Source organism: Kitasatospora sp. NPDC059646 (genome assembly GCF_042734615.1).
Taxonomy (GTDB): Bacteria; Actinomycetota; Actinomycetes; order Streptomycetales; family Streptomycetaceae; genus Kitasatospora.
Genome location: NZ_JBHWDS010000001.1, coordinates 1 through 55,266, shown reverse-complemented (window position 1 = coordinate 55,266; position 55,266 = coordinate 1). Strand labels below are relative to the sequence as shown.

Below are 55,266 nucleotides of genomic sequence, written 5' to 3'. Positions count from 1 at the left end.
ACGCCGCCGGGCCGGCCGCCGCCGACAGCCCCGGGCAGCGCTTCCGCTGGCTCACCGCCCCGCGCAGCGCCGTCGTCCAGCCCGGCCCCGTGCACACCGGACTGACCGCCGACCCGGACGCGGAACTCCACCACCTCTTCGACCGTCTGGTGCTGTAGCACTCCGCACCGCACCCGGCCGAGGGGCCCCTTCCACCGGATCTCCCGATTACTTGCCCCACTCAATACTGGAGGCACTGAAACGATGGGCGTACCCTGACCGCCATGGGCAGCACCACAGGCACCGGCACCGCACCCTCCACCACCGAACTGATGGAGCAGGTCGCGGAGGTCGGCACGGCCTACTTCCAGGACTTCGCCGCCGCCGCGGCCCGGCACGGCCTCAACTCCTCACAGGCCAAAGCACTCAAAGCCGTCCTCGAACCCGTCCCGATGCGCGCCCTCGCCGGACGCCTCGGCTGCGACGCCTCCAACGTCACCGGCATCGTCGACCGCCTCGAAGCACTCGGCTACGCCCACCGCGAGGCCGCCGCCGCCGACCGCCGCGTCAAGATCGTCACCATCACCGACGACGGCCGCACCGTCCTCGACCGGATCCGCGACGACATGACCCGCGCCCGCCAGGCCTTCGACAGCCTCGACGCCGACCAACGCGCCGCCCTGTCCCGGCTCTGCCAACAGGTCCTGCCGCTGCTCCGCCCCTGACTGTCCGTCGGATGCCCTACGCTCACCGGATGCACCAGGCGAACGGATGGACCTCGACCGGGCTGCGCTGGCACGACGGCACGCCCCGGCTCACCGCCACCGACGGCACCACCCGCCACGACCGGCCGCTCGGCGACGGGCTCCCCGTCGCCTGGCGGATCGCCGGCCCCCGCCGCTGCACCGGCGCCGGCACCGCCCGCGGCCACCGGCCCTGCCCGCACCGCGCCGTCATCGAACCCGACGGCACCACCACCCAGTGCCCCACCTGCCAGAGCGCCGACCGCGGCCTGCAACTCGCCCGCGACCGGATCCTCGACGACGGCCGCAGCTACCGCCTCTACCTCGCCTGGTTCGGCCCGGGCCTGCTCAAGGTCGGCCTCACCGCCGAGGAGCGCGGCACCGTCCGCCTGCTCGAACAGGCCGCCCTCACCTGGACGTTCCTCGCGCACGGCCCGCTGCCCGCCGTCCGCCGCGCCGAACTCGCCGTCGCCCGGGCCCGACTGGCCCGCGAACGGATCCCCGCCGCCGCCAAGTACCCCGCCTGGTGGACGCTGCCCGCCGCAGCCGACCGGCACGCCGAACTCGCCGCCGGCCGCACCCGCGCCCTCGAACTCCTCGCCGGGGACCCCGTCACGCTGCTGCCCGACCACCCCGTCACCGACCAGGTCGAGCTGTACGGCCTCACCGACGGCGCCCCCGACCAGTACCAGCAGGTCAAGGCGCTCAGCGACGGCGCCCGGCTGACCGGACGGCTGCGCCGCCCGATCGGCGGCCACCTCTTCCTCGACCCGCCCGCCGGCCCCCCGCTGCTGCTCGACACCCGCCTGCTCACCGGCTGGACCCTGCACGCCGAGGACGCCGACGGCTGCCACGGGCTCACCCTGCTGCCCCGGGCCCGCCCCGCGGCCGAGCAGGACACCCTGTTCTGACGGCCCGTCAGCCCTTCCGGCGGGCCTCCTGCTTGCCGCGCGCGCCCACCGCCGCCAACGCCAGGTCCTGCGCCTGCGACTTCAGGTTCTTGTAGCCGTACCCGCGGTCCGTCAGCCACAGCTCCGCCGCCGTCTCCGCGCGCACCGACGCCGCCACCACGTCCTCCTCCGCCTCCCCGTGCTCCAGGAACCGGAAGGTGAAGAACGGACGGGCCGACAGGTCGTACGTCAGGTGCCCCTCCTCGGTGAACCGCGCGTGCAGCACGTCGTGCTCGGCCGCCGCGGCGGTCAGCTCGGCGTGCTGCTCGGGGGTGAGCGCGTCGAAGGAGCCGCGCACCATGATCCGGAACGTACGAGTCGTCATGGCGGGACCCTAACCCGGCCGGCCCGTCCCGATCACCCCGATTTCGGCACCCCCGCGAACGCCGCCCGCAGCGGCTCCGGCAGCGGCCCGTGGTGAGCCACCGTCAGCCGGCGGGTCGCCCGGGTCAGCGCCACGTACAGGTCGTGGCCGCCGCGCGGGGACTGCGCCAGGATCGCCGCCGGATCGGCCACCACCACCGCGTCGAACTCCAGCCCCTTGCACTGCGCCGCAGTCAGCGCCCCCAGGTGCGCCAGCTCCGCCAGCCGGGAGTCCGGCACCACCAGGCCCGTGGTGCCCGGCCCGTCCGGCGCCAGCAGGGCCGGCAGCTGCGCCGGGTAGTCCGCGACGGCGACCGCCCGCGGCGGCTCCCCGGCCGCCCGCACCGACTCGGGCGCCCGCGCCGCCGGATCGACGGCCGCCAGCAGCGCCGCCGCCACCGCCATGATCGGCGCCGGGGTGCGGTAGTTGACGGTCAGCCGCTCCTCCCGCCAGCGGGTGCCCAGGTAGCGGCCCAGCATCTCCTGCCAGTCGCGGGCGCCCGCCGCCGACGAGGTCTGCGCCAGATCTCCCACCACCGTCAGCGAACGGGTCGGGATCCGCCGCATCACCATCCGCCAGGCCAGCGCCGACAGCTCCTGCGCCTCGTCCACCACCACGTGCCCGAACGTCCACTCCCGGTCCGCCGCCGCCCGCTCCGCCGTCGACCGGTACGGCCCGTCGTCGGCGTGCCGCTCCGCCAGCGCCGCCGCGTCCAACTCGCCCTCCTGGCCGGTCACCTGGAGCACGCCCCGGGCGTAGTGCTCGGCCTCGGCGCGGGCCCGGCCGTGCTCGGCGGCGGCCCGGCGCCGCTCCGCGCCGTCGCTGCCGAGCAGTTCGGCGGCCTCGTCCAGCAGCGGCACGTCCTCCACCGTCCAGGGCGCGCCCGCGGCGCGGCGCAGCGCGGCGCGTTCGGCGGGGGTCAGGGACGGGGCGAGGCGGTCGGGGTCGGCGAGCAGCGACTCGACCAGCCGATGCGGCGTCAGCAGCGGCCACAGTGCGTCCAGGGCGGCCCGGACCTCCGGTTCGGCCCACAGCTCGCCGGGCGCGTACCGGGCCTCCTCCTCGTCCCACGGGCGGCCGATCGCGTCGGCGCGGGCGCGGGCCAGGCCGCGCAGGGCGGTGCGCAGGAACTCGGCGCGGGCCGCGTTGTGCGGCAGCCGCAGGCCGCGGGCGCGTTCGCGGGCGGCGGCCAGCAGCCGGCGGGGGAGCGGCAGGTCGAGCGCGGCGAGCAGGCCGTCCCCGGCGGGCAGCCGCTGGTGCAGGCGCACCGCCTCGGCGAGGACCTCCGCCATCCGCGGCGAGCCCTTCAAGGCAGCGGTCTCCGGCCGGTCGGCGTCGACCGCGCGCACGCCCGGGAACAGCTCGCCGGGGGTGCGCAGCAGCACCTCGGTCTCGCCGAGCGACGGCAGCACCTGCTCGATGTAGCGCAGGAACGCCGGGTTCGGGCCGATCACCAGCACGCCGCGCCGCTCCAGCACCTCCCGGTGGGTGTACAGCAGGTACGCGGCCCGGTGCAGCGCGGCCACCGTCTTGCCGGTGCCGGGGCCGCCGTGCACCACCACCGCGCCGTGCAGGCCCGAGCGGATCACCCGGTCCTGCTCGGCCTGGATGGTGGCGACCACCTCGCGCATCCGCCCGGTCCTGGCCCGGCGCAGCTCGGCGAGCAGCGCGGCCTCGCCGACCAGGGTGCGGCGGCCGTCGGCGTCCAGCGCGTCCAGGTCGAACGCCTCGTCGTCCAGGCCGACCACCTGCCGCTGCCGGGTGCGCAGGTGGCGGCGGCGGAGCAGGCCGGCCGGGTCGGCGGCGCTCGCGGTGTAGAACGGGCGGGCGGCCGGGGCGCGCCAGTCCAGCAGCAGGGGTTCGAACTCGTCGTCGAGCAGGCCGATCCGGCCGATGTGGCGGACGGCGCCGTCGCGGCCGTCGATCCGTCCGAAGCACAGGCCGCGTTCGACGGCGGTGAGCCGGGCCAGGCGGCGGGTGCGTTCGGCGAGCACCACCTCCCGCTCCAGCCGGGCCTGCCGGGTGCCGCCCGGCCCGGCGGGCGCGGCGGCGGCCTGTTCCCACGCGGTGCGGGCCTGTTCGCGGGCGGCGTCCAGCCGGGCGTACAGCTCTGTCAACCGGTGCTGCTCGGTGCGGAGTTCGGCTGCCAGGACGGCGTCGCTTGCCATCTCTTCGGTCAACGTGATATCCTTGGCCTGAGGGACTTGTAAGGTGGAGCGGCTGGGCATGTGCAATCGACCATGCTACCCGTCCGCCCGGCGGAGGCGCTGCATTCCCGCCTGACCTCGACTGTTAGGCTTGCGAAGCGTGAGCGCGAAGCCCAAGATCCCCAATGTCCTGGCCTCCCGGTACGCCTCGGCGACCCTGGCCCAGCTGTGGTCCCCCGAGCACAAGGTGGTGCTGGAGCGCCACCTGTGGCTCGCCGTCCTGAAGGCCCAGCGGGACCTCGGCATCGAGGTGCCGCCCACCGCGATCGCCGACTACGAGCGCGTCGTCGACCAGGTCGACCTGGCGTCCATCGCCGCCCGCGAGAAGGTCACCCGGCACGACGTGAAGGCCCGCATCGAGGAGTTCTCCGAACTCGCCGGGCACGAGCAGATCCACAAGGGCATGACCTCGCGCGACCTCACCGAGAACGTCGAGCAGCTGCAGATCCGCCAGTCGCTGGAGCACGTCCGCGACCGCACGGTGGCCGTCCTGGTCCGCCTCGGCCGCCTCTCCGCCCAGTACGGCGAGCTGGTCATGGCCGGCCGTTCGCACAACGTCGCCGCCCAGGCCACCACCCTCGGCAAGCGTTTCGCGACCGCCGCCGACGAGGTCCTGGTCGCCTTCGCCCGCCTGGAAGACCTGATCGCCCGCTACCCGCTGCGTGGCGTCAAGGGCCCGGTCGGCACCTCGCAGGACATGCTCGACCTGCTGGGCGGCGACGCCGAGAAGCTCGCCGAGCTGGAGCGCCGGGTGGCCGGCCACCTCGGCTTCGAGAACGTCTTCACCTCGGTCGGCCAGGTCTACCCGCGCTCGCTCGACTACGACGTGGTCTCCACCCTGGTCCAGCTCTCCGCCGGTCCGTCCAGCATCGCCAAGACCATCCGCCTGATGGCCGGTCACGAGCTGGTCACCGAGGGCTTCAAGGCCGGCCAGGTCGGCTCCTCGGCGATGCCGCACAAGATGAACACCCGCTCCTGCGAGCGCGTCAACGGCCTCGCCGTCATCCTGCGCGGCTACGCCTCGATGACCGCCGAGCTCGGCGGCGACCAGTGGAACGAGGGCGACGTCTCCTGCTCCGTGGTCCGCCGGGTCGCGCTGCCGGACGCGTTCTTCGCCTTCGACGGCCTGCTGGAGACCTTCCTGACCGTCCTCGACGAGTTCGGCGCCTTCCCCGCCGTCATCGAGGCCGAGCTCGACCGCTACCTGCCGTTCCTGGCCACCACCAAGGTCCTGATGGCCGCGGTGCGGGCCGGCGTCGGCCGGGAGACCGCGCACGAGGTCATCAAGGAGCACGCCGTCGCCGCCGCGCTCGCCATGCGCGAGGGCGCCCGCGAGAACACCCTGGTGCCGGCCCTCGCCGCCGACGCCCGGATCCCGCTGGACCGCGACGCGATCGATGCGCTGCTCGCCGACCGCCTCTCCTTCACCGGCGCGGCCGCCGCCCAGGTCGGCGAGCTCGTCCGCCGGATCGAGGCCGTCGCCGCCGCCCACCCGGAGGCCGCCAAGTACGCCCCGGGCGACATCCTCTGACGGCTCGCACGCCCAACTGCCCGCTCCCGGCGTCGAGTCGGGGGCGGGCAGTGTGCTGCGGAGGCCTCTTGGCAACGGTCGTCGAGGAGTCGTAGGGTCAGGAAGCGGCCGCGCAGTGCGAGCGATCGGCCACATTCGGAGCGGGGGACGGAGCGTTCCGGTCCGATAGCGCGACCTGGCCGACATCCGGCCGGGGCGGTTGCCCGATTCCCTCGGCGGGCAGGTAAGTTACGCCTTGCACGTGCATCTGATGCCTGGTCAGACGAAACGGGGGAATGTCTGGTGGGCCGATCTCAGTGTCCTGAGCCGTGCGTTCGCGCCGAAGCCGGCGAATCCGTCGCACCACCCGTCCGTACGGGCGTGGCCGCATGACCGCCGGGCAGGTCCGACGCCGGGGGGACGGCACACTACACGCACCCGGTGCGCGATGGGGGCAAACGGCCGGAATCGGTGCCCGGGCACGCCGCTTGAAGGGTAGACAGAACATGTCCGTCATGACGTCGACAACGGAGACGCCGGCGGAGGTCTCGAACCCGCGCGGGGAGTCAGCGATGCGACCGACGAAGCCGACGCAGTCAACGGAGCCGACGCCCGGGGCCCTCGCGGCCGGGACGCAGGTGCCCGGCAGTGCCGTGGTGGGCTACCTCGGAGCGCTCGGCACGCTCGACCTGCTGGTGTCCGGCGTGCTCGCCCGGGTCCTCACCGGGACGACCGCCGGGGCCGCGACGGTGGCCGTGTTCCTCGCCTTCTTCGTCCCGCTCGGGGTCGCGTCGGTGCTCAGCGCGGACCGGGTGCTGGTGTCGATGGTGCAGCGCCACGGGCGGTGAGCCGGCCCGGCGTCCGGCTCAACGGCCCCGGCGGGAACGGTTGTTGCGGGGCGCCCGGGGCCGTGCCGGGACATCGTCCTGCCCGCGCCGGCGACGGTTCGCCCGGGCGGTGCGGAGCATGCCCCACCCGCCGAACAGCACGGCGCCGGCACCGCCCGCGGAGGCGAGCGGGACGTTGTGGAGCACCAGGCCGGTGACGACCACCGCGGCGACCAGGGCGCCCAGCACGGCGGCGACCACCAGGATGAAGCGGAAGGTGTCGCCGGTGTCCCGGGAGACCTCCCGCAGCAGGGTGACCTGGCGGTCGGCGAACGCCCAGAAGCCGTAGCCCACCTGCTCGGGCGGGACGGGCGCCAGCGGCTCGGACTCACGGCGGGCCGGCGGCGCGGGCTGCGGCTGCGGCTCCTTCCCGCGCTGCCGCTCCGACGGCGCGGGGCGGTTCCCGGCACCGGGCTCGCCGACGGTCCCGGTCGTGCTGCCGGGCGCGGGCCGACGGCGAGTACGGGGCTCGGGGGCCGACGGGGCGTCCTGCGGCGCCGGGGCGGGCTGTGCGTTCCGGCCGGACCGGTCCCGCTCGCGCGGCTGGCGCGGGACGCGGGGCGCCGGCGTGTCCGGCCGGCCGGCGGCGGACGGCTCCGGAGACGGAGGCTCGGTGGCACTGGTGGTCACGGGCGGGGGTCTCGCTTCGCGCTATGCGAGCCGACGGGCGGCCGGCTCGGGTCAGGAGCTGAATGACGGGGGCGCCGGGACCGCTGGTCGATCCCGGCCGGACCCCGAAGGAGAGCCGCCGTGCGGTGGCGTCCCCCGGGCGGGAGCGGCACGGCCACCGGCCGCACCCCTTCCAGCAACGGCCGGAGACGGCCAAGGATCCCGCCGCCGGCCGCATCTCGGTGCCGTCTCACTAGCGCCACTGGGTCGGACCGGCACCCTCGGTGGTGCCCGCCCGGCCCTTCGTCCCCGCCTTCGTCGTCGCGCCCGGAGAGAGAGCCTCCGGTGTCCTGCCACCTCAGCGCCGCCCTGCGCGGCTCGGACCGAGCCGCGGGGAGCGGGTGCTACCTTACCGTCAACGCGCCGCAACTGCCCGTAACCCGTTCGGACGCGCCGCGCGTGACCGGAGTCTAGCCCCTGGCCCCGACTCCGGCACCTGTCGGCTAGCGCCCGAACTGACGGGCCGTCAAGCACGATCAGGTGAAGATCCGTGTCACGTCCGGAAGTTGACGCACCTGGAGGGCAGGGCTCCGGTTCGGGGCGGTTCCGGTCCACGCGCGGTCCACCGCGGTGTCAGGCCGGCCGGCCGGAACTCGCAGACCCCTCGTCCGGGTGAATCGGGGGCGAGGTGGGGGCGCAGTACCAGTCGCAGTCGGGTTCGGCGATCGGGTGGGGCGGGGCGAGGGCGTCCGCGCGGATGGTGGTGAAGGCGAGGACGGCACCGGCGGCGAGCAGGCCGGCGCAGATCAGCATGGACGTGCGGAAAGCGCTGTCCACCTCGGCCGGGATCCGGTACGCGTCACCGCTCAGCCCCGCCAGCGGGGGGATCGCGGCGACCGCGAACAGGCCCGCGGCGCGGGCGGCCGCGTTGTTCACCCCCGAGGCGATGCCCGCGCGGCGGACGTCGACCGCGGCCAGGACGGTCGCGGTGAGCGGCGCCACCAGCAGCGTCATGCCGGCGCCCTGGACGGTCACCGCGGGCAGCACGTCCAGCCAGTAGTTCGCGTCCGGGCCGATCCGCAGCATCAGCAGCACCCCGGCGGCGACCAGCAGCGGCCCCAGCGTCAGCGGCAGCCGGGGCCCGACCGCCCGGCCGAACTGCCCGGCCCGCCCCGAGAACAGCAGCATCAGCACGGTGATCGGCACCAGCGCCACGCCGGAGAGCAGCGGCGTGAACCCGGCGACGATCTGCAACTGCACCGTCAGCAGCAGGAACACCCCGCTGAACGCCGCGTACACGCACAGGGTGACCAGGTTGACCGCCGTGAACAGCCGGGAGCGGAACAGCGACAGCGGCAGCATCGGATTCGGCGACCGGTGCTCGACCAGGACGAACGCCGCCGTGAGCGCGAGGCCCGCCAGCCCCGCGACGACCGCCCCCGGGGTGAGGCCGGAGCCCGCCTCGGTCAGCGCGTACGTGATGCCGGCCAGGGCGAGCGCGGCGAGCAGCGCGCCCAGCACGTCGAACCGCCCCTGCTCGTCCGGGTCGCGGCTCTCCGGGACGTGACGGGCCGTCACCCCGACGACCAGCGCCGCCAGCGGCAGGTTCAACAGGAAGATCCACCGCCAGCCCGGACCGTCCACCAGCCAGCCGCCGAGGAACGGCCCGACGGCCGCCGCCACACCGCCCAGCCCCGACCAGGCGCCGACCGCGCCCGCCCGGTCGTCCTCGTGGAACACCGCCTGGAGCATCGCCAGCGAACCCGGCGTCAGCAGCGCGCCGCCGATGCCCTGGAGCGCCCGCGCGAGGATCAGCACCTCGACGTTCGGGGCCGCCGCGCAGCCCGCCGACGCGACGGCGAACCAGCACACCCCGACCAGGAACACCCGGCGCCGGCCGTACCGGTCGCCGAGCGAGCCGCCCAGCAGGATCAGCGCGGCCAGCGTCAGCATGTACGCGTTGATCGTCCACTGCAGCGAGGCCAGGCTCGCGCCCAGGTCCTCGCCGATCCGCGGCAGCGCGACGTTCACCACCGTCCCGTCGAGCATCGCCATCCCGGACCCGAGCGCCGTCGCCGCAACGACCCACCGCCCGCGCCCGGTCCCCAGCCGGATCGCACCGGCCGCCACATCCGCATCGCTCACATCCCGATCCTCCGTCAGGAACCCCCTCCCGCCCACCCCGCCACGCCCTGCGGGCCCCCGCACCGCGTAGTTGGTCCGAGCCCCCGCCGCACCGGGCGCGGAGGCGCCCGATGGAAGGATGAGGTCATGGAGACAGGCAATCGGAGGCTGACGGCCGATGTGATCGCGGCACTGACGTACTGGCCCGGAGTCGTCGGGGGAGAGCGGGAGGACCCGCCGGACGTGACGGCGGCCCTGCTCCCGTTCTTCAACGGTCTTCTGCAGGAGCTTCCCTGGTGGAATGCCGATTGGTCGGTGACCCTCGTCGAGTCGGCCCACCCCCATGAGGTGGGGAGCGACCGCCATGGCCGCGCGGCGAGGTTCACCGAGGTGTCCGTGCCGGCGTGGTCCTCGGCCCGGCCGTCGCCCCGGCCGGGCAGACGGAGCCGCACCCGTTCGCGCGGGTTCTCACCGACCTGATGGCCGAGCGCGGAATTCCGTACCGGGACACGGCGACGGGAGCCGGGTTGTCGATGGCCACCATCCGCATGCTCCAGGCCGGCAGGCTCAACCCGAGCCCGCTCCTCGTGCGACCGATCGCGGAGGTGCTGGGCATGTCCGAGGCTGACGTCGCGATCATTGCCGGAGTCGGCGGCGGGGGTGCCCGGTAAGGGGGAGGGTCAGGGGAGGAGGGAGGCGCGGCGCCAGGGGGTGGTGGTGGCGGGGGTGAGGATGCCGAGGTCGGTGAAGAAGTCGAGGGCCTTGCGGGACCAGTCGATGCGGGCCTGGCGCCAGTGGGGGTTGGCGGCGGCGGCGCGGCGGGCTTCGGCGGGGTCGAGGCCGGCGAGGGCGTAGACGCGGGGGTGGACGAGTTCGGCGACGGCGTGGCGGGCGAGCTGGGCGAGGGCGCGGCGGAAGACCGCGCGGCGGGCCGGGGTCATGGCGGCCCAGCGGCGCTCGAGTTCGGGTTTGGCGTAGCCGATGTGGCGGGCCTCCTCGACGACGTGGATGCGGGCGACGGAGCGGGCCAGCGGCTGGAGGCTCTCGTCGCGGATCATCTCGCGCTGCATGGCGTCGGTGAACTCCTCGACGAATATCGCGCCGGCGAAGGTCATGGTGGTGTCGTTGAGCAGGAAGTGCAGCCGCCCCAGGAGGTCGGCGCGCCGGGTGGGGCGGGCGGACGGGTAGCCGGTGGCGGTGATGTAGCGGGCGAACATGGTGGAGTGCCGGCACTCGTCCGCGACCTCGGTGAGCGCGTACTGGGCGTGCCCGGTGGTCAGGTCGTTGGCGTAGACGTGCCGGATCAGGCCTTCCATCAGGACCAGTTCGAACCAGATGCCGGCGGCGGTGGTGGAGGCGAACTGGTGGACGCTCAGCCGGGCGCGCTGCCGTTCGTCGAGGCGGTCCCAGAGCGGGGTGCCGTAGAGGGCGACGCGGTGCGCGGGGAGCGCGTAGTGGTCGGGGTCGATCGGGGCGGACCAGTCGATCTCGGTGAGCGGGTCGTAGGAGTGCTTGGCGGAGGCGCGCAGCAGGCGGGCCGCGTTGAGTTCGCGGTCGGCGTTGCGCTGCTGGGCGGGCGTCCCGGTGGGGGTCGGGGTGGCGGGCATCGGCGGACTCCGGTGGGGGTGGCGGCGGCGGGGACTCCAGGAGGAGTAAACCAATGAGACGAAGTGTCAACAAGGGGTCGGGCCGGATCACCGGCCCCGGACGGCACCGCCGGGATCCGGCGGCCGTCCGGCGGTGGCCCGCATGCGGCCGGCCGCGGCCCCGCGCAGACTGGCCGCATGGATCCGGTCACCGCCCTGGAACGCATCGCCTTCCTGCTGGAGCGTGAACTCGCCTCCCCGTACCGGGTCAAGGCGTTCCGCACCGCCGCCGAAGCCGCCGCCCACCTGCCCGCGGGCCCGGTCGACGCCGCCACCGCCGAACGCCTCCCGGGCGTCGGCCCCGTCACCGCCCGGGTGATCGCGGACGCCACGGCGGGCCGCACCCCGCAGTACCTGGTGGAGACCGAGGCCCGGGTGGCGGCCGCCGAACCCAGGCCGTCCACGCCCGCGCTGCGGCTGCGCGAGAAGCTCCAGGGCGACTGCCACCTGCACTCGGACTGGTCCGACGGCGGCGCGCCGATCGAGCTGATGGCCCGCACCGCCCGCGACCTCGGTCACCACTGGGCCGTCCTCACCGACCACTCGCCGCGGCTGACCGTCGCCAACGGCCTGAGCGCCGAGCGGCTGCGCGAGCAGATCGACCTGGTCGACGAGCTGAACGGCCGGCTCGCCCCGTTCCGGCTGCTCACCGGCATCGAGTGCGACATCCTCGACGACGGCTCGCTCGACCAGGACGAGGAACTGCTCGGCCGGCTGGACGTGGTGGTCGCCTCGGTGCACTCCAAGCTGCGGATGGAGCGCGCGGCGATGACCCGCCGGATGCTGGCCGCCGTCCGCAACCCGCTGGTCGACGTGCTCGGCCACTGCACGGGGCGGCGGCTCGGCGGGAAGCCCCGCCCGGAGTCCGAGTTCGACGCGGAGGCGGTCTTCGCCGCGTGCCGGGAGCACGACACGGCGGTCGAGATCAACTGCCGCCCGGACCGCCAGGACCCGCCGGACGACCTGCTCACCCTGGCCGCCGACCTCGGCTGCCTGTTCGCGATCGACACCGACGCGCACGCCCCGGGCCAGCTGGACTGGCAGCAGAGCGGCTGCGAACGGGCCGCCGCCCGCGGCCTGGACGCCGAGCGGATCATCACCGCCTGGTCGGCCGACCACCTGCTGGCCTGGGCCGCCGCCCGCTGACCCGCCCGCCGGAACCCGCCTCGGCGACCGCGTTGTCCGACGGCCGCGCTACGCTGCCCGGATGACGGAAGATCAACCGAAGGTTGCACACGCGGACAGCACGATCCGGCCGACGGCGTTCCACGCCGCCCCGGGCACGGAGGAATGGCGGGTCCTGGGGGAGGGCGCCTGCGCGTTCTACCGCACCGGGTCCTTCGCCGACGGGGCCCGGCTGGTGGCCGCGATCGCCACCGCCGTCGAGGGGCTCGGCGCGCCCGACGTGGACGTGCGGCCCGAGGGCGTCACCGTCCGGCTGATCGCGGCCGGCGAGGAGTACTACGGGCTGACGGAGCGTCACATCGAGCTGGCTCGCCGGATCTCCGCGGCCGCCCGCGAGCTGGGCGCCGCCGCCGAGCCGCACGCCGTGCAGACCGTGCAGGTCACCGTGGACGCCCTGGAGCGGCCCGCCGTGGTGGCGTTCTGGCGGGCCCTGCTCGGCTACCGCGACCGGGCCGGCAGCCCGGAGGACCTGATCGACCCGGCCCGCCGCGGCGCGCCGTTCTACTTCCAGCAGATGGACGAGCCCCGCCCGCAGCGCAACCGCGTGCACGTGGACGTGTGGGTGCCGCACGACGTCGCCGAGCAGCGGGTCGCCGCCGCGCTGGCCGCCGGCGGCCGACTGGTGACGGACGAGCACGCGCCGGTGCTCTGGGTGCTGGCCGACCCCGAGGGCAACGAGGCCTGCGTCGGCGCGGCGGGCGTGCCGGGCTGACGTGCCGTCAGCGCCCGCTCAGGCCGCCTGGACCAGGCGGGAGCGGAGGCTGTCGAGGGTGTCCTCGCGCAGGCCGAGGCCGGACCGGGCGTAGTTCTCCGGGTCGCCCCAGTGGTCGGCGAGGGTGTTGAGGGAGGCGGCCAGGTACTCGGCGCGGACCGAGAGGATCGCGTCGGCGATCTCCGGGTCGCCGCCCCCGGCGAGGAAACGTTCCAGCAGGGGGGCGTACCGGGCGTGCACCGCCGGGTCCACCGACAGGTACTCGGTGCGTACGGTCTCCTCGTCCGCGCCGAGCAGCAGCAGGATCAGCGCGGCGCCCCAGCCGGTGCGGTCCTTGCCGGCCGTGCAGTGGAACAGCACCGGGCCGCCGCCCCGGTGCGCCAGCGCGGTGAGCACCTGCCGGTAGGCGCGCCGGGCGGCGGTGGAGGTGACGAAGGCGCGGTAGTCCTCGGTCACCGCGAGCGCCGCCCGGCCCCGGCCGAGGGTGCGGTTCGCGGTGGCGGGGTCGGCGAGCGCGGCGGTCAGCGCGGTGGTCACGCCGTTGCCGGCCCGGTCCGCGAGCACGTCGGCGACCAGCAGGTGCGCCCCGCCGGGCACCCGGTCCGGGAAGGCGGCGCGCTCGCCGCCGCTGCGCAGGTCGATCACGGTGCGCACGCCGAGCGCGTCGAACAGCGGGTCGCCGGCCTGGTCGAGCCGGTCCAACTGGCCGGAGCGCAGCGCCAGTCCGGGCCGGACCCGGGAGCCGCCGGGCAGGTCGATGCCGCCGAGATCGCGCAGGTTGGCGACGGTGGCGGAGTCAACGATGTGCGAGTGCTGCATGACGACCTCCCTGCCGGCGGGGCTTGCCAGCACGCTAGGCGCGGCCCGGGCGGGTCGCCCCCGGAGTACCCCCGGGCGGGCGGGCCGCTGCACCGAGCGGCGGAGCGTGCGCCCCTGGACGCACGCCGTGCTGCGCGCGCCCCGTTGATTGACGGGCCGTCAGCGGGCAGGGTGGGCTGCGACCGGCCCGTGGGGGTGGGTGCGGCACCAGGCGCGAGGCAAGGGACGGGAGCCCGAATGGCAGCGAAGATCCTGATCGTCACCGGCGACGCGGCCGAGTCGCTGGAGGTGTTCTACCCGTACCAGCGGCTGCTGGAGGAGGGCTACCAGGTCGACATCGCCGCGCCCGCCAAGAAGACCCTGCAGTTCGTGGTGCACGACTTCGTCCCCGGCTTCGACACCTACACCGAGAAGGCCGGCTACACCTGGCCCGCCGACCTGGCGTTCGCCGACGTGGACCCGGCGCAGTACGTGGCGCTGGTGCTGCCCGGCGGCCGGGCGCCCGAGTACCTGCGCAACGACGCCGAGGTGCAGCGGATCGTCGCGCACTTCGTCGCCGAGGACAAGCCGCTCGCGCAGATCTGCCACGGCCCGCTGATCACCCTGCGGACCGGTTCGATGGCCGGTCGCCGCACCGCCGCCTACCCGGCGCTGGAGCCCGACGTGGAGGCCGGCGGCGCGAGCTTCGTGGACGGCGAGGCGGTGGTCGACGGCACCGTGGTCTCGGCGCGGGCCTGGCCGGACCACCCGGGCTGGATGCGCGCCTTCGTCCAACTGCTGCGCGAGAAGGCCCCGGTGGAGTAGCCCCCGGTTCCGGGGTGTCGCCTTGCCCGCCCCGTCCGGGCGGGCAAGCTGGGGCCATGACGACACACCTCGACGGCCCGGAACTGCTCGCGCTGCACGGCCGGGCCCTGGACCGCTTCGGCCGGCTGGTCCGCGCCGTCCCCGACGACGGCTGGCAGGCCCCCACCCCGTGCACCGACTGGACGGTCCGCCGACTGGTCGGGCACCTGACGTCCGAACAGCTGTGGGTGCCGGACCTGCTGGCCGGCGCGACGGTCGCGGAGATCGGCGACCGCTACGACGGCGACGTGCTCGGCGACGACCCGGTGGCGGCCTGGACGGCCGCGGCCGACGCCGCCCGGGCCGCGTTCGCCGAGCCGGGCGCGCTGCACCGCACCGTCGACCTCTCCTACGGGCGGCGGCGGGCGGACGGCTACGCCCGGGAGATGACCGTGGACGCGATCGTGCACGCCTGGGACCTCGCCCAGGGGATCGGCGCGGACGCCCGGATCGACCCGGCCGCCGCGGACTTCGCGCTCCACGAACTCGGCCCGCAGAGCGGCGCGTTGGCGGCCTCCGGACTGTTCGCGGACGCCGTGCCGGTGCCCGCCGACGCACCCCCGGGGGACCGGCTGCTGGGCCTGGTCGGCCGCGACCCGGCGCACCCGTTCGGCAGGAGGTGACCGGAGGTTGACGGGCGGTCAGGGGCGGGGCCGGATGCCGTCCAGGGCGATGGCGAGGACCTTGGCGCGCTGCGCGTCGTCGGCGAAGGCGACCGAGGCGATGCCGGAGACCAGGCGGAGCAGGTCGTCCATGTCCATGTCGGCGCGGACGTCGCCGGACCGCTGGGCGTGCAGCAGCAGCGGGGTGCCGGCGTCGTACATGGACTGGCGGCAGGCCAGGAAGACGTCGGACTCCTCGCCCTGGAGGGCCTCGCGGATGGCGCGCTTGGTCATCGCGTAGTCGACGAAGCGGTCCAGCCAGGCGGTCAGGGCGTTCCAGGGCGGCTCGCCGGCCAGGCCCTCGGCGACCCGGCCGAGGTCCTGGACCTCGTTGGCGTAGACGGCCTCGAAGAGGTGCCGGCGGGTGGGGAAGTTGCGGTAGAGGGTGCCGATGCCGACGCCGGCGCGGCGGGCGATGTCCTCCAGGGAGGCTTCGGCGCCGTGCTCGGCGAAGGCCTCGCGGGCGGCGGTGAGCAGCGCGTCGAAGTTGCGCGCGGCGTCGGCGCGGCGCGGGCGCTGGGCGGCGAGGTACTCGCCGACGGAGACCTGTTCGGGCACGGGGACCTCGTTTCGACACATCCGGATTGAACCGGAGGCTCACCTCCGCTAATCTGGAGGCATGCCTCGACTTTAGCACCGGGGCCACGGTTCCGGCCTGCCGCCCCGGCGGTGGCGGGCCACCCGTGTCACTTCCGTCACCCGCACCGGCGCCACCGTCGCCGGCCCGGGTCGACCCCACCGGCACCGACCGGTCGCGCCGCGACCGCTCCCTTCCCGCACCACCGCCCGTCCGGGCGGCCGCCTGTCCGTTGCCGCCCGCCCGCAGTGCGCCGCGGCGCGCCCTCGTTCCGTGCGCCGCGACCCGAGTCCCGAGAGGGTTCGATGAACCGCCAGTCCCACCGCCTGACCTTCGGCGTGCTCGCCGCCGGAGCGGGCGTGTTCGCGCTGCTCCAGTCGCTGATCACGCCGGCCCTGCCGATCGTCCAGGAGGCCATGCACACCTCGCAGTCCACCGTGACCTGGGTGATGACCGCCTACCTGCTGTCCGCCTCGGTGTTCACCCCGATCCTCGGCCGGGTCGGCGACCTGGTCGGCAAGAAGCGCACCCTGGTCGCCGCGCTGGTCGCGCTGCTGACGGGGTGTCTGGTCGCCGCGCTCGCCCCCAACATCGCCGTGCTGCTGGTCGCCCGGATCCTGCAGGGCATCGCCGGCGCGCTGTTCCCGCTGTCCTTCGGCATCATCCGCGACGAGTTCCCGCCCGGACAGGTGCCCGCCGGCATCGGCAACCTGTCCGCGGTGATCGCCGTCGGCAGCGGCCTCGGCATGGTGCTGGCCGGCCCCATCGTCGGCGCGCTGGACTACCGCTGGCTGTTCTGGCTCCCCGTCGTCGTGGTCGGCGCCACCGTGCTGCTCGCCTGGCGCTACGTCCCCGAGTCGCCCACCCGCGGCGAGGGCAGCGTCGACTGGATCTCCTCGCTGCTGCTCTCCGGCTGGCTGGTGGCCCTGCTGCTGCCGGTCAGTCAGGCCGCCCAGTGGGGCTGGGGGTCGGCCCGGGTGCTCGGCCTGCTCGCCGCCGCCGTCGCCCTGTTCGCGCTCTGGATGCTCAACGAGGCCCGCTCCCGCAACCCGCTGATCGACCTGCGGGTGATGCGCCTGCGGCCGGTGTGGACCACCAACGCCGCGGCGCTGCTGTTCGGCGGCGGCATGTACGCCGTGTGGGCCTTCCTGCCGGGATTCGTGCAGACGCCGGCCGGCGCCGGCTACGGCTTCGGGTCCAGCGTCACCGGCGCCGGGCTGCTGATGCTGCCGATGGTCGGCGCGATGTTCGTCTCCGGGATCCTCGGCGGACGCCTGGCCGGCCGCTTCCCCGCCAAGGCGCAGCTGGTCGCCGGCGCGCTGCTGGGCGCCGTCGCCTGCGCGCTGCTCGCCGGCCGGCACGGCACGCCCGCGGACGTGGCCGTCGCGGCCGGCGTGTTCGGGCTCGGCATCGGGCTGGCGTTCGCCTCGATGAGCAACCTGATCGTGCAGAGCGTCTCGCCCGCCCAGACCGGCGCGGCCACCGGCATGAACGCCAACATCCGCACCATCGGCGGCTCGATGGGCGCCGCGCTGATGACCGGCCTGGTCACCGGACACCTCCAGCCGTCCGGCCGTCCGCTGGAGTCCGGCTACACCCACGGCTTCGCGCTGCTCGCCGCGTTCTGCCTGGCCGCGGCGCTGGCCGCGCTGCTGGTGCCGTCCCGCCGGCGGCGGCCGGTGGCCGCGCCGGTGGAGCCCGCCGCCGAGCGCCGGGACGCCGAAGTCTCCCTCGGCTGAACGGGGTTCGGGTGTCCGCCGGGGCGGGCACCCGGACCCGTCCGCGCTCTCAGCAGTCGCGCAACTCCGGCGACTGGTTGAGCAGTTGGGCGCGGGGCGAGGTGAACTTCCGGTAGGTCTCGGTCTGTTCGGCGCCGGGGCGGAAGACCGCCAGGCGGTGGCAGTTCTGGAAGGCCAGCTTCACCGAGAAGTGCCGCTCCAGTGCCCCGCGGATCGAGTCGCTGGCCAGTGCGCGCAGCAGCTGGGCCCGCTCGGCGTCGCTCGGGGCGACCGTGTTGTCCGCGAACTCGGCTCCGGTGGCGGCGAGTTCGGCCGTCAGGTCGTCGACCAGGCGGTAGGCGTAGGGCAGCGAGTCCCGGACGGTGGCGAGGAAGTCGGCGTCGGCGACCTCGTCGCGTTCGGCCAGGGCCAGCAGGGAGGGGGAGACGTCCAGCGACATGGGGGGCCTTTCCAATGAATGGAAGTGGGAATCGTTTTCAACAGCGATCCTGGCAAGGCCCCTGACGCCCTGTCAATGACGCTCCCCCGTTCGGGGCAACGCGCCGCGCCACGCCGGGCCTCCGCGCCGATCTGCCCACCCGGTTCCTACAGTGAGTGGGCAGACCACCCACGAGGAGTCCCCGATGGACGAGCAGGACAAGTCCGGCGGCACCGACCGCCGCATCCTGGACCGGATCAGCGACATGGTCGACGCGGAGCGGAAGCTGCGCGCCGCACTCGCCGAGGGCCGCATCGACCAGCCCACCGAGCAGCGCGAGCTCAAGGAGCTGGAGGAGCAGCTCGACCAGTGCTGGGACCTGCTGCGCCAGCGCCGGGCGCGCGTCGACGCCGGCGAGGATCCGAACCAGGCCGGCGTGCGCAGCGTCGAGGAGGTCGAGCGGTACGAGTCCTAACCCGCCGCGGGGTCCGGCAGCGGGCCGTGGGCGACGCCGAGGCGGTCGAGGCGGCGCAGGTGAGCGGCGAGGCGGACGGCGAACTCGGGGTAGTCGCCGGCGGTGCCCCACAGCACCTCGGCGAGCGCGCACAGCCGGGGGAAGGCCATGTACTCGACGTGCCGGCTGTCCGGCATCAGCTCGGTCCACAGGCAGCCCTGACCGCCCAGCACCCGGGCGGCGGCGTCGGCCGGCAGCCCGGCCGGGACGGGGCGGTAGGCGTACACGTCGGCGGCGGTGAGCACCTCGGCGACCGCGAGCGGCTGCTCGACCAGCCCGGGGTCGGCCTGGTAGACGGTGAAGTAGGTCAGCCGATGGGGCGTCATCACCACGTCGTGGCCGAGCCGGGCGGCCTGCTCGCCGCCCTCCTCGCCGCGCCAGGACATCAGCGCGGTGCCGGCCGGGAGGCCGTCCTCCAGCAGTTCGTCCCAGCCGATCGGGCGCCGGCCCCGGGCGATCAGGTACTCGGCGATCTGCCGGGTGAACCAGGCGGCCAGCGCCGACTCGTCGGGGAGGCCGAGTTCGCGCATCCGCTGCTGCACCCGGGGCGACTGCCGCCACTCGCGCTTGGGCACCTCGTCGCCGCCGAGGTGCACGTAAGGGCCGGGGAAGACCTCCAGGACCTCGGAGAGCACGTCGCGGCAGAACTGGACGGTGGACTCCTCGACGTTGAGGATCTGCTCGGTGATGCCCCAGGTGGTGCAGACCGGGCGGGCCGGCTCCAGGCCGTTGCCGAGTTCCGGGTAGGCGGCGATCGCGGCCCGCATGTGCCCGGGCAGGTCGATCTCGGGGACGACCGTGATGCCGCGGGACTCCGCGTGCGCGACCAGGGCGCGCAGTTCGGCCTTGGTGTAGAAGCCGCCGTGCGGCGTCCCGTCGAACACCGCGTCCGGGTCGTCCTGGCGGGTGTAGCGGCCGACCAGGGTCTCGGCGCGCCAGGCGCCGACCTCGGTCAGCCGCGGGTACTTGTCGATCTCGATGCGCCAGCCCTGATCGTCCGTCAGGTGCAGGTGCAGCACGTTGAGGCGGTGCAGCGCGGCCAGGTCGACCAGCTTGTGCAGGAACTCGACCGGGTAGAAGTGCCGGGCGACGTCGATCAGCAGGCCTCGCCACCGGAACCGGGGCGCGTCGGCGATCTCCACGCACGGCACCGAGACGCCGCCCCGGCCGTCGGCCCGTCCCTCGTCGACGAGTTGGCGCAGGGTCTGGGCGGCGAGCCGGTGCCCGGCCGGGCCTGCCGCGGTGACGGTCGCCCCGGCGGGCGTCACCGCGATCCGGTACGCCTCCGGCGCGAGGGCCGGATCGGTGCGCAGCGCCAGTGCGGCGGGCGCGTCGGCCGTGGCGCTGGGCAGCGGCCGGTCGAGGACTTCGCGGAGCAGTGCGGCGACGGGTTCGAGGCCGGGTTCGAGGAGCAGCGGCGTGGTCGCGGTGAGCTGCCAGCCGCCCGGGCCGGTCACCGTCATCGACGCGGGGCGGGGGACCAGGTGCGGGAGAGCGGGCACGGGTTGCTCCTGAGGTGGGAGGAGTGGCCCGGGGGCCGGCAGGGCCCCCGGGCCGGGGGTCAGCGGGTGCCGATCTCGTTGACGGCGAAGTCGCCCCACTGGAGGTTCGCCGCACGGACCACCAGCCGCAGTTGAGCGGTCGTCACCGCCGTCGGCAGCGTCACCGAACGGCGTTCCACCGTGGCCGAGTTGGACGACCAGGCGACGGTGGCGTCGGCCAGCGCGGTGACCCAGGCGGCACCGTTCCAGTACTGCACGTCGAACCGGGTGATGCCCTGGCCCGCCCCGAAGTGGGTGGCCAGTTCGACCTGGGAGACGGTCCGCGGGTTCGACCAGGCGAGGGTCAGCTGGCCGCCCATGGCGACGCCGCTGGACGGGGAGGCCCAACTGCTGGCGTCCGAGCCGTCCGCGACGGCCGCCAGGGCGCCCTGGCCGGTGGCGTAGGAACTGGTGACCGTCGGCGCGGCCTCGACGGTGCCCGGGCCGGCGGTGCGCTGGAGCGCGCCGAGGTCGGGCATGCCCTGCGGCAGGGCGGTCCCCGCGGCGTCGCGGCCGCCGTCGTTCGCGAGTTCCAGGCCCTGCCGGAGGACCGGCGACGTCGCGGTGGGCCGGTAGCCGGCCAGGTCGGCGATCGAGGTGGCGGTGCCGGGCGCGGTCAGGCCGGGGTTGCCGGTGAGCGCGGCCCGGTCGGTGCCCGGGACGGGACCGCCGTCGTACCAGTTGCGGTCGTAGGTGACGGCGCCGCCGGTGTCGTACGGCAGGCTGGCGCCGTTGTGGATGATGTTGTTCGACATCGTCACGCCCGCCGCGTTGTGGTACACCGCCGTCAGCGCGGTCATCGCCGAACTGCTGGGCGACACCCACACCGTGTTGTTGTAGACCTGCACGGAGGTGGTGTTGGTGGAGAAGGTGAAGATCTCGTTGCGGTCGTTCTGGCTGACGTTGTACCGGACCACCGCCGTGGCGGGCGCCGAGTCGCCGGACACCGAGATGAAGAACCCGCCGCCGTTGTCGTGCGAGTAGTTGTACTGCACCAGGCTGCCGCGGCTGTCCTCGTCCGCGTCCAGCGCGTCGCCGTCCATCTGCGGGCCGTTGTACTTGGTGCCGGAGATCTCGTTGAACTGGACGGTGGTGTTGTCGGCGTCCGCCCACCAGATCGCCACGTTGCCGTGCGCCTGCGCGGTGTCCGCGACCGTGTTGTGCTCGACCAGGGTGTCGCGCACCACCAGCGGCGCGATGCCGCCCGCCGCGATGCCGTGCACGTAGTTGTTGCGGATCACGGTGCCGGTGCTGGGCGTGAACGCCCGGTACTCGGTGGTCGGCGCGCCCAGGAACGGCCACAGCGACGTCCAGCCGTCGCGCTGCATCCACGTCGACCAGCCGGAGATGCCGTACGAGGCGATGTTCGCCACCTCGTTGTCCTGCACCGTCAGGCCGGTGAAGTACGTGGGCGTGGCCGAGCCGCGCACCGTGTAGATGATGCCGCCCGAGCCGGGGTTGGAGCTGTTCGGCGGCGCGTCGACGTCGTGCACCCAGTTGCCGGTGATCCGGACGTTCGGCACCGCGCCGATGTCCTGCGCGAACACGTTGACACCGATCCGGTACGGGGTCGAACTCGTGATCGGACCGGCCGAGTTGGTGATCTCGAAGCCGTTGACCGTGACGTCGTGCTGGTTGGCCAGCAGCACCACCGAGGCCACCGCGCCCCGCCCGTCCAGCTTCGGCCGGGCGCCCGTGCCGTACGAGGTGAAGGTGATCGGCGCACCGGCCGTGCCGGAGCCGTGCGGGGCGAGCTGCCCCGTCCAGGTGTCGCCGGCCCGGAACGCGACGGTGTCGCCGGGCTGGAAGGTCCGCCCGCCGACCTGCGCCAGCGACTTCCACGGCGCGTCCGGCGAGGTGCCGCTGTTGGAGTCGCTGCCCGTCGAGGCGGACACGTAGTAGGTGGTGCCGGCGGCGTGCGCGGCCGGGGCCGCGACGGTGGTGAGCGCCGCGGCGGCCAGGGTGAGCGCGCCGAGGCCGCTCAGGCCTCTCATGGCTGTGGTGGTCACGTGCTGCCCTCTCCTGAGGTGGGGACACGGGGGCGTGCGAGCAGCCGGGTCCGGCTGAACCCGGCTGCGGGGGCGGCTACTTGGTCGTGCCGAGGGTCATCCCGTCCATGATCCGCCGGCCGCACCAGAAGAACAGCGCGACCATCGGCGCGACCAGGATGGTGACGCCCGCGAACAGGCCGCCCCAGTCGGAGGTGTACTGCATGGTGCTGCTGAGCTGGTTCAGGGCCGCCGGCAGGGTGAACTTCGCCGGGTCGTGCACCATCACCGACACCAGCAGGAACTCGTTCCACAGGCCGATCGCGTTCAGCACCGTCACCGTGGTCAGACCCGGGCGGGCCACCGGCACCATCACGGTCCAGAAGGTGCGCACCGGGCCGGCCCCGTCCAACGCCGCCGCCTCCTCCAACTCGGCGGGCAGCGACCGGAAGTAGCCGGACAGCACGAACACCGTGAACGGCAGCGACATCGCCACGTCGACCACCACCAGCGAGATCCGGTCGTCCCACCAGCCCGTCACCCAGTCCACCATGAACTGGCTGACCGAGGACGCCAGCGTCTGATAGGGGATCAGCACCGCCTGCACCGGCAGCGCCAGACCCGCCGCGAAGTACGTCAGCGTCGGCCCCGCCGAACGGCGCGAGGAACGCGCCAGCATGTACGCCGCCGGGGTCGCCACCAGCAGGATCCCGAGCAGCGAAACCCCCACCACCAGCACGGTGTTGAGCAGCATGCCGGCGAAGTCCGCGGCGTGCCAGGCCCGGGCGTAGCCCCCGAGGTCCAGCCCGTCCACGCCGAGCGGCGACGTCCACAGGGCACGCGAGGTGCGCACCGACGACAGGAACGTCCAGGCCAGCAGCAGCACGTTGAACACGGCCACCGCCCACAGCAGGACCTTCACGGCGCCGGGCACCGCCAGATCGCCGAAGAACCGTCGGACAGTACGGAGTCGGGCCTTCACGAGATCTCCAGTCGGTCGCTGCGGCCCAGCCGGCGCACCAGCACCACCAGGGCCACGGTGAGCACCGTCAGCAGCGTCGCCATCGCCGACGCGTAGCCCAGTTCGGGCGCCCCGCCGCCGGTGGTGTGGCCGGCCGACAGCCACTGCTGCACGGCGTAGGTACGGGCGCCGACGGACGGGGTGCCGGCCGTGCCGACGAATCCGATCACGATGTCGAAGGTGCGCAGGCTGTTCGCCGTCCACAGCACCGCCGCGATCGCGATCATGTCCCGGGACAGCGGCAGGGTGATCCAGCGGAACTGCTGCATCCGGGTCAGACCCGTCAACTGCGCTTCCTCGTACAGGTGCTTGGGGATCGCGTCGACCGCCGTCATCAGCAGCACGATGTAGAAGCCCGAGCCCATCCAGACCACGCCGACCACGATGCAGCCGAAGATGTGCTGCGGATCCAGCCAGGTCTGCTGCAGCGCCTCCAGGCCGAGCAGGCCCAGCAGGCGGTTGACCACGCCGTCCGGGTTCAGCAGGAAGCCCAGCGAGGTGCCGACCGCGATCATCGAGATGATCGACGGCAGGTACACCGCGGCCCGCACGAACGCCCGCCCGCGCATGTCGCGCAGCACCGCCATCGCGAGGAACGCCAGCGCGAACACCGCCGCGCCGCCCACCAGCACGATCACCGCGGTGTTCAGGAACGCCTGCCGCACCGTGTCGTCCCGGAACACCCGCAGGTAGTTGCGCCAGCCCACCCACGTCAGCGGCGAGCCCGGCCCCGACCACCTGGCGAACGAGATCACCACGCCGTACATCGACGGGCCGAGGAAGCCGACCGTGTACAGCAGCACCGCCGGCCAGGTGAACAGCCGGAACCAGCCCTTCGCGTCGCGCTGCGACACCGCCGAGGCAGCCCCCGGGCGGGCCCGGCCCGCGGTGCGGAACGCGGGCCGGGAGGCGCGGGAAGCGCCGCGCGCCGTCGTGGTGTCAGCCATTGGCCAGCGCATCCGCGGTCTTCTTCTTGCCCTGGGCGACGAAGTCGGCCGGCTGCAGGGTGCCGCCGAGCAACTGGTCGTCCAGCGGCAGGAACACGTTGTTCCACCACTTGTCCTGCGCCGTCGCGCCGTCGTACGTGGTGTTGGTCTCGGTCGCCTTCAGGATCGACTCCTGCGCCGCCTTCAGCGCGTCCGGCGCCTTCGCGTCCGCCCGGGACGGGATGTTCAGCGCGTCCGAACCGATCTTTCCGATCACCTGGGAGCGCAGCAGGTGGCTCATGAACAGCTGCGCCGCCTCCGCGTGCTTCGCCTTCGCACTCAACGACCAGCCCAGCGAACCGACTTCGACCGTGGAGTGGCCGCCCTCCACCATCGGGAAGGCGAAGCTGCTCGGCTTCGCGTCGGCCGGTGCCTGCGGCCTGGTCTCCGACGGCAGCCACGTCCCGTTGATGTTCAGCGCCGCTTTGCCCTGCGCCCAGTCGTTCTGCGCCGCAGGGTACTTGGTGCCCATGTAGCCGTCCTGGAAGTACGGCCGCAGCTCCGCCACGCCCTGCGCGGCCTTCAGCACCTCAGGGCGGTCCCACGCCGAGGCGTCCGTGCCCAGCGCGGCGAGCGAGCCCGGGCCGCCGTAACGCATCATCAACTCGTAGAACCAGTAGGCGTTGTAGAAGTTGACCAGGCCGTCCTGGGCGATCGGCGTGCCGCCCGCCGCCTTCTGCTGCTGGAGCAGCGCCAGGAACTCCGTCCAGGTCGCCGGCTGCTTCGCGGCCAGCGCCGGGGTGCGCGCCGCGTCGTACCAGATCGCGGTGGAGATCAGCGTGTGCGGGACGAACGCCAGCCTGCCGTCCTTGTCGGTGGCCGACTTCAGCACGTTCGGCGGCAGCACGTCCGCGACCGACTTGCCGTCCTCGCCCGGCACCGGCAGCTTCAGCACCGCGTCGGCCGGCTGCGTCATGTGCTGGCCCGCGAACGCCGCGATGTGGTCGGTGCCGCTGTCGAACATGTCCGGGCCGCTGCCCGAGGCGATCGCCTGCGGCATCGTCGTGGTGCCGGACCGGCCCAGGTACTTGATGTTCACCTTGATGCCGGTCTGCGCGGTGAAGTCGTCCGCCGCCGCCTTGAAGATCGCGGCCTGCGGCTCCTTCTCGCCCCAGGTCGACCAGTAGTCGACCTGGCCCTGCGCCTTCGCGGCGGACACCAGGTCGGCGGCCGAACCGCCCTGCGCGTGCTGCGCGCTGCCGGAGTTCTTGACGCCGCAGGAGGAGACCAGCAGCACGGTCGCCAACGAGGCGGCGAGCGCGGCCGCGGCGGCCGGGGACGGGGTACGGGACATGGTGTTTCTCCATCGAGGGGGCGTGGCGGTGGGGGAGGTCGGGTGGTTCAGAGGACGGGCGCGGCGTTGTGGGCGAGGGTGACGACGGTGCCCGTGCGGCGGGCCTGCTCGGCGGCCCAGACGGTGCGGTGCGCGGCCAGGCTCTCCCGGCCGCTGGAGCGGATCCGGTCGCCGGCGCCGGTGGCGACCGCGTCCACGAACGCCTCCAGCAGGCGGTCGTCCGCGCCGCCGTGCCCGGCCGCCGCCGAGGCCTCGGCGTCCGGGACGTCGGAGGCGTCGATGAACTCCCAGGTGGCGGTGGTGAAGTCGTGCACCGACAGGCGCAGGCCGTCGCCCTCGACGTAGCCGCGGGTGCCGAAGACCCGGGTCTTGCGGAAGTCCAGCGGGGTGAACGCCGACATCGTGAACGAGGCGGTCCGCCCGTCGCCGAAGTCGAAGTCCACCACCTGGGTGTCGACCACGTCGTTGTCGCAGGCGTACACGCAGCGCCCGTACGGGCCGGAGCGCAGAGCCCGGCGGACGCCGTCCTCGGTGCGGTCGGCGGTGACCGCGCCGAGCGGCCAGTACTCCTTGTCGGGGTCGCCGAGGCAGCCGAGGTACAGCCGCGGCGCCGAGTACGGGCAGTCCGGCTCGACCGGGCAGTCCAGGCAGTTGTCGGCGGCCCCGGCCGGCCGGTTGCGCGCGTTGAAGTGCACCAGGCCGCCGAACGAGGACACCCGCTCCGGCGGACGCCCCATCAGGTGCAGCAGCCAGTCCACGTCGTGCGAGGACTTGGCCAGCAGCATCGGGGAGGACTCGTCCTCGCGCCGCCAGTTGCCGCGCACGAAGGAGTGCGCCTGGTGCCACCAGCCGACCGGCTCCAGGTGCTGGATCGACACCACTTCGCCGATCCGGCCGGAGTCGATCAGCTCCTTGAGGGTGCGGGTGTACGTCGTGTAGCGCAGCACGTGGCAGACCGCGAGCAGCACCCCGGCGTCCTCGGCGGCCCGCACGATGCGCAGGCAGTCCTCCTCCGTGGTCGCCATCGGCTTCTCCAGCAGCAGGTGGTAGCCGGCCTGCGCCAACGCCTCCACCGGGCCGGTGTGCTGGGTGTCCTGGGTGGCCACCACCGCCGCGTCGGCCAGCCGCGGCCGGGCCGCCAGCTCCCGCCAGTCGGCGAACACCGCGTCGTCCGGGACGCCGTACTCGGCGGCGAACTCCGCCCGCCGCCGCGGGTCGGGCTCGGCGACCGCGACGATCCGCGCCAGGCCGCCGCGGTGCGCGCTGCGGGCGTAGACGCCGCCCCGCAGCCCCGCGCCGACAACGGCCAGCGTCACCTGCTTTCCTGGCACAACGCACCCCGACTTCCCAGCAGTTGGCGAATTCCGGCCGGACGGCACACCGCAGGTCCGAGCCGTGCGAAGATGACTTTCCAAGGACACTTATGTAAGTGCCTTGTGGAATGGAATCATGGGGATCGGAACCGGCCACCGTCAAGACTTCGGCGGACAACGATCCTTGACGGGGCGACAGCCCCGCCGGCCCGCTCCGGCCGGGCCGCACGAACGACTTGCGAAAGGAAGGCGATAGATGAGCGCGGGACATGCGACGACTTCGGAAGGCGAGCCCGACGACGGCTCCGAGGGGGCGGCCGGCGCCGTCCGGATCCCCGTCCTGCCGGCCAGCGCCGCCCAGGTGCTGACCGCCGTGCGCGCGGCCGCGACGCCCGCCGTCACCGTCGCCGAGGCCGCCACCGCGACCGGGCTGTCCCGCCCCACCGTCGAAGTCGCCCTCGACCGGCTCGCCCTGCTCGGCCTGGTCAGCGAACTCGCCCCCGACCCCGGCGGGCGCCGGATGGGACGGCCCGCCCGCAACTACCGCTTCCGGCCGCGCGCCGGGCACGTCCTCGGACTCGACATCGGCAAGTACAAGGTGCTCGCCGTCCTCGCCGACCTCGACGGCAACGTGCTCGCCACCCACCGCATCGAGGTCGACCCCGCGCAGCCGCGCAAGGCCCGGCTCGCCGCGACCCGGGCCGCCGCGAAGGCGGCGCTCGCCGCCGCCGACGTCACCCACGACCGGCTCTGGGCGGTCACCGCCGGCACCACCGGCATCGTCGACCGCGAAGGCCGGATCAAACTCAGCTCCGCCCTCCCCGAATGGACCGGCCTGCACCTGGCCCGCTCGCTCGGCCGCACCTTCGCCTGCCCCGTCCTGGTCGAGAACGACTGCCGGCTGGCCGCCGTCGCCGAACGCTGGCTCGGCGTCGCCCGCTCCGTGGACGACGTCGTGTACCTGCTCGCCGGCATGCGGATGGGCGTCGGCGTGCTCAACGGCGGTGTCCTGCAACGCGGGCACAACGGCTCGCTCGGCGAGATCGGGGCGCTGCCCGAACTCGGCTGGAACACCGCGCCCGGACACCTGGTCGACGACCCCGACGCGGAATCCTCCGAACAGGCCGTCACCGCGCTCATCGCCGCCGCGCGGGCCGGCGACGGAGCGGCCGCCGAACGCATCGGCCGCTTCCTGGACGCGATCACCCTAGGCACGGCGACCGTCGCCCTCGCCTTCGACCCCGAACTCGTCGTCGTCGGCGGCGGATTCTCCCGCGCGGACGACCTCGTCCGGGACCGCGTCCAGCACGCCCTCGACACGCTCTGCCCGATGCCGCCCCGGGTCGCCTCCTCGGCCCTGGGCGACGACGCGGTCGCGCTGGGCGCCGTGCGGGTGGCGCTCGACCACGTGGAGGCGCAACTGGCCTGAGCCGGTGGGGCGTTCGAGGATCGGCCGACGGCAGGACGGCCGACCCCGCGGTCGGCGGGCGGGCGGGCGGTCGGCGGGCGGGCGGTCGGCGGGCCGTCAGAGGGCGGCGAGGCGGCCGAGCGGGACGGCCGGGTCCGGGAGGCCGCAGGCGGCGCGGACGGCGGAGTCGTGGGCGGCGGCCAGCGCGTCGAGGCGGGACAGGCGGGCGCGGCCCTGGCGGGAGAGGTGGGCGGTGATCCGGCGGCGGTCCCGGTCGTCCTGGCGGCGGTAGGCCAGGCCGGCGTCCGCGAGGGCGTCCACCAGGCGGCTCAGGCTGGCCTGCGGGATCAGCAGCGCCTGCGACAACTCGCCCATCGCCCGGCCCTCGCCGTCCGCGAGCGCGCGCATCACCCGCCACTGGTCCACCGTGCAGTCCTCCTCGGCGAGCGCGGCGCCCAGGCCGGAGGTGAGCCGGCGGTGGGCGAGCGCGACCAGTTCCACCAGCAGCGGCGGCCCGCCCGCCGTGCCCGGCCCGCCCGCCGTGTCCGCCGTGCCCGGCGCGGCAGTTGCGTGCGCGGCGGAGCGCTTCGTGGCCATCCGACCCTCCCGTTCCCAGGTCACCCCCGGCCCCGCGGTCTTTCCCGGGGCCGAGATCCCGACCATACTCGCCCTGGTGATGCTGGATGCCAGGCTGGTCGACCCGCTCGACGCGCTGCACCTCCCGCGCGAGGACGACGCGTTCCGCGTGGGCCTCGTCGTGCCGCAGTCCGGCCCGCTCGGCCTGACCGGTCCGTCCGCCCTCGACGGCGCCCTGCTCGCCGCGCACGAGATCAACGCCCGCGGCGGCATCCACGACCGCCCCCTCGACCTGGTCCTGGTCGACGGCGGCGCCGAACCCGGCCCGGTCTCCGCCGAAGTCGCCCGGCTGCTCGACGCCGGCGCCCTCGACGCCCTGGCCGGCTGCCACACCAGCGACGTCCACCGCGCCGTCGAGACGGTCACCGCCGGACGGATCGCCTACATCTACACCCCGCCGCACGAAGGCGGCCCCCGCCTCCCCGGCGTCCTGTGCACCGGAACCGACCCCGCCGGCCAACTCGCCCACGCCCTGCCGCAGGTGACGGAACGTCACGGACTGCGCCGGTGGGCGCTGATCGGCAACGACTACATCTGGCCGCGCTCCGTCCACCGCACCGCCGCCGCCCTCGCCACCCGGGCCGGCGCCGGCGTCGTGCTGGAACGACACCTCCCGTTCGGGACCGTCGAACGCACCGTCGAACCCCTGCTCGACGCGCTGCGCACCGCCCGCGCCGACGCCCTGCTGCTCAGCCTGATCGGCCGCGACCTGGTCCACTTCAACCGCGCACTTCGCCGCAGCGGACTCGACCGGCGGCTGGTGCGGCTGTCCGGGGCGCTGGAGGAGAACGGGCTGCTCGCGCTCGGCGGCGACGACACCGGGACGCTGTACGCCGCGATGCCCTCGTTCGCCACCCTCGCCGAGGAGCCGCGGCAGTCGCTCGCCGAACGCCACCGGGCGCTGTGCGGGCCGTGGGCGCCCGTCCTCGACGCGTACGCCGTCGGCCTGTACGAGGGCCTGCACCTGCTGGCCGCGCTGGCGGACCGTCACGCACTGGAGCCGCACGGCCTCGCCGGGGCGGCCGGACGACTGCTCCGCGGCGAGCGGCGCGGCGTGCACCTGGCCCGCGCCGAGGGCCTCGGCTTCGCCGTGCTGCCCGGGCCGTCCACCCGCTGACCTGCGCCGTCCCGAGGGCCTCCGGATTCTCGTCAGGCGGAACGGCGTCCCCAAACCCTTCCATATGGAAATAGTTGGCTCTACAGTCTCCCCCAACCCCCGCAGGGTCCGTCACGGAGAGAGAGCACCATGGCCGACACACCCGCGCCCCAGAGCATCGAGAGCTACGGCTACCAACAGGAGCTTCGCCGGTCCCTGACCTTCACCGACCTGCTCGTCTACGGGCTGGTCTTCATGGTGCCGATCGCCCCCTTCGGCATCTTCGGCGGCGTCTTCCAGGGCTCCGGCGGCATGGTCGCCCTGGCCTACGTCCTCGGCATGGTGGCGATGATGTTCACCGCCCTGTCGTACGCGCAGATGTCCCGGGCGTTCCCGATGGCCGGCTCGGTGTACACCTACGCCGGACGCGGCATCGGCGCACCGGTCGGCTTCCTGTCCGGCTGGATGATCCTGCTGGACTACGTGCTGGTGCCGGGCCTGCTGTACCTGATCGCCGGCGTCGCGATGAACTCGCTGGTCCCGTCCGTCCCGGTGTGGCTGTGGCTGATCGGCTTCGTGCTGCTCAACACCGTCGTCAACTACCTGGGCATCGAGACCACCGCCAAGGTCAACAAGGCCGTGCTGGTCGGCGAACTCGTCGTGCTGGCCCTGTTCGTGGTGGTCGGCGTGGTCGCGCTCGCCCACGGCAAGGGCCGCGGCTTCGACTTCACCCCGCTGTACAACGCGCACACCTTCTCGTGGAGCCTGGCCTTCGGCGCGGTCTCCATCGCCGTGCTGAGCTTCCTCGGCTTCGACGGCATCTCCACCCTCTCGGAGGAGAACCGCGACTCCACCAAGGCCATCGGCCGCTCCATGGTCGCCGCGCTGCTGCTCGCCGGAACCCTGTTCATCGTGCAGACCTGGGTCGCCTCGCTGCTGGTCGCCGACCCCGACGCGCTGATCGCCGACGGCGACCCGAACGGCACCGCGTTCTACGACGCCGCCCGCACCGCCGGCGGCGGCTGGCTCGCCACCGTGACCGCCGCGTCCACCGCCGTCGCCTGGGGCTTCGCCAACTCCCTGGTCGCCCAGGCCGCCACCTCCCGGCTGCTGTTCGCGATGGCCCGTGACCGCCAGCTGCCCGCGTTCCTCGCCAGGATCCACCCCACCCGGCGGGTGCCCGTCAACGCCACCCTGCTGACCGCGGGCATCTCGCTGGTGCTCGGCCTCTACACGGCCTCCCGCAGCGACGGCATCACCCTGCTCAGCACCCTGGTCAACTTCGGCGCGCTGACCACCTTCCTGGTGCTGCACGTCGCCGTCGTCGTCCACTACCTGATCCGCCGGCGCAGCAAGGACTACTGGCGGCACCTGATCGCCCCGCTGCTCGGCTTCGCGATCCTCGCCTACGTCGTGGTCAACGCCAACATCGCGGCCCAACGCCTCGGCTTCGTCTGGCTGTTGATCGGCGGGGTCGTCCTGATCGGCCTGATCGCGACCGGCCGCAGGCCCCGGCTGGCCGTCGCCGGGAGCGGCGCAGCGGAGAACACCCCCGTCATCGAGGAGAACCGCAAGTGACCCTGCCCGAGATCGTCCGGCTGAACCCCGGGCCGCAGGACTACGCCTACACCTTCGGCGGGCGCCCCCCGCTGACGACCGTTCAGCCCGGCAGCATCGTCGAGCTGACCACCGAGGACTGCTTCGGCGGCAAGGTCCGCGGCACCGGCGACCTGCCCAGCCAGGTCTGCGTCTTCCCGTACCTCAACCCCGTCACCGGCCCGATCGCGGTGGCCGGGGCCGAGCCCGGCGACGTCCTCGCGGTGCACTTCGTGGAGATCACCCCCGCCCGGGACCACGGCATCTCCAGCACCTTCCCGCACTTCGGCGCGCTGACCGCCACCCACCAGACCGCGATGCTGCACCCCGCGCTGGAGGAGCGGGTCTGGATCTACGACCTGGACCCGGCCGCCGGACTGTGCCACTTCCGGGCCCGCACCGGGGACTTCACCGTCGCCCTGCCGCTCGACCCGATGCACGGCACCGTCGGCGTCGCCCCCGCCGCCGACGAGGTGCTGGCCTCGATCACGCCGGGCGCGCACGGCGGCAACCTGGACACCCCCGAGATGCGGGCCGGCGCCACCGCCTACTTCGGCGTCAACGTCGACGGCGGACTGCTGGCCATCGGCGACGGCCACGCCCGGCAGGGCGAGGGCGAGGTGTGCGGCACCGCGGTCGAGGCGGCGATGCGCACCACCGTGATCGTCGACCTGGTCAAGGGCGGCGGACCGGCCTGGCCGCGGCTGGAGAACGACGACTTCCTGATCAGCACCGGCTCCGCCCGCCCGCTGGAGGACGCCTTCCGGATCAGCCAGCACGACCTGGTCGGCTGGACCGGCGAACTCCTCGGCCTTGACCCGCTCGACGCCTACCAGCTGGTCAGCCAGGCCGGCCTGGCGCCGGCCGCGAACGTCTGCGACACCAACTACACGATGGTCGCCAAACTGCCGAAGGCCGTGCTCGGCCGGGCCCGCGCGTACGACGGCCTGCACGAGCGGCTGCGGGCGACCGCCGCGGCGTACCTGCGGCACCGGTAACCCGCCGCCCGGCGGCAACTCGTCCGCCGCGGCCGGTGCTTGAGCGTGCTCGACGCTCAGGCGCCGGCCGCGTCGAGGTTCGCCGTGAGGCGGTTGAGCAGTTCGCGCAGGGTGCGCAGGTCGGAGAGCGGGAGTCCGGCCGCGGCGCCGATCCGGCGGGGGACGGCACGGGCCGGCTCGCGCAGGTCCCGGCCGGCCGGGGTGAGCGAGACGATCACCGACCGCTCGTCCTGCGGACTGCGTGCGCGCAGCACCAGCCCCGTCGCCTCCAGCCGCTTGAGCAGCGGGGAGAGCGTGCCGGAGTCCAGCCGCAGACGCTCGCCGAGCTGCTTGACGGGCAGTTCGCCGTGCTCCCAGAGCACCAGCATGACGAGGTACTGAGGGTACGTCAGGCCGAGGTCCTTGAGCGCCGTGCGGTAGACGCCGCCGAAGGCGCGCGAGGCGGCGCTCAGTGAGAAGCAGATCTGCTGGTCGAGCAGCAGCAGGTCCACGCCCGCGCGCTCGGCCTCGTCCACCGCGGCGCCGTCCGCCGGGGCCCGGTTCTGGTCGTCCCTGGTCATGGCTCCCAGGGTAGCAAGCGGTCGATTTAGTTGTGCGCAATTGAATTGTGTGCTGTAGTTATCCGGCAGGGCAGGCCGGAGACGGCGCCCGGCGGGGGACACCGCCGGACACCGGACGGATCTCTCCGCACGGAACTTTCGACACGCTTTTTTGGGACGACAGGAGAACCCGGAATGGAACCGCTCTACACCGCAGTCGCCACCTCCAACGGCCGCGAGGGCCGCTCCGTCAGCTCGGACGGCACCCTCGACCTCAAGCTGTCCCCGCCGCCCGCGCTCGGCGGCAACGGCGACGGCACCAACCCCGAGCAGCTGTTCGCCGCCGGGTACTCGGCGTGCTTCGCCGGCGCACTCGGGGTGGTCGCCCGCCAGGCGAAGGTCGACGTCTCCGAGGTCTCGGTGACCGCCGAGGTCACCATCGGGAAGGACGACAGCGGCTTCGGCCTCTCCGTCGTCATGCGGGTGGAACTGCCCGAGGAGCTGGCCGGCGAGACCGGTGAGCTGCTGGTCAAGCAGGCCCACCAGGTCTGCCCGTACTCCAAGGCCGTCAGCGGGAACATTCCGGTCGAGCTGATCGTCGAGTAGGGCAGAGGCAGGGGTCTCGTCAGGGGTCTGCGGGCCGCATCCGCGTGGGGGCGGAGCGGCCCGCAGTGACGTCCGGGCTCGGTCGGGTGGCTCGGTCGTGCAGGGCCCCGGCCGGGCCGGAACTGGCCGGCGGGGCCTGCCGGCCCGGGCCTGCTTGGTCGGGCCTGCTTGGTCGGGCCTGTTGTGTGCGGGGTGGCCCGGGGCGGGCCTGCTGCGCCCGAAGTCCCGGGTCGGCTCCGGGAGCGGACGGCGGGGGCGGGCGCAGCGTCGGTGCGGTCAGAGCGGGAGCAGCTCCGGGCGCTTCGCCTCGATGTGGTCGCCCGACGACTCGCCGCGCAGGCGGCGGCCCACCCACGGCAGCAGGTAGGTGCGGGCCCACTGCAGGTTCTCGCGGCGCTGGTCGGCCGCGGTGGTCACCGGCGCCGGCGGCCAGGCGGCCTCCGGGTCGCCGTCCACGGCCAGGCCGAGGGCGCGCGCCGCCAGCAGCGCCACCCGCTGGTGGCCCTCCGGCGACAGGTGCAGCCGGTCGTCGGACCAGGCCCGGCGGTCGTGCACGGCGCGCAGCGACCACAGGTCCGCGACCGCGAGACCGTTGCGGTCGGCGATCGCCCACAGGTGCGAGTTGTAGGTGGCGACCTTGCCGCGCAGGTGGCGCAGCACCGGCACGTTCCGGGTGTCGAAGCCGGTGCAGATCAGCACCTTCCCGGCGCTCTCGCGCAGCTGGAGCACGGCCGACTCGAAGTGCTCGGCGATCACGTCCGGGTCGCTGCCCGGGCGGAGGATGTCGTTGCCGCCGGCGCACAACGTCACCAGGTCCGGCTGGAGTTGACGGACCTTCGGGACCTGCTCGGCCACGATCTGGTCCAGCAGGCGGCCGCGCACGGCCAGGTTGGCGTACCGGAAGTCGGCCCCCGGTCGGCGCTCGGCCAGCATCCCGGCGAGGCGGTCGGCCCAGCCGGCGAACTGGCCGTCGGGGCCGGGATCGTTCAGGCCCTCGGTGAAACTGTCACCGAGGGCGGCGTACGAACTGAGGTCAAGGGTCTCCTGGTAGTCGGCCATGGAGGAGATAGTTCACCTTGTGAAGTGACCTACGCCACCGTAGGTGGCCCTCCGCGGTCCGTGATCTCCGCCACGGGACCGCGCGGCGCTACCCTTCAGGGGTCAGAACGGCAGGACGACAGGAGGACCGGCGTGACCACCGACGCCGTGCGCGAGGAGAAGTCCCGCCGCAAGCAGATGATGATCCGCGCGCTGATCTACATCGTGGGCACCCACGTGTTCGCCGGCTTCGTCCTGCTGCTGTTCGCCGTCGGCCACCGCTGAGTGGCGTCCGCCGTCGGACGCCGCTGAGTGCTGTTCGCCGTCGGCTCCCGCTGCTGCCCGGGCCGGAGCGCGCGTCGTCGCGAGCCGGATCCCCGCGTCAGGGCGAGGCGGTGTCGGTGAGCGGACCGGGCAGTGCGCGGGCGGCGACCTTGGCCAGGTGCGCGTCGAACGCGGCCGCCGGATCCGGGTGGACCCGGACCAGCGCGACCATCGCGGTGATCACCACGTCACAGAGCTCGCCCGCCACGTCGTCCCAGGTGTGCGAGAAGCCCTTGCGCGGGTTCTGACCCATCGCGCCGATCACCGCCTCGGCGACCTCGCCGGCCTCCTCGCTGATCTTCAGGCACTGCAACACCCGCTGCATCTCCGGCGGTTGGCTGCTGCCCTCGGCCAGCCACGCCGCCAGCCGCTGCACCGTCTCCCACTGCTGCGCCTCCACGTCCCCGCCCTTTCGCCGCCGCCGCCGGGGGCGCGTTCCGTCGCGCCCTCCCGGAATTCCAACGACCGTACCCGGCGCGGGCGATGGCGCAGACCCGGTCGCCGCGGCGCAGCGGTCGAACACGGTGCAGCGCGGGCGGGTTCAGCGCAGGCGCTGCTGCCAGTCGATCGGGACGCGGCCGGCCGGGCCCGGGACGGGCTGGGTGATCGGGTGCGACGACGGGCCGGCCAGCTTCGGGCCCTCGTAGAACTGCTCGGTCTCGATGTTCCAGAACCAGTCCTCGCCGGGCTCGAAGCTGGTCAGGAACGGGTGGCCCGCCGAGCGGGCGTGCGCACTCGCGTGCTGGGACGGCGAGGAGTCGCAGCACCCGATGTGTCCGCACGTCGCGCACCTGCGCAGATGGAACCACCAGCCCTGGCCCTCACCGGCCAGGCACTCCACACAGCCGTCGCCGCTGGGCGGCACCGTCGGGTCGATACCGGGGATCGTCGTGTCGTCACTCATCGCAGGCACCTCCACGGGGAAGGGTATGCCGACGCCGGCGGCGGAAGCCGGTAGGCGGCCCCGGCGCGGCGGAGTGATCGTCGCGGCGGACGGGCGGACGGGCGGGTGGGCGGACGGGCGGGTGGGTGGACGGGGTGAGCGGGCTGGACGGGCGGGCGGGCCGAGATCTGACGCGCCGTCGTCGAGTGCCGCCGGGGTTCCGCGGGACTCGTGGGGCCGAACCCCACGCGGACGCGGGCTCGCTGCTCTGTGCTCGGTGCTCGGTGCGTGCGGAGGCGGATTCCGTCCTGATCTACAGTGCTGTAGATTCAACTGCGGGGTTCGGGCCCGCGGAAGCGATCGGGTGCCGGCCGCCGGGCCGAACTGCCGGGCCCGGTACGGGGATACCACAGGAGGGCAACATGGGAGTCTCGCTCGCCAAGGGCGGAAACGTCTCGCTGACGAAGGAGGCCCCGGGGCTCACCGCCGTCATCGTCGGCCTCGGCTGGGACGTCCGGGCCACCACGGGCGCCGACTTCGACCTCGACGCCAGCGCGCTGCTGTGCAACGAGGCCGGCCGGGTCCTCAGCGATCAGCACTTCGTCTTCTACAACAACCTGCGCAGCCCCGAGGGCTCGGTCGAGCACAGCGGCGACAACCTCACCGGTGGCGGCGACGGTGACGACGAGCAGATCAAGGTGGACCTGACGGCCGTTCCGCCGCAGGTCGCGAAGATCGTGTTCCCGGTGTCGATCTACGACGCCGAGCAGCGCCGGCAGAGCTTCGGCCAGGTCCGCAACGCCTTCATCCGGGTCGTCAACCAGGCCGACGGCGGCGAGGTCGCCCGCTACGACCTGAGCGAGGACGCGTCCACCGAGACCGCGATGGTGTTCGGCGAGCTCTACCGCTACGGCAGCGAGTGGAAGTTCCGCGCCATCGGCCAGGGCTACGCCTCCGGCCTGCGCGGCATCGCGCTGGACTACGGCGTCAACGTCTGAGCCCACCCGCGCTGCGGACCCGTACGCGTGACGGGTGTCCGTGACGGGTGTTCGTTCTTCGAGGTCGCACGTTGTGCGTCGCACGTGGCGCGTCGCGCGTCCGGCCCTTCGGGCGGGCGGGCGGAGCGATCGACCGGGCCGTTCCGGTGCCGTTGGGCGCCGGGACGGCCCTTTCGGTCGGTGCGGTCCGGGAGTGTCGGGGGTTGGGCGGCGCGGGCCGGTGTGGCAGGCTCGGCGCATGGAACAGCGTGTACTCGGCCGGACGGGCCGTCCGGTGTCGGTGGTGGGTCTCGGGACGTGGCAGCTGGGCGCCGACTGGGGCGTGGTGCTGGAGGACGACGCGCTGGCGGTGCTGGACGCCGCCGCCGACGCCGGGGTGACGTTCTTCGACACCGCCGACGTCTACGGGGACGGCCGCAGCGAGCAGTTGATCGGCCGGTTCCTGAAGTCCCGCCAGAACGACGGACTGATGGTCGCCACCAAGATCGGCCGCCGGCTGCCGCAGCTGCCGGCCAATTACACCCTCGCCAACTTCCGCGAGTGGACCGACCGTTCGCGCCGCAACCTGGGCGTGGACCGGCTCGACCTGGTACAGCTGCACTGCCCGCCCAGCGCGGTGTACTCCAACGACGAGGTGTTCGACGCGCTCGACACCCTGGTCGAGGAGGGCCGCACCGCGGCGTACGGCGTCAGCGTGGAGACCTGCGCGGAGGCGCTGACCGCGATCGCCCGGCCCGGTGTCGCCAGCGTGCAGATCATCCTCAACCCGTTCCGGTTGAAGCCCCTGGACGAGGTGCTTCCCGCCGCGGAGAAGGCCGGCGTCGGCATCATCGCCCGGGTGCCGCTGGCGTCCGGCCTGCTGTCCGGCAAGTACACCAAGGACACCCTGTTCGGCACGGACGATCACCGCACCTACAACCGGGACGGCTCCGCGTTCGACCAGGGCGAGACCTTCTCCGGGGTCGACTTCGCGACCGGCGTCGAGGCCGCCGAGGAGTTCGCCCGTCTTGCCCCGCCCGGTGCCAGCTCCGCGCAGACCGCGCTGCGCTGGATCATCCAGCAGCCCGGCGTCACCACCGTCATCCCCGGTGCCCGCAGCCCCGAACAGGCCCGGGCGAACGCCGAGACCACCGCGTTCCCGGAACTGCCTCCGCAGACCCTACAGGCCGTCCGCGACCTGTACGACCGCCGGTTCCGGGCCCAGGTGCACGCGCGCTGGTGACGGTGCCCCTGCGGGTGTCGTGTGTCGGGAGTCGACATCCGCAGGCACGGGGGAACAGGGGATAAGGAACGGGGAGCGGGGAGCTGGGAAAGCGCTTACCGGCCGTGCTCGGCAAGCGCTTTCCCGCTCTGTCCTCGCTGTCCCGGCCGTCCCTTTCGGCCCTGACGCGGACCCGAACGGGCACCCGAGGAGGCTCCGTCCGGCTACCCGCCACGCAGCCGCGCGGGCAGCGGCGCGCACTGCTCGGCGAGGTGCGTCAGGGCAGCGGCTCGGCGTGGAGGGGGGTGCGTGGGTCCTGGTGGCCGCCGCTGGCGAGCATCCGGACCTCGCCGGCCTCGCTGATCTCGGCCTGCACGATGCCGGACGGGTCCGCGTACACGGGATGTCCGCCGGGGCCGCGGGTGCCGGTCGCCTCGACCACCACGACGTCCTGCGTGGCGTGGCCTCCGGGCTCCCCGGGAAAAGTGAGAGCGAATCGTCGAGCCATGGCAGGCCTTCTTCCCTCGTTCGTTCCATCGTAGGCAGCGCCGGAGCAGCGGTCGCTCCCGGACGGCGGGGACGGCCGGGACCCGTCAGACCAGCAGGTGGAGGCGCTGCGCCGCCGGACCGACCTGGACGGTCTGGCCCCAGGTGAGGTGCAGCGCGTCGGACTCGATGCCGTCGCCGAAGGCCACCAGGCGCTCGGACTCGACGGTCAGCGTCAGCCGCTCCTCGGCGGTCAGCAGCCCCTCCACTCGGGAGGTGCCGGTGACCGGCGACGGCCACGCCTCGCGGACGAACCACGACAGGTGCGGCGCCGTCGGTGCGGGCAGCGCCAACCTGCTGGAGCGCTCCAGCCACGCCGAGCGGCACCACCCGGTCGCGCCGGTGCCGGTGCCCACGAGCACCCCCGAGGACGCCTGCGACTCCGCTCCGCCGCCGGGCGCCGCCAGCCGGTAGCGGGCGGTCTGGTGGCCCGGCTGACCGAGGTAGACCTCGTTCAGCGCCAGCAGTCGCTGGGTGTCGTCCGCCACCGCCTCCACCATGGTGCGCAGCTCCAGCCGCCGCTCCACGCCCGGCAGAACGGCCGCGCGCAGCAGCGGCTTGGCCTGGTCGGAGCGGTGCCGCACCAGCACGCCCGGGTTGCGGCCCGGCTCCGCGTCGATGCCGATCACCGGCTGCCCGGCCAGGTACTTCGCCGTGTTGGCGACCAGCCCGTCCTGGCCGACCACCACCACCAGGTCCTCCGGCCCGAACAGGAACCGGTCCAGGTCGGCCCGCTCCACCCGGGTCTGCCGCCAGTCCAGCGGCACCGCCGCCGAGACCTCCGCCAGTGCGGTCCGCGCCCGGTGGTGCCGCTGCTCCGCCTCGGCGAGCGAACGGCCCCGGCCGGCGAGGAAGAACTCGGCCTGTCCGCGCGTCCCGTGATGGGCGATCAACTCCTCGTACTCGGTCCGCCGGTGGACCAGCACCACGCGCGGGGCGAGCGTCACCGGTCCGACCGTCCGCCGCCGTCGGACGTCGCAGCGGTGCCCGCCCGGCCGACCGTGCCTGCCGTGCCCGCCTGGCCCGCCCGGCCGACCGGGCTTGGCCGGCCGACCGGGCCGGAGAGCCGGGTGAGCAGGCCGGTCAGCACGTCCGGCGTGAGGGTGATGCTGTCGATCCGCGGCAGGTGCTCGGCCAGCCGGATCAGTGCCAGTGCCTGCAGGATCTCCGGTCCGACCTGCTGGTGCGCCGTCAGCCACGCCGCCTCGGCCGCGGCCTTCGCCTCGCCCAACGCCCGCGCGGCCTCCGCCTGTTGCGCGGCCATGGTGCCGGCCGCCTCGGCCTCCGCCGTGGCGAGACGGGTGCGGCGGATCGCCTCGGCGTCGGTGCGCACCGCGTCCGCAGCCGCCTTCTGCTCCGCCTCGCGGCGCGCGTTCGCACCCTGCTGCGCCACCAACTCCTCTTCGCGGCGCGCCAGTTCGATCTGGCTGGCGAGTTCGTTCTCGGCAATGGCGCGTTCCCGCTCGACCGCGACCGCGCGACGCTCGTAGGTCGCCCGGTCCGCCTCCTGCTGGACCAGCTCCCGGGCCGGGGTGCGCAGCGCCCGCTCCAGTTCGGCCTCGGGCCGGACGGCGGTGACGCGCACCGCGAGTACCGTCAGCCCGATCTCGCCGAGCCGGGGTTCGGCGGCCAGGCCCTCGGCGATCCGTTCGCGGACCGCCGTCACGCCGTCAACCAGGGTGTCGGCCAGCGGAGTTCGGGCGATCAGCTGGAGGGCGTGCTGCTGGGCGGTCTCGGTGAGCAGGGTGGCGAGCTGGGCCAGCGGCTCAGTCCGCCATGCGCCGGTGTCGGGGTCGATGCCGAAGTCCAGCCGGGTGGCGGCGACCGTCGGGTCGCTGATCCGGTAGGTGACCGTGGCCTGCACCGCGAGGTCCTGGAAGTCGGCCGTCCGGGCGTGGAACAGCATCGCCAACTCGCGGTCGTCGGCCGGTACTTCGGATATCGCGGCGGTGAGCGGGCGGAACCAGAAGGCCAGGCCGGTGCCCTCGTGGGCGAGCCGGCCGCCGCGCAGATGGCGGATGTGGCTGGTCGGGGCGGAACGCAGGTGGCGGAAGCCGAAGCGGCGGGTGATGTCGGCCATGGGAGTCGCAGGCCCCTCTCTTTTCGTCTCTATGACGATAAGGGGAGCCCCGCTTTTCGTCAATACGACGAAAAGCGGGGTCGGGGCAGGTCGGGCAGGTCCCGTCGGGTGGGGTCGGGGTGCTCCGGGTCGGGCCGGGACGGGGGTCGGGCGCGTCCTCGGCAGCGGGGCGCCGCCGCCGCGCCGAGCTGGTCGCCCGTGGCCGCGGCCCAGGCGTGCCCGCGTGCGCTGCGGCCTCCCGTTTGCTGTCTGGTGCCTGTCCGGGGCGGCGAGGCGTCAGAGGCCCGCGCGGGTACGGGACGTGGTGGAGATGGCGGCGAGGTCCTGCTCGCCGTGGCCGTGCGCGATGGCCTGGAGGAGTGAGTCCCGCAGTAGCGAGGCGAGCGGAAGCGGGACGTTGGCGGCCGCTGCGGTGTCCAGGGCGAGGGTGACGTCCTTCAGGCCGAGGGCGAGACGGAATCCGGCCGGCTCGAAGGACTGCTGGGTGATCATCGCGCCGTATCCCGCGTAAACGGGCCCGGGGAAGAGGGAGTTGGTGAGCACGTCGAGCAGGGCCGCGGGCGAGAGTCCACTCGCCTCGGCGAGTACGGCGGCCTCGGAGAACGCCTCGATCGCCGACACCAGAAGGAAGTTGGCACTGACCTTCGCGACGTTTGCCGCCGCGGGATCCTCGCCGAGGTGCCAGGTGTGTCGCCCCATCGCGTCGAACAGCGGTGCTACCCAGTCGAGTTCGGCCGCCGGGCCGGATGCCAGGATGTTCAGGTTGCCCGCCGCCGCGACGTCCGCCCGGCCCAGCACCGGTGCCGCGATGTAGCCGAGGCCGTGGGCGGCGTGCAGTTCGGCGGCGCGGCGGGCCAGCCCCGGTGAGACGGTGGCCATGTTGACGTGCACGGCGGCCCGGGCCCCGGACAGCAACTCCTCGTCCAGCAGCAGGCGTTCGACCACCCGGTCGTCCGCCAGCATGGAGATCGTCACCTCCGCGTCGAACGCCTCCGCAAGCGTTCCCGCCGCCGACGCGCCGTCCGCGACCAACTCGGCCACCGGCTCCGGTGACCGGTTCCACACCCGCAGCGAATGCCCGGCGTCCAGCAGCCGACGGGCCATCGCCCGGCCCATCGCGCCCAGACCGACGAAACCGACGTCCATGCTCCCTGCCTCCCAGCGGGTGCCAACCTGCTCCGAGGGCGATGCTACGACGACCATCCGCGCGTACGGCGGTTCGCCGCGGTGTGGCGGTGTGGCGGTGTGGCGGTGTGGCGCGGCGGCGCGGCGGCGAGGTCGCGAGGTCGCGAGGTGGCGCGGTGGCCGATCGGTGGGGCGGTTGTCCAGGGCCGGGCCTAGGGTGGGCGTCGAGCAGCCGACGAGGGGGAAGTGGTGGGCGAGGCGCCGCAGGGTGGGACGGTCGTCGCAGCGGTCTATGGCGACGGGTGGGACGGCGCGACCCGGACGGCCGTCCGCCCGATCTCCCGGGCGGAGGCCGCGCGACGGGACGCGGCGGGCGAGCCCTACTCCGTGCTGTTCGTGCCGGGAGGCCGGTCGGTGCCGTCGGCGATCCTCCATGTGGCCCGCGGCGCAGGCTACATGGAGTTCCAGCGGCTTGACGCCACGGGCCGCCGGGTCCTGGAGGCCGACCTGCGCGCCCTGGAGCAGGGGCGGTTGTTCCTCCGCCACCTGACCGAGTGGCGTTACGGGAGTGAGGCCCTGCCCGACCGGTCGGACGAGGCGTGGCGGCGCACCGTCGACCTGTACCCGGACGGGCGCGGCGGCCAGACCGTCCACCCGCGCGGCAAGCTCGGCGGTTCGACGCACACGGCGGCCGAGCTGCCGACCGATCAGCGTTGGCTCCCCGATTCCCAATTCGGCAGCTGGAGACCGCTGTTGACGGCGGCGCAGGTCGGGGCCGGGGAGGAGATCGCTGCCGTGGCGGAATGCCCGCCGGAGGAACCGCCTTCGGCGTCGACGGCGGCCGAACCGTTCGGCCGCCCCCGCCGAGGCCGCTCGCCCCGCCCCCGATCGAGCACCTGTTCACTCCCGGCTTCCGGTTCACGCACCGGCACCGGCCAGGGCCGCTCATCGTCGACCCGATCCGGACGGTCACCGAAATCTCCCTGCCGGAAGGGAAGTTGGCGCTCTGCGACCCCAGCTTTCCGCCCCACGGCACGGAGGGCGACCCGGTGGAGGTCGAACTCCCGCCCGGCGTCTACCCGGTGCAGGAAACCGGTGCCGAGTACCACGACGAGATGTTCGGCCGGCAGTTCACCGCCCGCAGCCGGTTCGCCGTCCGCCTGCTGGTCAGCGAACGACCCACCGCCACCTGGACGATGGCCGTCCCCCCGGGCCAGGACGTGCGGCTCCTGCGCGACGGCCACTGCTTCGGCTTCGACGTCGACTCCGCCACCGGCTGCTTCGTCGAGGCCACGGCGCGGTCCGGACTCGGCCACCGCCTCCGGAACGCCGCCACCACCGGCGGAGACGTCCAGAACCTCGACGGCGGCTACCGCAAGGTGGCCGACGGGGCGACCGGCGCCGACCTGGTCGCCTTCGCCCTCGGCGGCGACGGCGTCTACCCCGTCTGGGTCGGGCGGGACAGCGCGGGCGACATCACCGCCGTCGTCGTGGCCGAGATCTACGAGACCGGCTGCCTGGAGCCGCTGGACGAGGGCCCCGGTCGCCGGTGACCCAAGTCCCTGTTCGACGGCCGGGCGAGCAGCGATACTGGCCGCATGGGGTTCATCGTCTTCATGACGCTGCCGGGCCTGGTGCTGCTGCTCACCGCCCTCGCCGTGGTCGACCAGGTGCTGTTGCGCGCCGGGCGCGCCGGCCTGCTGCCCTGGCGGCCGGGCAACCGGCAGGGACAGATCTCCGCGACCGGCTTCGAGCAACTGCACGCCCAGTTCTCGGCGGGCAAGCAGAACGAGCTCAAGGAACGGCAGTCGGCGCTGATGCTGCGCGACGAGGACGAGGACGGCGCCCCGCCCGACCGAAGCCGCATCGACCTGACCCGCGGTTCGGCCGTGATCCGACTCCCGAAGACCGGCTGACGGCCGCACGGGCACTCGGGCGCACGGCCGCTCGGGTACTCGGGCGCGCTCGCGTCGCGGAGAGAATGGCTTCCCGTGAACGCGACGCGAGAGGACGGGGCATGAACCGGTACGGCGTCCGGTGCGTGTTCCAGTGGACGGCCGGCGGCGGGCGGAGCTACGAGGAGCGGGTCACGCTCTGGCAGGCGCCGTCGGCCGGGGACGCGATCGCGCTGGCGGAGGCAGAGGCCGAGACGTACGCGGCCGACACCGGTGTCGAGTACCTCGGGTTCGCCCAGTCCTACCACCTGCTCCCGCACGGAGCTCCGGGCGCGGGGAGTGAGGTGTTCTCGCTGCTGCGCGACAGTCCGATGGAGCCGGACGCCTACCTCGACGCCTACTTCGACACCGGTACCGAACGCCAGCAGACCCACTGACGGGCGCGCCACCGGCAGCCGGCCCGGAGCGCCACGCGGAGCATCCCCCGGGCCGCGGAGCTGCCGACCACCGCGGTCTCAGCCGGTTGGCCGGGTGTCGGCCGCCGGGGGAGTGGCGAGCGGGTCGGGCAGGGGAGGCTTCGAACTCGGGGCGGTGAGGCGCGAGATGATCGCGGCGGTGGCGGCTGCCTCCGCGTGGTCGAGGCGGCGTGACGAGCCGCGCAGGAGGTGGCGGGCCTCGATGGTGGCGAGGGCGAGCAGGCCGGGGAGGAGATCGGTGGAGCGGGCCGCCACCCAGCGGGTGCCCTGGGTGGCCATCCACCACAGGTTCGCTCCCGGGCCGGGCGCCCGGACGGGCAGGTCGACCGGCGGGGGACCGACCGGATGGCCCGCCTCGGCGAGCAGCGCGTGGAAGCCGCGCGCGATCAACTGGTGCCCCGCGGCGCTGGGATGGAGCCGGTCCACGCTCAGCAGGGCGCGCTGCCGGGTCCACGGCAGGTCTGCCAGGTGCAGGTGGACGGCGTGGTGGTGCTCGGACAGGGCGTGGACCACCGCGTTGATGCCGCGCATCCGGCGCGCCAACGGACGGGCGAGCGGTGCCGGCAACCGCAGCAGCCGTCCGGGGTCGGGCAGGCACGCCGTCAGGGGAACGGTGCCCGCCGCCGTCAACGAGGAGAGCAGCGCCGCGACCTGACGCGACGTGCGCTCCAGGTCGAACGAAGCGCGCAGGGTGTCGTTGCCGCCGACCACCACCGCCGCGTACTGCGGGCGCAGCGCGAGGGCGGTGGGCAGTTGGGAGACCAGCAGGTCGCGGCTGAGCGCGCCGCTGCGGGCGAGGTTGCGGAAGTCCACGGGGTCCGGCGACAGGCTGGGCGCGAGCAGCGCCGCCCAGCCTCGCCAGCCGCCGGTGACCGGGTCGCCGACCCCCTCGGTCAGGGAGTCGCCGAGCGCCGCGAACCGAACCGTCATCACGTCCCTCCGGTGGGGTTGGGGGAGTTGGGGTGGGGCGTGGGGGAGTGGAGGAGCGGGCCGGACGGGGAGGTCCGGTCGCGCTGCTAGGCGGTGCGGTGGCGGTCGGACGCGTGGTCGGCAGCGGGTCCGTCGATGGGCGTCGGGTGCGCGGGGTGGGCGGGGGATGCGTGGTGCGCGGCGAGGAAGGCGGCGGTGGCGGCGTCCCAGCCGAACTCCTCGGCACGGGAGCGGGCGGCGGCGCGGCGCTCCGCCTCCGGACGGTCCAGCAACTCCCTTACGGCGTCGGCGAATCCGGCCCCGGTGTCGGGGGCCGCGAGGCCCGCGCCGCCGACCACCTGCGGCAGCGCGGAGGACCGGCTCACCGCGACGGGAGTGCCGCAGGCCAGTGTCTCCAGCGCGGCCAGGCCGAAGGTCTCCACCGGCCCCGGCGCGATCACCGCGTCCGCCGTCGCCAACAAGGCTGCCACCTCGGCGCGTTCGGTCAGGTGGCCGAGGAAGGTGACCGGCAGGCGCAACTCGGTCGCCTGCCGTTCCAGCCGCCGGCGCAGCGGACCCGTGCCGGCGACGGCGAGCACCGCCGGGACGCGATGCCGGCGCCGCAACTCCGCCAGTGCCAGGAGCGCCCGCTCCGGCCGCTTCTCGCCCGACAGCCGCGAGCACATCACCAGCAGCACCTGGTGCGGCTCCGCCAGCCGCTTCCGCAACTCCGGGCTGCGGCGGTCGGGATGCATGGTCGTCAGATCGACGCCCAGGGGTGCCCGGGCGAGGTTGCCGACGCCGAGCCGCTCGAACTCCTCGGCCGCCCACGCGGTGGTGCAGAGCACCGTGTCGTAAGCCTGCGCGGTACCGGAGTTGAGCCGGTCGGCGAGCCGGCGGGCAGCACGCCCGGGCAGGCCCCAGGTGCCGAGGACGCCCGTGGCGCTCTCGTGCGAGACCATCATCGACCGCACCCCGTTCGCCCTGGCCCAGTCGCCGGTCCAGCGGAGCGTGGTGCGGTCCGACACCTCAAGCCGGTCCGGGGCCAACTCGGCCAGGACGGAGGAGAGTTCGCGTCGGTCCCGGAGGACGCGGTAGCCGCCGCTGCCCGGCACCCGGGGACCGGGCAGGGTGATCACCCGCCCCTGCTCGGTCCACTCGTCGCTGCGCCGCGGCCCCGGGACCACCAGCACGGGCCGGTGGCCCGCCGCCAGATACCCCGCGCCGAGGTGCCGCAGCGCGGTCCGCAAGCCGCCGGACACCGGGGTGACGAAGTTCGCCACCCGCACGATCTGCAGTGCCTCGTTCACGCGGGCTGCTCCTCGACCAGCTCTCTGGTGGGCCGCGCACCCGCCACGAGGGCGTCGGGGCCGGAGGGCGTCTCGGCGGCCACCGCTGGTGCGGCCGGGCCGGGCGCCGGTGCCGGGGAAAGGGCCGGAGCCACCGCCAGGGGCTGGCGGGGAGCCGGGACCGGCGGCGCCGTGACGGGCGGCTCGGTCGGCGCCAGGATGCGGGAAAGCGCTTTCTGGTCGGTTTGAGGGCGCTCGGCGATGTCAGGGATGTGGGGCGTGCCGGAGGCGACGCGGGCGACGTGGGCCACGGAAAGCGGTTTCCGGTCCCCCGGCCGGCCGGTCGTCGCCGGGCGGGCGCGGTGCTCGGCGAGGACGTCCTCGTAGTGCTGGATCAGCTGGTCGCCGACGGCCTCCCAGGTGCGGTCGGTGACGTCCGCGCGGCCGGCCGCGCCGTAGCGGGTGCGGAGTCCGGGGTCTGCGGTGAGGGTGGCGACGGCGCGGGCGACCGCCCCGGCGTCGCGGGGGGCGACCAGCAGGCCGGTGCGGTGGTGGCCGACCAGGTCGAGCGGTCCGCCCACGGCGGGGGCGACCACGGGGACGCCGCTGGCCATCGCCTCCTGGACGGTCTGGCAGAAGGTCTCCAGCGGGCCGGTGTGCACGAAGACGTCCAAGGAGGCGAAGCAGCGTGCGAGTTCGGCGCCGGTGCGGCGGCCGAGGAAGACCGCGCCGGGCATCGCGGCCTTGAGCGCGGGTCCGCTCGGTCCGTCGCCGATCACCACCACCCGTACGCCGGGCAGCCGGGAGGCCTCGGCGAGCAGGTCGACCCGCTTCTCGGGGGCGAGCCGGCCGACGTAGCCGACCAGTACCTCGCCGCCGGGGGCCAGGGTGCGGTGCAGCGCCTCGTCGCGGTGGTCGGGGTGGAAGCGCGCCGAGTCCACGCCCCGCGCCCAGATCCGGACGTGGCGGACGCCGTGGGCGGTCAGGTCCTGCGCGGCGGGGGTGGACGGGGCGAGGTTGCGGGCGGCGGAGCGGTGCGCGGAGCGGATCCGCGCCCAGGCGAGTGCCGAGCCCAGCCCGCGGCCCATCCGGTACGCCTGCGCGTACCCGGCGAGGTCGGTCTGGTAGACGGCGACCGTCGGCAGGTCGAGGCGTTCGGTGATGCGGGCGGCGCGGGCGCCGAGGACGAACGGACTGGCGAGGTGCACCACGTCCGGCCGATGGGCGGTCAGGGCGGCGGCCAGCCGGCGGCTGGGCAGCGCGATGCGCACCTGCGGGTAGCGGGGCAGCGGGACGGACGGAATGCGCACCACCGGCAGCGGTTCCCGGTCCGGGCCGAAGGACTGCGGCGGGCAGTGCGCGCCCCGCGCCGGCGCGGGCGTGATCACCAGCGGCTGGTGACCCCGTCGGACGAGGTGTTCGGCGGCCCGCAGCACGCTGTGGGCCACGCCGTTGACCTCGGGCGGGAAGGACTCGGTGACGATGGCGACTCGCATGCCAACGTTGTGGCCAAGCCGGGCATGCGGCCGGACAAAGGGATCTTTCGCGCAGGCGAACGTCTGCCGCCATTTCCGCACACCCGGTCGGCGCCGTCGTCGGCCGCAGGCCGCGCCCGGGGCGGATTCGCGCAAACAGCCTGCGCACTGTGCGCAAAGCTGCGCGTAACCAGGCTTGAACGAACACTTGACGGCACGTCGGGGTTGCTGCTGCGATGTGTACCGCTCAACTCGCCGGATCGGCCCACCGTCCAACCGCACGGCTCCGCACGCGACTTGGCGCACCCCCACCTCCGCCCGCCCGGGCCGCTCGGCGACGCACCGCACTCGCACCGTTCGTCCCCCGTACGCCCCCGCCCGTTCAGGAGGAACCCGATGCGCTCCGCCCTGCGGATCCCGCTGCCGAGGCTGGGAAGGCCGCACCGGCCACCCCGCCGACCGCACGCGCCGAATGCCCCGCACGCGCCCCAGGCGCCGAATGCTCCGCGCACTCCGAACACGCCGGGACGCGCCGGTCGGCGACGCACCGCCGTCGCGGTCGTCCTGCTGCTGCTGGCCGGTCTGTTCGCCGTCGCAGGACCGGCCAGTGCCGCTCGCGCCACCACCGCCGGCAACGCCACCCGCGTCACCCGCTCCGGCGACACCTTCACCGTCGCCACCACGGGCGGTGCCGCCGCCCGGATCCAGCTGGCCCGCGCCGACATCTTCCGGATCTGGCTGTCGCCGAACGGCGCGTTCACCAACGACCCGGCGGGCAGCGACCTGGCCGTCACCACCTCGTTCGGCTCGGTCGGCGCCACCCTCGCCGACGCCGGAAGCTACTGGCGGATCGGCACGTCCGCGATCACCCTGCGGATCAACAAGGCCCCGCTGACCTTCGCGCTCTACCGCGCCGACAACGCCACACTGCTCTGGGCCGAGTCCCAGCCCACGAGTTGGACGAACAGCCAGACCACCCAATACCTCAGCCGGGCGGCGGACGAGCAGTTCTACGGCACCGGCCTGCACCTCGGCGAATGGGCACTGCGCGACAAGACCGTGCCGGTCGCCGTCTCCAACCAGTGGACCGAGAACAGCAACGCCAGCCCCGCCCCGTTCTACATGTCCACCAACGGCTACGGGGTGATGCGCAACACCTGGGCCCCGGGCAGCTACAACTTCGGCGCGCCCACCCAACTCACCCACAACGAGAGCCGGTTCGACGCCTGGTACTTCGCCGGGAACACGCTCAAGGACGTGCTGAACGCCTACACCGACGTCACCGGCAAGCCGTTCCTCGCGCCGATCTGGGGGCTCGAACTCGGCAACGCCGACTGCTTCAACGCCTCCAACCCCTCGTACACCGGCGACCACAACCGGCTGCGCCACCAGACCACTCCGGACGTGGTCGGCTACGCCACCGACGCCCGTGCCGCCGACATGCCGTCCGGCTGGTTCCTGCCCAACGACGGCTACGGCTGCGGCTACACGGACCTGCCCACGGCGGCCGCCGGCCTGAACGACCGCGGCTTCCACACCGGGCTGTGGACCTCCACCGGCCTCAGCAACATCGACTGGGAGGTGGGCACCGCCGGCTCACGTGCCGTCAAGACCGACGTGGCGTGGATCGGTGGCGGCTACAAGACCGCGTTCACGGGCGTCAACCAGGCCGTGGCGGGCATCGAGAACAACTCCGACGGCCGCCGCTTCGTCTGGACCGTCGACGGCTGGGCCGGCACCCAGCGGAACGCCGTCGTGTGGACCGGCGACACGCACGGCACCTGGGACGCGATGCGCTGGCACGTCCCGTCCATCGCGGGCGCGGGCCTGTCCGGCCTCAACTACGCGTCGGGGGACGTCGACGGCATCTACGACGGCAGCCCGAAGACCTACGTCCGCGACCTCCAGTGGAAGGCCTTCACCCCCGCGTTCATGACCATGTCCGGCTGGGGTGCGACCAACCCGGCCGCCGGCTACAACGACAAGCAGCCCTGGCGGTACGCCGACCCGTACCTGTCGATCAACCGCAAGTACCTGCAGTTGAAGATGCGGCTGATGCCGTACATGTACACCATGAGCCGGGTCGCCACCGACACGGGCGTGCCCGCCACCCGCGCGATGGTGCTGGAGTACCCCGACGACCCGGTGGCGCGCGGCAACCTGACGAGCGGTCAGTTCATGGCCGGCGACGCGTTCCTGGTCGCTCCGGTGGTCAGTGACACCTCCGTCCGGGACGGCATCTACCTGCCTGCGGGCACCTGGACCGACTACTGGACCGGGAAGGCGTACACCGGCCCGGGCTGGCTGAACGGCTACAGCGCACCGCTCGACACGCTGCCGCTGTTCGTCAAGTCCGGTGCTGCCGTGCCGATGTGGCCGCAGATGAACTACACCGGCGAGAAGCCCGTCTCCACCCTCACCTACGACGTGTACCCGCGCGGGAACTCCTCGTTCACCCTGTACGAGGACGACGGCACCACCCGCGCCTACCGGAGCGGCGCCTCCTCCCGGCAGCGGGTCGACGTCACCGCGCCGAACGGCGGCTCGGGCGACGTCACGCTCGCCGTGGCCGCCGCGAACGGCAGCTACGCCGGGCAACCGGCCGCCCGCGACTACGAGTTCACGGTGCACGCGGCCGCCGCGCCGAGCAGCGTCACGGTCGGGGCGACGGCGCTGGCGCAGCTGACCAGCAAGGCCGCGTACGACGCCGCGAGCACCGGCTGGTACTTCGACGCCGCCGACCGCTCCGGCACCCTCTGGATCAAGGCCGGCCACCACGCCGTCGCCGGCGCCTTCACCGTCACCGCCACCGGGCTCACTCTGCCCTCCGGCACGCCGGTGACCGCCAACGGCCCCATCCCGCAGACGAACTGGAAGGTCGTCTCGGCGGACAGCCAGGAGACCGCCGGGGAGAACGGCGCCGCGGCCAACGCCATCGACGGCAACAGCGGCACCATCTGGCACACCCAGTGGTCCGGCACCGCCGCCCCGCTGCCGCACGAGATCCAGATCGACCTGGGCGCGCGCTACAGCGTCGACAGCCTCGGCTACCTGCCCCGCCAGGACGGCGGCGTCAACGGGCGGATCGGCGACTACGAGATCTACGTCTCCGACAGCACCACCAGCTGGGGGAGCCCCGTCGCCACCGGCACGTTCGCCGACACCGGCACTGCACAACGCGTCGGCTTCACCCCGAAGAACGGGCGTTACCTGCGCCTGCGGGCGCTGAGCGAGGCCGGGAACCGCGGTCCGTGGACCAGCGCCGCGGAGATCACCGCCACCGGAACAGCCGTTCCGTGACCGGACGCCGCCCGCCCCGACCCGGCTGTCCGGAACGGGGCGGGCGGCCCGCCCGGCAAGGCCGGTCGACGGCCTGTCACTGCTCGCGGTGCCGGACCCGGGCCGCGAGCAGGGCGATGTCGTCCTCGGCGGCGTGCGGGGCCAGCGCGTCGAGGGCGCGGTCCAGCATCGCGTCGAGCGGGCCGTCGACCGGCAGGCGCAGCTCGGAGAGCCGGGCGAGCGAGGCGTCGATGTCCTCGCCGCGGCGCTCCACCAGACCGTCGGTGTACAGCAACAGGGCATGGTCGGACCGGAGTTCGACCGTCGTCTGCTCGTAGCCGCCGACGCCGGTGCTCAGCGGCGGACCGGTCGGCACGTCCACCAGCGCGGACTCCTCGGCGGTGAGCAGCGCCGGCGGCAGGTGCCCGGCACTGGCGAACGTCCACCGGGCCCGGGCCGGATCGGCCAGCGCCAGCACGCAGGTCGCCGGGCGGGCGTCGGCCCGGTCGGCGATCAGCGCGTCGAGCTGGCGCAGGATGCGGTGCGGCGGCAGGTCCATCGCCGCGACGTACCGCAGCGTCGAACGGTAGTTGCTCATGTCCACGGCCGCCTCCACGCCGTGGCCCATCACGTCGCCCATCGCCAGCAGCGTGCGCCCGAACGGCAGCCGCACCGTCTCGAACCAGTCGCCGCCGACCACGGACGCGGTGCCCGACGGCAGGTAGCGGGAGGCGAGTTCGAGATTCGGGTGCGGGCTGCCCGGCTCGGCCAGCAGCGCCCGCTGGAGCTCCAACGCCGTGTTCTGCGAACGGGCGTAGCGCCGGGCATGGTCGAGGGCGAGCGCGGCCCGGCCCGCGACGGCCGCCAGCAGCTCGACGTCGTCCGGTGTGAAGCCCAGCGAACTGCCGCGCACCCGGGCCAGGTTGAGCACGCCGAGGCGGCGGCCCCGGGCCGTCAGCGGCGCCGCCAGCAGGCAGTCCACGCCGGCCTCGCGGCAGGCGGCGAGGGCCGTGTCGTCCGGTGCGAGCCGCGCCAACTCCTGGTCGGACAGCAGGTTCGCGGCGATCGGCCGTCCCTCGGCGAGCGCCCGGGCCGCGACGGATCCGGGCCGGTGCCGCACCGCCCGGCCCGGCTGCCAGTGGCGGCCCGTCGGTCCGGCCGTCGCTTCCCGTCGCAGCCGCTCCGGTGGCGCACCCGGCGCACCCTTCTCGTCCGCACCGCGAGCGGTGCCGGCCGCGGGCCGGTCGGGTGCGTCGAGCGGCAGCACGTCCACGAAGGCGAGGTCGGCGGTGCGGGGGACGGTGAAGGCGGCGAGTTCCGCGCAGGTGGTGTCCGGGTCCAGCGTGCTGCCGATCCGTTCGACGGCCTCGTCCAGCAGCGCGGACCGCCCCTTGGCGCGCTCCAGTTCGGCCCGGTGCACGTCCGCGCCGCCGGGCAGGACCAGCAGCAGCCCGAGTGCGGATCCGCCGAGTCGAATCCGGTGGAACTCGGCGGGCCGGCCCGCGAACGTTCCGGTCCGCGCCCGTCCGTCCGCCAGCACCTGTCGGGCCCGCGCCGCACCCTCCGCGGACGGCACCAGCGCCTCCGGCGGTGATGCGCCGGCGAGCTGACGGAACGCCGGATTGAGGTAGTGCCAGTGCAATTCCCCGTCGAGCACCGCCACCGCGACGGGCAACTGCTCCAGCAGGGACCCGGCCAGCGCGCCCGGTTCGACGGCCAGGGCCGCGGCGGCAGCCGCGAGCAGCGGATCCGTCGAGCCGTCGCCCGCCGCCGATTCGGCCCGCACCCGTTGCTCCTCCCTCGCCGTCCGGGCGGTTCGTCCGGTGCCTGTGCGCTCACCGCTCGTGCGTCGGTGCCGACCGCCGGCCCCGGCAGGGCGCAACGGTGGTCCTGGCCCGCCTGACGATCCGCGTCCGGGGACGGTACGGTACCCGGTCGTCGCATCGGCTTCCGTGCTCCGACATGCGGTTCTGCCGATCAGCTGCCCGGACTCCGCCGGACCCTGAACAGGGCGTCCGTCCGCCGCGCCGAACCGGGCGGCGCGTGCTCAGGGCGCCGGATGCGGCAGCGGACGGGCCAGCCGTCGGACGTCTTCCAGACGGGCCGGATCGGGCTCCTGGCGGGTGAACAGGTCGTGCCCGACCGCCGTCGACTCCCACGCGTCCGGGGCCTCCGCGGACCGCGTCAGCAGCCAGGCGGCCGAGATCCACTCCGCTCCGTCCTGCTGGTACTGGCCGCTCCACGACGTCACCGAACCGACGTCGCCGCGCTCGTTGTGCCACGCCACCGTCCAGCCCACGGCCGTCCCGTGGCCGGCCTGCGCCGGTGTGACCAGCCGTCCCACCAGCGGGTACGTGCCGCTCGCCCGGCCCGTCGCCGAGACGTACGTCCCGGTGAGCGAACCGTCCGGACCTGCCACCAACCGCATGTGCGAACCCAGTTCGCTGTACCAGTCGCCGGTGATGCCCACGCTGATCCTCCCGCCGCCTCGGCCGGCCCGTCACCGCGTCCCGCCCGGACGCGCCAGCCCCCACTGTGCCGCCCCCGGCCGTCCCGGCGGCGGCGACGCGCGGACGGGACACGACGGATGACCCGAGCTGCGGACAGCCCTGCCTGCGGATCCGCTCACGGGCGGACCAGCGGGCGGACCAGCGCCTGGACCAGCGGGTGGACCCGCGGACGGGCCAGGGGACGGGCCAAGGGACCGGCCCGCCTGCGGACCTGCCCGCGCCGCGAGGGAGAATGGTGTCCGAACCGACCGCCCGTCCCGCTCCGCAGGAGACTCCGCACCGTGACCGACCAGCAGCCGCCCGCCCCGACCGGCCGCCGCCTCGACCTGCTCGCCGACTGCTCCTCCTGCTTCGGGCTGTGCTGCGTCGCGCTGCCCTTCGCCAAGTCCGCCGACTTCGCTGCCAACAAGAACGCCGGCACCCCCTGCCGCAACCTCGACGCCGACTACCGCTGCGGAATCCACGTCTCCCTGCGGGACCGCGGCTACCAGGGCTGCACCGTCTTCGACTGCTTCGGCGCCGGCCAGAAGATCTCCCGGCACACCTTCGACGGGCGCAGCTGGCGGGAGGACGCCCACACCGCGCGGCAGATGTTCGAGGCCTTCCCCGTCATGCGGCAGCTCCACGAACTCCTCTGGTACCTGACCGAGGCGCTGGAGCTGCCCCGGGCCCGGCCGGTGCACGCCGAGCTGCGCCGCGCGAGCGACGCGATCGACGAGCTGACCCGGCGGGACGCCGCCGCCCTGATCGCCGCCGATGTTCCCGCGATCCGCGCCGAGACCAGCGAACTCCTGCTGCGCGCAAGTGAGCTGACCCGCAACGCGATCCCTGGAAAGAAGCGCAACCATCGCGGCGCGGACCTGATCGGAGCCCGGCTGAAGGGTGCCGACCTGCGCGGAGCCAACCTGCGCGGGGCGTACCTGATCGCGGCCGACCTGTCCGGTGCGGACCTGCGCAGCGCCGACCTGATCGGTGCGGACCTCCGCGACGCCGACCTGCGCGGGGCGGACCTGACCGGTGCGCTGTTCCTGACGCAGTCCCAGCTCAACGCGGCCAAGGGCGACTCCGGTACCCGCATCGGCTCCGGACTGGCCCGGCCCGCGCACTGGTGACCCGGACGGTCGTGGGGCCCGGTGGACGTGGGGCCCCTGGTCGCGGTGCTCGCGGGCGGGCGCGGTGGGCGACAGGGGGCGCGAGGGGCGCGTGTGGAGCCCGGAAACGGGATTAATCACCTGCATCCCGTGGGATCCGCGCGTATGGTCATGACCTCCCCGACGCGAGAGGAGGATCATCCGCGATGGGACTGTTCAAAGACGCCCCGCCCCGCGAACACCCGGACTTCACCCAGCTACGGTTCATGGCCGCCGGTACACCCTCATGGTGGAAGCGCAACCGCCACAAGGCACTTGGCGCCGCCGGCCTGCTGCTCGGCTTCTGGCTGGCCGGCCACCACGACACCCCTGCACCCGCCGCGACCTGCACCACGACCGGTACCGCGACCGGCACGAGCAGCACCGCCGGCCCGACCACCACCCCCGGGACGTCCGGCGCCGCCGGCGTCCAGGGGGCGCAGGCCGGGCGCTGACCCGGCGTCGGGCCCGGCAGTGAACGGGCACTGACTTCGCGTCGGGCGACGCGCTGACCGGTCGTCAGGCCGGGCGACCCGGACAGCAGTGGAAACGACAGGTAGGAGGCCCTCGGTGCCGCCCGTGCCAGGACGGGCGGCAC

53 protein-coding genes and 1 pseudogene (1 of these 54 only partly in view) are annotated in these 55,266 nt (G+C 74.0%); 26 read left to right on the top strand and 28 right to left on the bottom strand.

Annotated features, from left to right (window positions below; genetic code table 11):
- The 3 genes from ACFV1L_RS00270 to ACFV1L_RS00260 all read left to right on the top strand — a co-directional run.
- On the top strand, positions 1–158 hold the final stretch of the coding sequence (locus tag ACFV1L_RS00270) for a DUF3037 domain-containing protein (protein WP_380361494.1). Its footprint begins 238 nt before the window's first position; 158 of the gene's 396 nt are visible here — the last part of the coding sequence; the start codon falls outside the window, past its left edge; the stop codon is at positions 156–158.
- A 105-nt stretch (positions 159–263) separates the two neighbouring features.
- Complete coding sequence (locus tag ACFV1L_RS00265) at positions 264–704, top strand: MarR family winged helix-turn-helix transcriptional regulator (RefSeq protein ID WP_380361492.1); 441 nt, start codon at positions 264–266, stop codon at positions 702–704.
- 29 nt (positions 705–733) lie between these two features.
- Entirely contained in the window at positions 734–1,633 is a 900-nt protein-coding gene (locus ACFV1L_RS00260; RefSeq protein WP_380361490.1) for a DUF2797 domain-containing protein, read from the top strand.
- Positions 1,634–1,640: 7 nt separating this feature from the next.
- On the opposite strand, the gene ACFV1L_RS00255 is transcribed toward ACFV1L_RS00260, so the two are convergent.
- Positions 1,641–1,997 carry a DUF6204 family protein gene (locus ACFV1L_RS00255; RefSeq protein WP_380361488.1) on the bottom strand — a complete coding sequence of 119 codons (357 nt, stop codon included), beginning with the start codon at positions 1,995–1,997 and terminating at the stop codon, positions 1,641–1,643.
- A 32-nt stretch (positions 1,998–2,029) separates the two neighbouring features.
- On the bottom strand, positions 2,030–4,216 hold the full coding sequence (locus tag ACFV1L_RS00250) for a HelD family protein (protein ID WP_380361486.1): 2,187 nt from the start codon (positions 4,214–4,216) through the stop codon (positions 2,030–2,032).
- 127 nt (positions 4,217–4,343) lie between these two features.
- Between ACFV1L_RS00250 and purB the strand changes: the two genes are divergently transcribed.
- Together purB and ACFV1L_RS00240 are read left to right on the top strand one after the other, a co-directional pair.
- The gene (purB, locus tag ACFV1L_RS00245) at positions 4,344–5,774 is read left to right on the top strand and encodes an adenylosuccinate lyase (RefSeq protein ID WP_380361484.1); all 1,431 of its coding nucleotides are present in this window, start codon (positions 4,344–4,346) and stop codon (positions 5,772–5,774) included.
- 551 nt (positions 5,775–6,325) lie between these two features.
- On the top strand, positions 6,326–6,601 hold the full coding sequence (locus ACFV1L_RS00240; RefSeq protein ID WP_380361483.1) for a hypothetical protein: 276 nt from the start codon (positions 6,326–6,328) through the stop codon (positions 6,599–6,601).
- Between the two features lie 18 nt (positions 6,602–6,619).
- Here ACFV1L_RS00240 and ACFV1L_RS00235 read toward each other — a convergent pair whose 3' ends face one another.
- Together ACFV1L_RS00235 and ACFV1L_RS00230 are read right to left on the bottom strand one after the other, a co-directional pair.
- Positions 6,620–7,270 (bottom strand): hypothetical protein, encoded by a 651-nt coding sequence (locus ACFV1L_RS00235; protein WP_380361482.1) that lies wholly within the window; start codon positions 7,268–7,270, stop codon positions 6,620–6,622.
- Between the two features lie 612 nt (positions 7,271–7,882).
- Positions 7,883–9,394 (bottom strand): MFS transporter, encoded by a 1,512-nt coding sequence (locus ACFV1L_RS00230; RefSeq protein ID WP_380361480.1) that lies wholly within the window; start codon positions 9,392–9,394, stop codon positions 7,883–7,885.
- 383 nt (positions 9,395–9,777) lie between these two features.
- Between ACFV1L_RS00230 and ACFV1L_RS00225 the strand changes: the two genes are divergently transcribed.
- Positions 9,778–10,044, top strand: coding sequence for a helix-turn-helix domain-containing protein (locus ACFV1L_RS00225; protein WP_380361478.1), 267 nt, complete (start codon positions 9,778–9,780; stop codon positions 10,042–10,044).
- A gap of 9 nt (positions 10,045–10,053) precedes the next feature.
- On the opposite strand, the gene ACFV1L_RS00220 is transcribed toward ACFV1L_RS00225, so the two are convergent.
- Entirely contained in the window at positions 10,054–10,980 is a 927-nt protein-coding gene (locus tag ACFV1L_RS00220; RefSeq protein ID WP_380361477.1) for a diiron oxygenase, read from the bottom strand.
- A 177-nt stretch (positions 10,981–11,157) separates the two neighbouring features.
- Here ACFV1L_RS00220 and ACFV1L_RS00215 point away from each other — a divergent pair, with 177 nt between their 5' ends.
- The gene (locus ACFV1L_RS00215) at positions 11,158–12,165 is read left to right on the top strand and encodes a PHP domain-containing protein (RefSeq protein ID WP_380361475.1); all 1,008 of its coding nucleotides are present in this window, start codon (positions 11,158–11,160) and stop codon (positions 12,163–12,165) included.
- Between the two features lie 61 nt (positions 12,166–12,226).
- Positions 12,227–12,916: a VOC family protein gene (locus ACFV1L_RS00210; protein ID WP_380361473.1), complete on the top strand. Its 690-nt coding sequence runs from the start codon at positions 12,227–12,229 to the stop codon at positions 12,914–12,916.
- A gap of 18 nt (positions 12,917–12,934) precedes the next feature.
- Here the strand turns inward: ACFV1L_RS00210 and ACFV1L_RS00205 are convergent, their stop codons facing one another.
- On the bottom strand, positions 12,935–13,735 hold the full coding sequence (locus ACFV1L_RS00205) for a tyrosine-protein phosphatase (protein ID WP_380361471.1): 801 nt from the start codon (positions 13,733–13,735) through the stop codon (positions 12,935–12,937).
- Between the two features lie 237 nt (positions 13,736–13,972).
- On the opposite strand from ACFV1L_RS00205, the gene ACFV1L_RS00200 reads away from it, so the two are divergent.
- Positions 13,973–14,539 carry a DJ-1/PfpI family protein gene (locus ACFV1L_RS00200; protein WP_380361470.1) on the top strand — a complete coding sequence of 189 codons (567 nt, stop codon included), beginning with the start codon at positions 13,973–13,975 and terminating at the stop codon, positions 14,537–14,539.
- A 56-nt stretch (positions 14,540–14,595) separates the two neighbouring features.
- The gene (locus ACFV1L_RS00195; protein WP_380361468.1) at positions 14,596–15,201 is read left to right on the top strand and encodes a TIGR03086 family metal-binding protein; all 606 of its coding nucleotides are present in this window, start codon (positions 14,596–14,598) and stop codon (positions 15,199–15,201) included.
- 18 nt (positions 15,202–15,219) lie between these two features.
- Here ACFV1L_RS00195 and ACFV1L_RS00190 read toward each other — a convergent pair whose 3' ends face one another.
- Positions 15,220–15,798: a TetR/AcrR family transcriptional regulator gene (locus tag ACFV1L_RS00190; protein WP_380361466.1), complete on the bottom strand. Its 579-nt coding sequence runs from the start codon at positions 15,796–15,798 to the stop codon at positions 15,220–15,222.
- 324 nt (positions 15,799–16,122) lie between these two features.
- On the opposite strand from ACFV1L_RS00190, the gene ACFV1L_RS00185 reads away from it, so the two are divergent.
- Positions 16,123–17,556: an MFS transporter gene (locus ACFV1L_RS00185; protein ID WP_380361464.1), complete on the top strand. Its 1,434-nt coding sequence runs from the start codon at positions 16,123–16,125 to the stop codon at positions 17,554–17,556.
- 49 nt (positions 17,557–17,605) lie between these two features.
- Here the strand turns inward: ACFV1L_RS00185 and ACFV1L_RS00180 are convergent, their stop codons facing one another.
- Positions 17,606–17,995, bottom strand: a complete 390-nt coding sequence (locus tag ACFV1L_RS00180; RefSeq protein ID WP_380361462.1) for an SCO5389 family protein — start codon at positions 17,993–17,995, stop codon at positions 17,606–17,608.
- 184 nt (positions 17,996–18,179) lie between these two features.
- On the opposite strand from ACFV1L_RS00180, the gene ACFV1L_RS00175 reads away from it, so the two are divergent.
- A complete protein-coding gene (locus tag ACFV1L_RS00175; protein WP_380361460.1) occupies positions 18,180–18,449 on the top strand; it encodes a DUF2630 family protein in 270 nt (89 codons plus the stop codon).
- Here ACFV1L_RS00175 and ACFV1L_RS00170 read toward each other — a convergent pair.
- The 6 genes from ACFV1L_RS00170 to ACFV1L_RS00145 all read right to left on the bottom strand — a co-directional run bounded on the left by ACFV1L_RS00170 (position 18,446) and on the right by ACFV1L_RS00145 (position 26,634).
- Positions 18,446–19,990 (bottom strand): beta-N-acetylhexosaminidase, encoded by a 1,545-nt coding sequence (locus ACFV1L_RS00170; protein WP_380361459.1) that lies wholly within the window; start codon positions 19,988–19,990, stop codon positions 18,446–18,448. The genes ACFV1L_RS00175 and ACFV1L_RS00170 overlap by 4 nt on opposite strands.
- Before the next feature lie 59 nt (positions 19,991–20,049).
- Positions 20,050–22,038: a right-handed parallel beta-helix repeat-containing protein gene (locus ACFV1L_RS00165; protein ID WP_380361457.1), complete on the bottom strand. Its 1,989-nt coding sequence runs from the start codon at positions 22,036–22,038 to the stop codon at positions 20,050–20,052.
- A gap of 76 nt (positions 22,039–22,114) precedes the next feature.
- The gene (locus ACFV1L_RS00160) at positions 22,115–22,999 is read right to left on the bottom strand and encodes a carbohydrate ABC transporter permease (RefSeq protein ID WP_380361455.1); all 885 of its coding nucleotides are present in this window, start codon (positions 22,997–22,999) and stop codon (positions 22,115–22,117) included.
- Entirely contained in the window at positions 22,996–23,985 is a 990-nt protein-coding gene (locus ACFV1L_RS00155) for a carbohydrate ABC transporter permease (RefSeq protein WP_380361453.1), read from the bottom strand. The genes ACFV1L_RS00160 and ACFV1L_RS00155 overlap by 4 nt, the downstream gene beginning before the upstream one ends.
- Entirely contained in the window at positions 23,978–25,318 is a 1,341-nt protein-coding gene (locus tag ACFV1L_RS00150; protein ID WP_380361451.1) for an ABC transporter substrate-binding protein, read from the bottom strand. Before ACFV1L_RS00150 ends, ACFV1L_RS00155 begins: the two co-directional genes overlap by 8 nt.
- A 47-nt stretch (positions 25,319–25,365) precedes the next feature.
- Positions 25,366–26,634: a Gfo/Idh/MocA family protein gene (locus tag ACFV1L_RS00145; protein ID WP_380361449.1), complete on the bottom strand. Its 1,269-nt coding sequence runs from the start codon at positions 26,632–26,634 to the stop codon at positions 25,366–25,368.
- 253 nt (positions 26,635–26,887) lie between these two features.
- Between ACFV1L_RS00145 and ACFV1L_RS00140 the strand changes: the two genes are divergently transcribed.
- Positions 26,888–28,060, top strand: coding sequence for an ROK family protein (locus ACFV1L_RS00140; RefSeq protein ID WP_380361448.1), 1,173 nt, complete (start codon positions 26,888–26,890; stop codon positions 28,058–28,060).
- A 96-nt stretch (positions 28,061–28,156) separates the two neighbouring features.
- Here the strand turns inward: ACFV1L_RS00140 and ACFV1L_RS00135 are convergent, their stop codons facing one another.
- The gene (locus ACFV1L_RS00135; RefSeq protein ID WP_380361446.1) at positions 28,157–28,636 is read right to left on the bottom strand and encodes a MarR family winged helix-turn-helix transcriptional regulator; all 480 of its coding nucleotides are present in this window, start codon (positions 28,634–28,636) and stop codon (positions 28,157–28,159) included.
- On the opposite strand from ACFV1L_RS00135, the gene ACFV1L_RS00130 reads away from it, so the two are divergent.
- The 3 genes from ACFV1L_RS00130 (at position 28,629) to ACFV1L_RS00120 (ending at position 32,365) form a co-directional block, all read left to right on the top strand.
- Positions 28,629–29,792 carry a substrate-binding domain-containing protein gene (locus tag ACFV1L_RS00130; RefSeq protein ID WP_380361445.1) on the top strand — a complete coding sequence of 388 codons (1,164 nt, stop codon included), beginning with the start codon at positions 28,629–28,631 and terminating at the stop codon, positions 29,790–29,792. The genes ACFV1L_RS00135 and ACFV1L_RS00130 overlap by 8 nt on opposite strands.
- A gap of 129 nt (positions 29,793–29,921) precedes the next feature.
- Entirely contained in the window at positions 29,922–31,349 is a 1,428-nt protein-coding gene (locus tag ACFV1L_RS00125) for an APC family permease (RefSeq protein WP_380361443.1), read from the top strand.
- Positions 31,346–32,365, top strand: coding sequence for an acetamidase/formamidase family protein (locus tag ACFV1L_RS00120; RefSeq protein ID WP_380361442.1), 1,020 nt, complete (start codon positions 31,346–31,348; stop codon positions 32,363–32,365). Before ACFV1L_RS00125 ends, ACFV1L_RS00120 begins: the two co-directional genes overlap by 4 nt.
- Positions 32,366–32,421: 56 nt before the next feature.
- Here the strand turns inward: ACFV1L_RS00120 and ACFV1L_RS00115 are convergent, their stop codons facing one another.
- Complete coding sequence (locus tag ACFV1L_RS00115) at positions 32,422–32,925, bottom strand: MarR family winged helix-turn-helix transcriptional regulator (RefSeq protein WP_380361440.1); 504 nt, start codon at positions 32,923–32,925, stop codon at positions 32,422–32,424.
- 174 nt (positions 32,926–33,099) lie between these two features.
- Between ACFV1L_RS00115 and ACFV1L_RS00110 the strand changes: the two genes are divergently transcribed.
- Positions 33,100–33,510, top strand: a complete 411-nt coding sequence (locus tag ACFV1L_RS00110) for an organic hydroperoxide resistance protein (protein WP_380361438.1) — start codon at positions 33,100–33,102, stop codon at positions 33,508–33,510.
- A 276-nt stretch (positions 33,511–33,786) separates the two neighbouring features.
- Here the strand turns inward: ACFV1L_RS00110 and ACFV1L_RS00105 are convergent, their stop codons facing one another.
- Positions 33,787–34,569 carry an SGNH/GDSL hydrolase family protein gene (locus tag ACFV1L_RS00105; protein WP_380361436.1) on the bottom strand — a complete coding sequence of 261 codons (783 nt, stop codon included), beginning with the start codon at positions 34,567–34,569 and terminating at the stop codon, positions 33,787–33,789.
- Between the two features lie 132 nt (positions 34,570–34,701).
- Here ACFV1L_RS00105 and ACFV1L_RS00100 point away from each other — a divergent pair, with 132 nt between their 5' ends.
- Positions 34,702–34,833 carry a DUF6126 family protein gene (locus ACFV1L_RS00100; protein ID WP_244305529.1) on the top strand — a complete coding sequence of 44 codons (132 nt, stop codon included), beginning with the start codon at positions 34,702–34,704 and terminating at the stop codon, positions 34,831–34,833.
- 97 nt (positions 34,834–34,930) lie between these two features.
- Here the strand turns inward: ACFV1L_RS00100 and ACFV1L_RS00095 are convergent, their stop codons facing one another.
- Positions 34,931–35,272, bottom strand: coding sequence for a MazG-like family protein (locus tag ACFV1L_RS00095; RefSeq protein WP_380361434.1), 342 nt, complete (start codon positions 35,270–35,272; stop codon positions 34,931–34,933).
- Positions 35,273–35,413: 141 nt separating this feature from the next.
- Positions 35,414–35,776 (bottom strand): UBP-type zinc finger domain-containing protein, encoded by a 363-nt coding sequence (locus ACFV1L_RS00090; protein WP_380361432.1) that lies wholly within the window; start codon positions 35,774–35,776, stop codon positions 35,414–35,416.
- Between the two features lie 401 nt (positions 35,777–36,177).
- On the opposite strand from ACFV1L_RS00090, the gene ACFV1L_RS00085 reads away from it, so the two are divergent.
- The gene (locus ACFV1L_RS00085; protein WP_035869061.1) at positions 36,178–36,753 is read left to right on the top strand and encodes a TerD family protein; all 576 of its coding nucleotides are present in this window, start codon (positions 36,178–36,180) and stop codon (positions 36,751–36,753) included.
- 238 nt (positions 36,754–36,991) lie between these two features.
- Entirely contained in the window at positions 36,992–37,975 is a 984-nt protein-coding gene (locus ACFV1L_RS00080; RefSeq protein WP_380361429.1) for an aldo/keto reductase, read from the top strand.
- 256 nt (positions 37,976–38,231) lie between these two features.
- Here ACFV1L_RS00080 and ACFV1L_RS00075 read toward each other — a convergent pair whose 3' ends face one another.
- The 4 genes from ACFV1L_RS00075 to ACFV1L_RS00060 all read right to left on the bottom strand — a co-directional run bounded on the left by ACFV1L_RS00075 (position 38,232) and on the right by ACFV1L_RS00060 (position 41,726).
- Positions 38,232–38,462, bottom strand: a complete 231-nt coding sequence (locus ACFV1L_RS00075) for a DUF6296 family protein (RefSeq protein WP_380361427.1) — start codon at positions 38,460–38,462, stop codon at positions 38,232–38,234.
- 85 nt (positions 38,463–38,547) lie between these two features.
- Positions 38,548–39,447 carry a hypothetical protein gene (locus tag ACFV1L_RS00070; protein ID WP_380361425.1) on the bottom strand — a complete coding sequence of 300 codons (900 nt, stop codon included), beginning with the start codon at positions 39,445–39,447 and terminating at the stop codon, positions 38,548–38,550.
- A complete protein-coding gene (locus tag ACFV1L_RS00065) occupies positions 39,444–40,580 on the bottom strand; it encodes an SPFH domain-containing protein (RefSeq protein WP_380361423.1) in 1,137 nt (378 codons plus the stop codon). Before ACFV1L_RS00065 ends, ACFV1L_RS00070 begins: the two co-directional genes overlap by 4 nt.
- 276 nt (positions 40,581–40,856) lie before the next feature.
- Complete coding sequence (locus ACFV1L_RS00060) at positions 40,857–41,726, bottom strand: NAD(P)-dependent oxidoreductase (protein ID WP_380361421.1); 870 nt, start codon at positions 41,724–41,726, stop codon at positions 40,857–40,859.
- Positions 41,727–42,508: 782 nt separating this feature from the next.
- On the opposite strand from ACFV1L_RS00060, the gene ACFV1L_RS00055 reads away from it, so the two are divergent.
- The 3 genes from ACFV1L_RS00055 (at position 42,509) to ACFV1L_RS00045 (ending at position 44,037) form a co-directional block, all read left to right on the top strand.
- Positions 42,509–43,258, top strand: coding sequence for a DUF4241 domain-containing protein (locus tag ACFV1L_RS00055; protein ID WP_380361419.1), 750 nt, complete (start codon positions 42,509–42,511; stop codon positions 43,256–43,258).
- 45 nt (positions 43,259–43,303) lie between these two features.
- A complete protein-coding gene (locus ACFV1L_RS00050) occupies positions 43,304–43,621 on the top strand; it encodes a DUF6191 domain-containing protein (protein ID WP_380361417.1) in 318 nt (105 codons plus the stop codon).
- A 101-nt stretch (positions 43,622–43,722) separates the two neighbouring features.
- Positions 43,723–44,037: a hypothetical protein gene (locus tag ACFV1L_RS00045; RefSeq protein ID WP_380361415.1), complete on the top strand. Its 315-nt coding sequence runs from the start codon at positions 43,723–43,725 to the stop codon at positions 44,035–44,037.
- A gap of 78 nt (positions 44,038–44,115) precedes the next feature.
- On the opposite strand, the gene ACFV1L_RS00040 is transcribed toward ACFV1L_RS00045, so the two are convergent.
- From ACFV1L_RS00040 to ACFV1L_RS00030, 3 genes and pseudogenes are all read right to left on the bottom strand, one after another.
- On the bottom strand, positions 44,116–45,006 hold the full coding sequence (locus ACFV1L_RS00040; protein WP_380361413.1) for an SGNH/GDSL hydrolase family protein: 891 nt from the start codon (positions 45,004–45,006) through the stop codon (positions 44,116–44,118).
- A gap of 86 nt (positions 45,007–45,092) precedes the next feature.
- Positions 45,093–46,295: a glycosyltransferase gene (locus ACFV1L_RS00035; RefSeq protein WP_380361411.1), complete on the bottom strand. Its 1,203-nt coding sequence runs from the start codon at positions 46,293–46,295 to the stop codon at positions 45,093–45,095.
- Positions 46,296–46,630: 335 nt separating this feature from the next.
- Positions 46,631–47,770 (bottom strand): annotated as a pseudogene (locus ACFV1L_RS00030) (glycosyltransferase family 4 protein); the annotation flags it as partial.
- A 375-nt stretch (positions 47,771–48,145) separates the two neighbouring features.
- On the opposite strand from ACFV1L_RS00030, the gene ACFV1L_RS00025 reads away from it, so the two are divergent.
- Positions 48,146–51,049: a TIM-barrel domain-containing protein gene (locus tag ACFV1L_RS00025; RefSeq protein WP_380361409.1), complete on the top strand. Its 2,904-nt coding sequence runs from the start codon at positions 48,146–48,148 to the stop codon at positions 51,047–51,049.
- A 76-nt stretch (positions 51,050–51,125) separates the two neighbouring features.
- On the opposite strand, the gene ACFV1L_RS00020 is transcribed toward ACFV1L_RS00025, so the two are convergent.
- Together ACFV1L_RS00020 and ACFV1L_RS00015 are read right to left on the bottom strand one after the other, a co-directional pair.
- Positions 51,126–52,814, bottom strand: a complete 1,689-nt coding sequence (locus tag ACFV1L_RS00020; protein ID WP_380361407.1) for a SpoIIE family protein phosphatase — start codon at positions 52,812–52,814, stop codon at positions 51,126–51,128.
- Positions 52,815–53,075: 261 nt separating this feature from the next.
- Positions 53,076–53,498, bottom strand: a complete 423-nt coding sequence (locus tag ACFV1L_RS00015) for an avidin/streptavidin family protein (RefSeq protein ID WP_380361405.1) — start codon at positions 53,496–53,498, stop codon at positions 53,076–53,078.
- 321 nt (positions 53,499–53,819) lie between these two features.
- Between ACFV1L_RS00015 and ACFV1L_RS00010 the strand changes: the two genes are divergently transcribed.
- On the top strand, positions 53,820–54,650 hold the full coding sequence (locus ACFV1L_RS00010; RefSeq protein WP_380361403.1) for a pentapeptide repeat-containing protein: 831 nt from the start codon (positions 53,820–53,822) through the stop codon (positions 54,648–54,650).
- A gap of 185 nt (positions 54,651–54,835) precedes the next feature.
- On the top strand, positions 54,836–55,123 hold the full coding sequence (locus ACFV1L_RS00005; RefSeq protein WP_380361401.1) for a hypothetical protein: 288 nt from the start codon (positions 54,836–54,838) through the stop codon (positions 55,121–55,123).
- Positions 55,124–55,266: the final 143 nt, after the last annotated feature.

What these genes read in the sequence shown, in the direction of transcription:
- ACFV1L_RS00265 (WP_380361492.1), top strand. Translation starts at nt 264, where the DNA reads ATGGGCAGCACCACAGGCACCGGCACCGCACCCTCCACCACCGAACTG.
- ACFV1L_RS00260 (WP_380361490.1), top strand. Translation starts at nt 734, where the DNA reads ATGCACCAGGCGAACGGATGGACCTCGACCGGGCTGCGCTGGCACGAC.
- ACFV1L_RS00255 (WP_380361488.1), bottom strand. Translation starts at nt 1,997, where the DNA reads ATGACGACTCGTACGTTCCGGATCATGGTGCGCGGCTCCTTCGACGCG.
- ACFV1L_RS00240 (WP_380361483.1), top strand. Translation starts at nt 6,326, where the DNA reads ATGCGACCGACGAAGCCGACGCAGTCAACGGAGCCGACGCCCGGGGCC.
- ACFV1L_RS00220 (WP_380361477.1), bottom strand. Translation starts at nt 10,980, where the DNA reads ATGCCCGCCACCCCGACCCCCACCGGGACGCCCGCCCAGCAGCGCAAC.
- ACFV1L_RS00215 (WP_380361475.1), top strand. Translation starts at nt 11,158, where the DNA reads ATGGATCCGGTCACCGCCCTGGAACGCATCGCCTTCCTGCTGGAGCGT.
- ACFV1L_RS00210 (WP_380361473.1), top strand. Translation starts at nt 12,227, where the DNA reads ATGACGGAAGATCAACCGAAGGTTGCACACGCGGACAGCACGATCCGG.
- ACFV1L_RS00205 (WP_380361471.1), bottom strand. Translation starts at nt 13,735, where the DNA reads ATGCAGCACTCGCACATCGTTGACTCCGCCACCGTCGCCAACCTGCGC.
- ACFV1L_RS00200 (WP_380361470.1), top strand. Translation starts at nt 13,973, where the DNA reads ATGGCAGCGAAGATCCTGATCGTCACCGGCGACGCGGCCGAGTCGCTG.
- ACFV1L_RS00195 (WP_380361468.1), top strand. Translation starts at nt 14,596, where the DNA reads ATGACGACACACCTCGACGGCCCGGAACTGCTCGCGCTGCACGGCCGG.
- ACFV1L_RS00185 (WP_380361464.1), top strand. Translation starts at nt 16,123, where the DNA reads ATGAACCGCCAGTCCCACCGCCTGACCTTCGGCGTGCTCGCCGCCGGA.
- ACFV1L_RS00180 (WP_380361462.1), bottom strand. Translation starts at nt 17,995, where the DNA reads ATGTCGCTGGACGTCTCCCCCTCCCTGCTGGCCCTGGCCGAACGCGAC.
- ACFV1L_RS00175 (WP_380361460.1), top strand. Translation starts at nt 18,180, where the DNA reads ATGGACGAGCAGGACAAGTCCGGCGGCACCGACCGCCGCATCCTGGAC.
- ACFV1L_RS00155 (WP_380361453.1), bottom strand. Translation starts at nt 23,985, where the DNA reads ATGGCTGACACCACGACGGCGCGCGGCGCTTCCCGCGCCTCCCGGCCC.
- ACFV1L_RS00150 (WP_380361451.1), bottom strand. Translation starts at nt 25,318, where the DNA reads ATGTCCCGTACCCCGTCCCCGGCCGCCGCGGCCGCGCTCGCCGCCTCG.
- ACFV1L_RS00140 (WP_380361448.1), top strand. Translation starts at nt 26,888, where the DNA reads ATGAGCGCGGGACATGCGACGACTTCGGAAGGCGAGCCCGACGACGGC.
- ACFV1L_RS00135 (WP_380361446.1), bottom strand. Translation starts at nt 28,636, where the DNA reads ATGGCCACGAAGCGCTCCGCCGCGCACGCAACTGCCGCGCCGGGCACG.
- ACFV1L_RS00125 (WP_380361443.1), top strand. Translation starts at nt 29,922, where the DNA reads ATGGCCGACACACCCGCGCCCCAGAGCATCGAGAGCTACGGCTACCAA.
- ACFV1L_RS00115 (WP_380361440.1), bottom strand. Translation starts at nt 32,925, where the DNA reads ATGACCAGGGACGACCAGAACCGGGCCCCGGCGGACGGCGCCGCGGTG.
- ACFV1L_RS00110 (WP_380361438.1), top strand. Translation starts at nt 33,100, where the DNA reads ATGGAACCGCTCTACACCGCAGTCGCCACCTCCAACGGCCGCGAGGGC.
- ACFV1L_RS00105 (WP_380361436.1), bottom strand. Translation starts at nt 34,569, where the DNA reads ATGGCCGACTACCAGGAGACCCTTGACCTCAGTTCGTACGCCGCCCTC.
- ACFV1L_RS00090 (WP_380361432.1), bottom strand. Translation starts at nt 35,776, where the DNA reads ATGAGTGACGACACGACGATCCCCGGTATCGACCCGACGGTGCCGCCC.
- ACFV1L_RS00085 (WP_035869061.1), top strand. Translation starts at nt 36,178, where the DNA reads ATGGGAGTCTCGCTCGCCAAGGGCGGAAACGTCTCGCTGACGAAGGAG.
- ACFV1L_RS00080 (WP_380361429.1), top strand. Translation starts at nt 36,992, where the DNA reads ATGGAACAGCGTGTACTCGGCCGGACGGGCCGTCCGGTGTCGGTGGTG.
- ACFV1L_RS00075 (WP_380361427.1), bottom strand. Translation starts at nt 38,462, where the DNA reads ATGGCTCGACGATTCGCTCTCACTTTTCCCGGGGAGCCCGGAGGCCAC.
- ACFV1L_RS00065 (WP_380361423.1), bottom strand. Translation starts at nt 40,580, where the DNA reads ATGGCCGACATCACCCGCCGCTTCGGCTTCCGCCACCTGCGTTCCGCC.
- ACFV1L_RS00060 (WP_380361421.1), bottom strand. Translation starts at nt 41,726, where the DNA reads ATGGACGTCGGTTTCGTCGGTCTGGGCGCGATGGGCCGGGCGATGGCC.
- ACFV1L_RS00055 (WP_380361419.1), top strand. Translation starts at nt 42,509, where the DNA reads ATGCCCGCCGGAGGAACCGCCTTCGGCGTCGACGGCGGCCGAACCGTT.
- ACFV1L_RS00050 (WP_380361417.1), top strand. Translation starts at nt 43,304, where the DNA reads ATGGGGTTCATCGTCTTCATGACGCTGCCGGGCCTGGTGCTGCTGCTC.
- ACFV1L_RS00045 (WP_380361415.1), top strand. Translation starts at nt 43,723, where the DNA reads ATGAACCGGTACGGCGTCCGGTGCGTGTTCCAGTGGACGGCCGGCGGC.
- ACFV1L_RS00040 (WP_380361413.1), bottom strand. Translation starts at nt 45,006, where the DNA reads ATGACGGTTCGGTTCGCGGCGCTCGGCGACTCCCTGACCGAGGGGGTC.
- ACFV1L_RS00025 (WP_380361409.1), top strand. Translation starts at nt 48,146, where the DNA reads ATGCGCTCCGCCCTGCGGATCCCGCTGCCGAGGCTGGGAAGGCCGCAC.
- ACFV1L_RS00005 (WP_380361401.1), top strand. Translation starts at nt 54,836, where the DNA reads ATGGGACTGTTCAAAGACGCCCCGCCCCGCGAACACCCGGACTTCACC.